This is a genomic window from Maribacter aestuarii, from assembly GCF_027474845.2.
GTDB classification, from domain to species: Bacteria; Bacteroidota; Bacteroidia; order Flavobacteriales; family Flavobacteriaceae; genus Maribacter; species Maribacter aestuarii.
This window is the reverse complement of record NZ_CP107031.2, coordinates 996,513-1,052,384: the sequence shown is the minus strand read 5'-3', so window position 1 is coordinate 1,052,384 and position 55,872 is coordinate 996,513. Positions and strand designations below refer to the sequence as shown.

At 39.1% G+C, this 55,872-nt stretch carries 64 protein-coding genes and 1 pseudogene (2 of these 65 running past the window's edge); 36 read left to right on the top strand and 29 right to left on the bottom strand.

All coding sequences use genetic code 11. The features are described from left to right. Nucleotides 1-1,335 carry the 5' portion of a sensor histidine kinase gene (locus tag N8A89_RS04795; protein ID WP_289645005.1) on the bottom strand. It extends 180 nt beyond the left edge of the window, so only the first 1,335 of its 1,515 coding nucleotides appear in the window; the start codon lies at nt 1,333-1,335; the stop codon falls past the left edge of the window. Between the two features lie 93 nt (nt 1,336-1,428). On the opposite strand from N8A89_RS04795, the gene N8A89_RS04790 reads away from it, so the two are divergent. Continuing rightward, nucleotides 1,429-1,830, top strand: a complete 402-nt coding sequence (locus N8A89_RS04790; RefSeq protein WP_281541230.1) for a hypothetical protein — start codon at nt 1,429-1,431, stop codon at nt 1,828-1,830. Nucleotides 1,831-1,871: 41 nt separating this feature from the next. Here N8A89_RS04790 and N8A89_RS04785 read toward each other — a convergent pair whose 3' ends face one another. Then, nucleotides 1,872-2,702 carry a universal stress protein gene (locus N8A89_RS04785; protein ID WP_289645004.1) on the bottom strand — a complete coding sequence of 277 codons (831 nt, stop codon included), beginning with the start codon at nt 2,700-2,702 and terminating at the stop codon, nt 1,872-1,874. Nucleotide 2,703: 1 nt separating this feature from the next. Continuing rightward, the gene (locus N8A89_RS04780; RefSeq protein ID WP_281541229.1) at nt 2,704-3,015 is read right to left on the bottom strand and encodes an HPF/RaiA family ribosome-associated protein; all 312 of its coding nucleotides are present in this window, start codon (nt 3,013-3,015) and stop codon (nt 2,704-2,706) included. A gap of 122 nt (nt 3,016-3,137) precedes the next feature. Here N8A89_RS04780 and N8A89_RS04775 point away from each other — a divergent pair, with 122 nt between their 5' ends. From N8A89_RS04775 to N8A89_RS04725, 11 genes are all read left to right on the top strand, one after another. Then, on the top strand, nt 3,138-3,590 hold the full coding sequence (locus tag N8A89_RS04775; RefSeq protein ID WP_281541228.1) for a DUF2267 domain-containing protein: 453 nt from the start codon (nt 3,138-3,140) through the stop codon (nt 3,588-3,590). Between the two features lie 229 nt (nt 3,591-3,819). After that, a complete protein-coding gene (locus N8A89_RS04770; protein WP_281541227.1) occupies nt 3,820-4,488 on the top strand; it encodes a WG repeat-containing protein in 669 nt (222 codons plus the stop codon). 2 nt (nt 4,489-4,490) lie between these two features. Continuing rightward, a complete protein-coding gene (locus N8A89_RS04765; RefSeq protein ID WP_347343952.1) occupies nt 4,491-5,255 on the top strand; it encodes an SDR family NAD(P)-dependent oxidoreductase in 765 nt (254 codons plus the stop codon). Between the two features lie 11 nt (nt 5,256-5,266). Beyond that, nucleotides 5,267-5,824, top strand: coding sequence for a GyrI-like domain-containing protein (locus tag N8A89_RS04760; RefSeq protein ID WP_281541224.1), 558 nt, complete (start codon nt 5,267-5,269; stop codon nt 5,822-5,824). 22 nt (nt 5,825-5,846) lie between these two features. Then, complete coding sequence (locus N8A89_RS04755; RefSeq protein WP_281541223.1) at nt 5,847-6,521, top strand: FMN-binding protein; 675 nt, start codon at nt 5,847-5,849, stop codon at nt 6,519-6,521. A gap of 18 nt (nt 6,522-6,539) precedes the next feature. Beyond that, nucleotides 6,540-7,322 carry a GNAT family N-acetyltransferase gene (locus N8A89_RS04750; protein WP_281541222.1) on the top strand — a complete coding sequence of 261 codons (783 nt, stop codon included), beginning with the start codon at nt 6,540-6,542 and terminating at the stop codon, nt 7,320-7,322. A gap of 51 nt (nt 7,323-7,373) precedes the next feature. Continuing rightward, nucleotides 7,374-7,898: a hydrolase gene (locus tag N8A89_RS04745; protein ID WP_281541221.1), complete on the top strand. Its 525-nt coding sequence runs from the start codon at nt 7,374-7,376 to the stop codon at nt 7,896-7,898. A gap of 29 nt (nt 7,899-7,927) precedes the next feature. Continuing rightward, nucleotides 7,928-8,875 (top strand): hypothetical protein, encoded by a 948-nt coding sequence (locus N8A89_RS04740; protein WP_281541220.1) that lies wholly within the window; start codon nt 7,928-7,930, stop codon nt 8,873-8,875. Between the two features lie 64 nt (nt 8,876-8,939). After that, nucleotides 8,940-9,119 carry a hypothetical protein gene (locus tag N8A89_RS04735; protein WP_281541219.1) on the top strand — a complete coding sequence of 60 codons (180 nt, stop codon included), beginning with the start codon at nt 8,940-8,942 and terminating at the stop codon, nt 9,117-9,119. 157 nt (nt 9,120-9,276) lie between these two features. Then, nucleotides 9,277-9,528 carry a hypothetical protein gene (locus tag N8A89_RS04730; RefSeq protein WP_289645003.1) on the top strand — a complete coding sequence of 84 codons (252 nt, stop codon included), beginning with the start codon at nt 9,277-9,279 and terminating at the stop codon, nt 9,526-9,528. Continuing rightward, nucleotides 9,480-10,268, top strand: a complete 789-nt coding sequence (locus N8A89_RS04725) for an NAD(P)-dependent alcohol dehydrogenase (protein ID WP_281541217.1) — start codon at nt 9,480-9,482, stop codon at nt 10,266-10,268. The genes N8A89_RS04730 and N8A89_RS04725 overlap by 49 nt, the downstream gene beginning before the upstream one ends. Nucleotides 10,269-10,502: 234 nt before the next feature. Here the strand turns inward: N8A89_RS04725 and N8A89_RS04720 are convergent, their stop codons facing one another. The 7 genes from N8A89_RS04720 to N8A89_RS04690 form a co-directional block, all read right to left on the bottom strand. Continuing rightward, nucleotides 10,503-11,144, bottom strand: a complete 642-nt coding sequence (locus N8A89_RS04720) for a DUF4386 domain-containing protein (protein ID WP_281541216.1) — start codon at nt 11,142-11,144, stop codon at nt 10,503-10,505. Nucleotides 11,145-11,167: 23 nt separating this feature from the next. Beyond that, a complete protein-coding gene (locus N8A89_RS04715; protein WP_281541215.1) occupies nt 11,168-11,683 on the bottom strand; it encodes a flavodoxin domain-containing protein in 516 nt (171 codons plus the stop codon). Nucleotides 11,684-11,717: 34 nt separating this feature from the next. After that, nucleotides 11,718-12,581 carry an MBL fold metallo-hydrolase gene (locus N8A89_RS04710; protein ID WP_281541214.1) on the bottom strand — a complete coding sequence of 288 codons (864 nt, stop codon included), beginning with the start codon at nt 12,579-12,581 and terminating at the stop codon, nt 11,718-11,720. Beyond that, complete coding sequence (locus tag N8A89_RS04705) at nt 12,578-13,594, bottom strand: alcohol dehydrogenase catalytic domain-containing protein (protein WP_289645002.1); 1,017 nt, start codon at nt 13,592-13,594, stop codon at nt 12,578-12,580. Before N8A89_RS04705 ends, N8A89_RS04710 begins: the two co-directional genes overlap by 4 nt. Before the next feature lie 108 nt (nt 13,595-13,702). Continuing rightward, nucleotides 13,703-14,383, bottom strand: a complete 681-nt coding sequence (locus tag N8A89_RS04700; protein WP_281541212.1) for a DUF4386 domain-containing protein — start codon at nt 14,381-14,383, stop codon at nt 13,703-13,705. Between the two features lie 147 nt (nt 14,384-14,530). Then, nucleotides 14,531-16,366 (bottom strand): phytoene desaturase family protein, encoded by a 1,836-nt coding sequence (locus N8A89_RS04695; RefSeq protein WP_289645001.1) that lies wholly within the window; start codon nt 16,364-16,366, stop codon nt 14,531-14,533. After that, nucleotides 16,363-16,767, bottom strand: coding sequence for a DUF6326 family protein (locus tag N8A89_RS04690; RefSeq protein WP_289645000.1), 405 nt, complete (start codon nt 16,765-16,767; stop codon nt 16,363-16,365). Before N8A89_RS04690 ends, N8A89_RS04695 begins: the two co-directional genes overlap by 4 nt. Nucleotides 16,768-17,287: 520 nt before the next feature. On the opposite strand from N8A89_RS04690, the gene N8A89_RS04685 reads away from it, so the two are divergent. Next, a complete protein-coding gene (locus tag N8A89_RS04685; protein ID WP_281541209.1) occupies nt 17,288-17,995 on the top strand; it encodes a hypothetical protein in 708 nt (235 codons plus the stop codon). 61 nt (nt 17,996-18,056) lie between these two features. On the opposite strand, the gene N8A89_RS04680 is transcribed toward N8A89_RS04685, so the two are convergent. Next, nucleotides 18,057-18,767 (bottom strand): hypothetical protein, encoded by a 711-nt coding sequence (locus N8A89_RS04680; RefSeq protein WP_281541208.1) that lies wholly within the window; start codon nt 18,765-18,767, stop codon nt 18,057-18,059. 361 nt (nt 18,768-19,128) lie between these two features. Between N8A89_RS04680 and N8A89_RS04675 the strand changes: the two genes are divergently transcribed. The 3 genes from N8A89_RS04675 to N8A89_RS04665 all read left to right on the top strand — a co-directional run bounded on the left by N8A89_RS04675 (nt 19,129) and on the right by N8A89_RS04665 (nt 21,835). Beyond that, on the top strand, nt 19,129-19,584 hold the full coding sequence (locus tag N8A89_RS04675; protein ID WP_281541207.1) for a DinB family protein: 456 nt from the start codon (nt 19,129-19,131) through the stop codon (nt 19,582-19,584). A gap of 156 nt (nt 19,585-19,740) precedes the next feature. Beyond that, the gene (locus N8A89_RS04670; protein WP_281541206.1) at nt 19,741-20,466 is read left to right on the top strand and encodes a VIT1/CCC1 transporter family protein; all 726 of its coding nucleotides are present in this window, start codon (nt 19,741-19,743) and stop codon (nt 20,464-20,466) included. Between the two features lie 16 nt (nt 20,467-20,482). Next, entirely contained in the window at nt 20,483-21,835 is a 1,353-nt protein-coding gene (locus N8A89_RS04665) for a dicarboxylate/amino acid:cation symporter (RefSeq protein WP_289644999.1), read from the top strand. A gap of 439 nt (nt 21,836-22,274) precedes the next feature. Here N8A89_RS04665 and N8A89_RS04660 read toward each other — a convergent pair whose 3' ends face one another. From N8A89_RS04660 to N8A89_RS04640, 5 genes are all read right to left on the bottom strand, one after another. Next, nucleotides 22,275-23,048, bottom strand: coding sequence for a hypothetical protein (locus tag N8A89_RS04660; protein WP_281541203.1), 774 nt, complete (start codon nt 23,046-23,048; stop codon nt 22,275-22,277). A 112-nt stretch (nt 23,049-23,160) separates the two neighbouring features. Continuing rightward, nucleotides 23,161-23,541 (bottom strand): hypothetical protein, encoded by a 381-nt coding sequence (locus N8A89_RS04655; protein ID WP_281541202.1) that lies wholly within the window; start codon nt 23,539-23,541, stop codon nt 23,161-23,163. Between the two features lie 110 nt (nt 23,542-23,651). Then, the gene (locus N8A89_RS04650) at nt 23,652-24,062 is read right to left on the bottom strand and encodes a hypothetical protein (protein WP_281541201.1); all 411 of its coding nucleotides are present in this window, start codon (nt 24,060-24,062) and stop codon (nt 23,652-23,654) included. A gap of 78 nt (nt 24,063-24,140) precedes the next feature. After that, nucleotides 24,141-25,358: a metallophosphoesterase gene (locus tag N8A89_RS04645; protein ID WP_281541200.1), complete on the bottom strand. Its 1,218-nt coding sequence runs from the start codon at nt 25,356-25,358 to the stop codon at nt 24,141-24,143. 8 nt (nt 25,359-25,366) lie between these two features. Then, on the bottom strand, nt 25,367-25,969 hold the full coding sequence (locus tag N8A89_RS04640; protein WP_289644998.1) for a CDP-alcohol phosphatidyltransferase family protein: 603 nt from the start codon (nt 25,967-25,969) through the stop codon (nt 25,367-25,369). Between the two features lie 309 nt (nt 25,970-26,278). Here N8A89_RS04640 and N8A89_RS04635 point away from each other — a divergent pair. Further along, nucleotides 26,279-26,715 (top strand): annotated as a pseudogene (locus N8A89_RS04635) (hypothetical protein). 437 nt (nt 26,716-27,152) lie between these two features. Here N8A89_RS04635 and N8A89_RS04630 read toward each other — a convergent pair. The 6 genes from N8A89_RS04630 to N8A89_RS04605 all read right to left on the bottom strand — a co-directional run bounded on the left by N8A89_RS04630 (nt 27,153) and on the right by N8A89_RS04605 (nt 32,627). Further along, a complete protein-coding gene (locus N8A89_RS04630) occupies nt 27,153-27,341 on the bottom strand; it encodes a zinc ribbon domain-containing protein (protein ID WP_281541198.1) in 189 nt (62 codons plus the stop codon). A gap of 91 nt (nt 27,342-27,432) precedes the next feature. Continuing rightward, nucleotides 27,433-27,981, bottom strand: coding sequence for a hypothetical protein (locus N8A89_RS04625; protein ID WP_289644997.1), 549 nt, complete (start codon nt 27,979-27,981; stop codon nt 27,433-27,435). Nucleotides 27,982-28,051: 70 nt separating this feature from the next. Continuing rightward, nucleotides 28,052-28,447, bottom strand: a complete 396-nt coding sequence (locus N8A89_RS04620; RefSeq protein ID WP_281541196.1) for a DUF302 domain-containing protein — start codon at nt 28,445-28,447, stop codon at nt 28,052-28,054. 127 nt (nt 28,448-28,574) lie between these two features. Beyond that, nucleotides 28,575-29,774 (bottom strand): succinylglutamate desuccinylase/aspartoacylase family protein, encoded by a 1,200-nt coding sequence (locus tag N8A89_RS04615; protein ID WP_289644996.1) that lies wholly within the window; start codon nt 29,772-29,774, stop codon nt 28,575-28,577. A gap of 1 nt (nt 29,775) precedes the next feature. After that, the gene (locus N8A89_RS04610; protein ID WP_281541193.1) at nt 29,776-31,632 is read right to left on the bottom strand and encodes a glutamate-cysteine ligase family protein; all 1,857 of its coding nucleotides are present in this window, start codon (nt 31,630-31,632) and stop codon (nt 29,776-29,778) included. A 29-nt stretch (nt 31,633-31,661) separates the two neighbouring features. After that, the gene (locus N8A89_RS04605) at nt 31,662-32,627 is read right to left on the bottom strand and encodes a 1-phosphofructokinase family hexose kinase (protein WP_281541192.1); all 966 of its coding nucleotides are present in this window, start codon (nt 32,625-32,627) and stop codon (nt 31,662-31,664) included. Nucleotides 32,628-32,740: 113 nt separating this feature from the next. Between N8A89_RS04605 and N8A89_RS04600 the strand changes: the two genes are divergently transcribed. The 11 genes from N8A89_RS04600 to N8A89_RS04550 all read left to right on the top strand — a co-directional run bounded on the left by N8A89_RS04600 (nt 32,741) and on the right by N8A89_RS04550 (nt 42,884). Next, on the top strand, nt 32,741-33,826 hold the full coding sequence (locus N8A89_RS04600) for a site-2 protease family protein (protein WP_281541191.1): 1,086 nt from the start codon (nt 32,741-32,743) through the stop codon (nt 33,824-33,826). 3 nt (nt 33,827-33,829) lie between these two features. Beyond that, entirely contained in the window at nt 33,830-34,462 is a 633-nt protein-coding gene (locus N8A89_RS04595) for a Crp/Fnr family transcriptional regulator (protein ID WP_289644995.1), read from the top strand. Nucleotides 34,463-34,528: 66 nt separating this feature from the next. After that, nucleotides 34,529-35,329 (top strand): sulfite exporter TauE/SafE family protein, encoded by an 801-nt coding sequence (locus tag N8A89_RS04590; RefSeq protein WP_289644994.1) that lies wholly within the window; start codon nt 34,529-34,531, stop codon nt 35,327-35,329. Nucleotides 35,330-35,402: 73 nt separating this feature from the next. After that, nucleotides 35,403-36,395 (top strand): Tll0287-like domain-containing protein, encoded by a 993-nt coding sequence (locus tag N8A89_RS04585; RefSeq protein WP_281541190.1) that lies wholly within the window; start codon nt 35,403-35,405, stop codon nt 36,393-36,395. A gap of 153 nt (nt 36,396-36,548) precedes the next feature. Further along, entirely contained in the window at nt 36,549-37,970 is a 1,422-nt protein-coding gene (locus N8A89_RS04580; protein ID WP_281541189.1) for an MBL fold metallo-hydrolase, read from the top strand. 15 nt (nt 37,971-37,985) lie between these two features. Next, a complete protein-coding gene (locus N8A89_RS04575; RefSeq protein ID WP_281541188.1) occupies nt 37,986-39,233 on the top strand; it encodes an NAD(P)/FAD-dependent oxidoreductase in 1,248 nt (415 codons plus the stop codon). Between the two features lie 133 nt (nt 39,234-39,366). Further along, entirely contained in the window at nt 39,367-40,698 is a 1,332-nt protein-coding gene (locus N8A89_RS04570) for an MBL fold metallo-hydrolase (protein WP_281541187.1), read from the top strand. A gap of 130 nt (nt 40,699-40,828) precedes the next feature. Then, entirely contained in the window at nt 40,829-41,023 is a 195-nt protein-coding gene (locus tag N8A89_RS04565; RefSeq protein WP_347343968.1) for a DUF6132 family protein, read from the top strand. A 150-nt stretch (nt 41,024-41,173) separates the two neighbouring features. Further along, nucleotides 41,174-41,731 (top strand): YeeE/YedE family protein, encoded by a 558-nt coding sequence (locus N8A89_RS04560; RefSeq protein WP_281541186.1) that lies wholly within the window; start codon nt 41,174-41,176, stop codon nt 41,729-41,731. 4 nt (nt 41,732-41,735) lie between these two features. Then, complete coding sequence (locus tag N8A89_RS04555) at nt 41,736-42,149, top strand: DUF6691 family protein (RefSeq protein ID WP_281541185.1); 414 nt, start codon at nt 41,736-41,738, stop codon at nt 42,147-42,149. 315 nt (nt 42,150-42,464) lie between these two features. Continuing rightward, entirely contained in the window at nt 42,465-42,884 is a 420-nt protein-coding gene (locus N8A89_RS04550; protein WP_289644993.1) for a c-type cytochrome, read from the top strand. A 121-nt stretch (nt 42,885-43,005) separates the two neighbouring features. On the opposite strand, the gene N8A89_RS04545 is transcribed toward N8A89_RS04550, so the two are convergent. Then, the gene (locus N8A89_RS04545) at nt 43,006-45,510 is read right to left on the bottom strand and encodes a cation-translocating P-type ATPase (protein ID WP_289644992.1); all 2,505 of its coding nucleotides are present in this window, start codon (nt 45,508-45,510) and stop codon (nt 43,006-43,008) included. 166 nt (nt 45,511-45,676) lie between these two features. Here N8A89_RS04545 and N8A89_RS04540 point away from each other — a divergent pair, with 166 nt between their 5' ends. Beyond that, nucleotides 45,677-46,144, top strand: coding sequence for an Hsp20/alpha crystallin family protein (locus N8A89_RS04540; protein ID WP_281541183.1), 468 nt, complete (start codon nt 45,677-45,679; stop codon nt 46,142-46,144). A gap of 212 nt (nt 46,145-46,356) precedes the next feature. Here N8A89_RS04540 and N8A89_RS04535 read toward each other — a convergent pair whose 3' ends face one another. After that, nucleotides 46,357-47,127, bottom strand: coding sequence for a patatin-like phospholipase family protein (locus N8A89_RS04535; protein ID WP_281541182.1), 771 nt, complete (start codon nt 47,125-47,127; stop codon nt 46,357-46,359). A 244-nt stretch (nt 47,128-47,371) separates the two neighbouring features. Between N8A89_RS04535 and N8A89_RS04530 the strand changes: the two genes are divergently transcribed. The 4 genes from N8A89_RS04530 to N8A89_RS04515 are packed head-to-tail and all read left to right on the top strand — an operon-like array spanning nt 47,372 to nt 51,193. Next, a complete protein-coding gene (locus N8A89_RS04530; protein WP_289644991.1) occupies nt 47,372-48,385 on the top strand; it encodes a PAS domain-containing protein in 1,014 nt (337 codons plus the stop codon). 1 nt (nt 48,386) lies between these two features. Next, on the top strand, nt 48,387-50,153 hold the full coding sequence (locus N8A89_RS04525; RefSeq protein ID WP_289644990.1) for a receiver/sensor box histidine kinase: 1,767 nt from the start codon (nt 48,387-48,389) through the stop codon (nt 50,151-50,153). Continuing rightward, a complete protein-coding gene (locus N8A89_RS04520) occupies nt 50,122-50,562 on the top strand; it encodes a response regulator transcription factor (RefSeq protein WP_289644989.1) in 441 nt (146 codons plus the stop codon). The genes N8A89_RS04525 and N8A89_RS04520 overlap by 32 nt, the downstream gene beginning before the upstream one ends. Next, nucleotides 50,507-51,193: a Crp/Fnr family transcriptional regulator gene (locus N8A89_RS04515; protein WP_289644988.1), complete on the top strand. Its 687-nt coding sequence runs from the start codon at nt 50,507-50,509 to the stop codon at nt 51,191-51,193. Before N8A89_RS04520 ends, N8A89_RS04515 begins: the two co-directional genes overlap by 56 nt. 3 nt (nt 51,194-51,196) lie before the next feature. On the opposite strand, the gene N8A89_RS17765 is transcribed toward N8A89_RS04515, so the two are convergent. The 3 genes from N8A89_RS17765 to N8A89_RS04505 are packed head-to-tail and all read right to left on the bottom strand — an operon-like array spanning nt 51,197 to nt 52,133. After that, a complete protein-coding gene (locus N8A89_RS17765; protein WP_430682078.1) occupies nt 51,197-51,451 on the bottom strand; it encodes a DUF6327 family protein in 255 nt (84 codons plus the stop codon). Continuing rightward, complete coding sequence (locus N8A89_RS04510; protein ID WP_281541178.1) at nt 51,448-51,798, bottom strand: hypothetical protein; 351 nt, start codon at nt 51,796-51,798, stop codon at nt 51,448-51,450. Before N8A89_RS04510 ends, N8A89_RS17765 begins: the two co-directional genes overlap by 4 nt. A gap of 5 nt (nt 51,799-51,803) precedes the next feature. Continuing rightward, nucleotides 51,804-52,133, bottom strand: coding sequence for a YtxH domain-containing protein (locus N8A89_RS04505; protein ID WP_281541177.1), 330 nt, complete (start codon nt 52,131-52,133; stop codon nt 51,804-51,806). 163 nt (nt 52,134-52,296) lie between these two features. Here N8A89_RS04505 and N8A89_RS04500 point away from each other — a divergent pair, with 163 nt between their 5' ends. After that, nucleotides 52,297-52,806 (top strand): hypothetical protein, encoded by a 510-nt coding sequence (locus N8A89_RS04500; protein ID WP_281541176.1) that lies wholly within the window; start codon nt 52,297-52,299, stop codon nt 52,804-52,806. Nucleotides 52,807-53,318: 512 nt separating this feature from the next. Here the strand turns inward: N8A89_RS04500 and N8A89_RS04495 are convergent. After that, nucleotides 53,319-53,987, bottom strand: coding sequence for a BON domain-containing protein (locus tag N8A89_RS04495; protein WP_281541175.1), 669 nt, complete (start codon nt 53,985-53,987; stop codon nt 53,319-53,321). A 190-nt stretch (nt 53,988-54,177) separates the two neighbouring features. On the opposite strand from N8A89_RS04495, the gene N8A89_RS04490 reads away from it, so the two are divergent. Continuing rightward, the gene (locus N8A89_RS04490; protein WP_289644987.1) at nt 54,178-54,954 is read left to right on the top strand and encodes a sigma-70 family RNA polymerase sigma factor; all 777 of its coding nucleotides are present in this window, start codon (nt 54,178-54,180) and stop codon (nt 54,952-54,954) included. A 13-nt stretch (nt 54,955-54,967) separates the two neighbouring features. After that, nucleotides 54,968-55,366, top strand: coding sequence for a hypothetical protein (locus N8A89_RS04485; protein WP_281541173.1), 399 nt, complete (start codon nt 54,968-54,970; stop codon nt 55,364-55,366). Between the two features lie 68 nt (nt 55,367-55,434). Here N8A89_RS04485 and N8A89_RS04480 read toward each other — a convergent pair whose 3' ends face one another. Further along, nucleotides 55,435-55,872: the 3' portion of an exodeoxyribonuclease III gene (locus N8A89_RS04480; RefSeq protein ID WP_281541172.1), read on the bottom strand. It continues 327 nt past the right edge of the window; only the last 438 of its 765 coding nucleotides appear in the window; its start codon lies beyond the right edge, outside the window; its stop codon occupies nt 55,435-55,437.

Sequence of the window (55,872 nt, the reverse complement as noted above, 5' to 3'; positions counted from 1 at the left end):
TTTCTGTTCCTGTTTGGGGATGCCCATTCCCGTATCTATTATTTTCAAAAGTAATCCGTCATCTCCTGTTTCTACCTGTAAATCGATTATCGAATCTTCAGGGGAATATTTAATAGCGTTGTGTACCAGGTTGGACAGCGCCAATTCCAAGGTTTTTTCATCAAACTCTAAAATTATATCATCTATATTCTCAGGATACTGGATTTTCTGTCCTTCTTTAAGCAGCATATTGGCATCGTAAACTACTTCGTTAATGACTTTACTAAGTGGAAAATGTTCTATCTTATACTGTACCTTACCGGACTCCAAACGTTCTACCGAAAGAAAATCGTTAAGAATTGCATCTAGATATTTGACTTTATTTTTAATTGTAGTTACATGTTTGTCCCGCTTTTCTTGTTGTTCCGTCTGCGTATATTTTCCAAGTAAGGTTATAGATGTTAGAATACTACTTAAAGGTGTTTTGAACTCGTGCGATACTAAGGAAAGGAAACGAGTCTTCAATTCGTTCAATTCTTTTTCCTTTGCTAATGCATCTGTCAATTGTTTGGTACGCTCGAGTACCGTTTTTTCAAGTTTTTCGGTGTAATTTTTTCGTTCTGTTATATCTAATATTATAGCAACAAAAACCTCCTTTTCTCCCATGGCCGATAGTTGTAAATGTACTTCTACGGGATAAGAAGATCCATCTTTTCTACCGTGTGTTGTCTCAAATTTTACTTTGCCGGTCTTTTCTTCTAATATGGGCATTAGTAATTCCTGAAATTTAGGTTCGTTAAATTCCGGTTTGATATCTACTGGGGTCATCATCACCAATTCGTCAATAGTAAACCCTATGTTTCTTTGCGCTTCTTTGTTTACATGGGTGAATTTGAAAGTTTTTGCATCAAACACATAGATTTCATTCAATGAGTCGTCAAAAATTCGAGCCCAGTGACTGAGTTCTTTTTCCTTTATTTTACGCTCCGTAATGTCTATTATTAAAGCCATTACATAAGTTGCCCCGTAAAGTTCAAAAGGATTCAGACCTGCTTCAACCGGAAATTCGTGACCGTTTTTGCGAACGCCATACAAATCGCGACCATGCCCCATTTGTCTTTTCCCACTTTTTGCAATAAAATGTTCCACATGGGTGTCGTGCTTTTTGTGATATCTTTTCGGGATGAGCGTATCCAAGGGTTTTCCCATGAGCTCATCTTTTTTATACCCGAACATTTCTTCTGCTGAAGTATTGGTGGCCACGATTACCTGTTCTGTGTTCACTACTATAATACCTTCGGAAACACCCTCAGAAAGAAGATTAAATATGTTACTGTTTTTCTGAAAAACCCGCATAAATCAAATATAAAGATTCCATACTGATTTTTATCATATAAAGGCAGCTATGGGTATTCTATTTTTAAAGCAGTAGTAATTAAATCAGAGAGGATGAAAAATACAGCTAGAACTATGAACATGCTCTACGAAAGCTTAGGTAAACTGTTTTATGCCGTGGCCATAAGTGATGGTAGTGTACATGATAAAGAATGGACCAAAGTGAAGGAAATCGTCAAGGAAGATTGGCTATATGTGGATGATTTTACAGATCGTTACGGTACGGATGCCGCAAACCAGATTGAAATCGTTTTCGATGGACTTATGGAATACGGCCGGAGCAGCGAAGACTGTTATGAGGAATTCAAGGATTTTTATAACGAACATCCACACGCGTTTTCAGAAGAAATAAAATCCTTGACCAAAAAGACAGCTGGTGCCATTGCCAATTCCTTTGCAGGAAAGAACAAATCTGAACTGGTAATTTTAGCTAAGATTGAATTGTTGTTGAAGTAGGCCTATTTTTCTTCGATGGTTCGATCAACTTGCTTTTATGCTTAGATTTTAAACGTAAGTACAGGAAGGTTTGCATGGTTAACGACGTCTTCACCAATACTTCGGCTACCAAGAAGGAAATGTAAAAAGGGTTTTTTACCACGCGTAGGCATTGCCAGTACATCAAAATTCCCCTTTTTGGAATAGTTCATTAGTCCCTGCTCTACATTGTAATCATTATGGATCACGACCTCTTGTTGAGCATCACCGGCTTTATAAAAGAATTTTGAGATACGTTCCTCTATTTCAGTAGTACTTAGAAAGCGATCATATGGAGTATTGATATAAACCAGTTTCAACTTAGCTGAAAAAGCGGCTGCAAAGGCGATAACATTTTTAAAGGCTAAAATCGTATCATCGGTAAAATCACAGGCGAACAGGATTTTTTTGATTTGGAAGTCTTGGTTTTGTTCTTTTACTACAAGGACTGGCACATCTGAGGTCCGTACCACTTTTTCGGTATTGGAGCCTACAAAAATCTCGCTTATCCCACTTGTTCCGTGGGAGCCCATGACAATCAAATCAATATGTTGTTCTTGTGCTACTTTGTTCAACTCTTTGAATATTTTATAATTCTGGACGATTTGTTTTATTTTAATATCCTTTAAGTACGGTTTGTTCAAAAAACTTTTGAACCGCTTTCTGGCCAGCTCCATATAATATTTTGCCTCTTCATATTCTTGGGTCTCGTCTTTGGTTAGTACCGCTTCCGAGAGTCCTAACATATGTAGTACAACAATTTCGGCCTTCTGTAATTCGGCTATTTTTGCTGCGACCTCCAAAGCATAAGCTGAGGGTTCGGAAAAATCAACGGGTACGAGTATTTTCTTCATTTTAAATGGCTTTTTTACGTCTAGCGAATTTTTCTTTTCGCTTTCTTAACTGTCGGTCTAAATCGCTAATCGTTTCCGCGGCTGCCTTTTCAAAATTATCTTCGGTGGATTTGGCAAATAGCTGTGGACCGGGAGCGCTTAGTTTTATTTCACAGATTTTATCTTTTCCGTCCTTGCCTTGCCCTAGTTTAAAAAAAACATCGGCACGGATAACGAATTGATACTTATGTGCCATTTTTTGTAGGTTACGGGTTACAATCTTGCTCAGCGATTCGCTTTCTGGCATCTGTACATATTGGATGTGTATGGTCATGATATGTTCTTTAATGTTTCCATCCAAAAGTATCTATGCTATTCTTTTCATAAAATGATTTATATCATTTCAAAAGTTGCCGTTAATTCTAAATTTCACATCTCACTTTAAAAATGGAAATCATGGCTCTCAACTTTAATCAATATGCAACAGAAGGAAATACCTTTATAAAGGACTATGCAAAGGAAATGAATATGGCTAATGACCGCGACAAGGCGGGGCGCATTTTTACCGCCATCATGCACGCTCTAAGGGATATTATTCCACCGGAAGAATCGCTCCAATTCATTGCCCAACTACCCATGTTCTTAAAAGCGATCTACGTAAACGGATGGAATATCAAAAAGAAAAAACCCAAAGTAAGAAAAATGGCGGAGTTTTTGGATTTGGTCCGTGCCCATGATTGGCCGGCTGAAGTCAATGACTTTGAATATAGCGATGAGGTGGCAGAGCGCTATGTGGATACGACTTTTATTTATCTAAGAAAGTATGTTTCACTTGGTGAGATGGAGGACATTCGGGACAGTCTTCCCAAAGATTTGAAAAGCATGATCTATTCGAATTTGATGTTCTAATTAAACAAAAGGAGCAACTTATCTTTTTTGTTGACAGTGTTAAAACCGACCTGGCTTTACGGCAGAAAGGAAATCTTGCGCAATGGTCATCATATACTTCGAGCAATAGGTAATTCAGCTTTAGGTATTGACAATTAAGCAACCTCTTTTAGATGCGGTAAGACTGACAAATATCATTTTAAGAAAAGAACTGCGATACTACCTTCGAACAAACAAAAAACATAACAAGATGAAAGATATAGTACTAGTACTCGCTTTGCTTATTACAGCACCTTTTTTCGGTATTTCACAAACAGTTGAGAGTATGAACAAGCCCACATTAGATGGTCTCGACTGGGTAGCGCCCTTTAGCGAAGGCCTGGCCGCCGTTAGAAAGGGAAATCAATGGGGTTTTATTGATAAAACTGGAAAATTGGTCATAGACTTTAGGAGTGATATCGTCTGGAACGCCAACGTCAATACTACCAAGCCTGGTGTTGAAGGTGTCGAATATCCAAAATTTAAAGAGGGACTATGTATCATCCAAGAAATGAAGGAAGAAGATATACCCTATTATGGCTTCATGGATACCAGCGGAAAAGTTGTCATAGAGCCCGACTATTTGAATGTTACCGAGTTCGATGATGGTAAGGCAATTGGTATATATGGCAGAAAAGACTTTAGGGGAAAAAATAAGTTTCAATTGAATATCTACGATTACACCTTTACTGAAGTTTTGTTGAATGCCAAAGGGGAAATGCTTTGGCCCATTGCCGAAAGGCAGAATATCCTGATGTCCAAAAAACGCTACCAAACCCCGGATATAAGGGCAAAATTACTTTCTGAGAATTTACTTAGGGTAAAAAATGAAGAAGGTAAATGGGAGGTACGCAAAATAGATTTGAATCAACAAAATTAAGGATGATGGAACGATTAAGAGGTAAAGTTGCCATCATTACAGGTGGGGCAGGTGGAATAGGAAAAGCAACAGCAAAGCTTTTCTTGCATGAGGGCGCTAAAGTGGTCATTGTAGATCTAAATAAAGATGTATTGGAAAAGGCCAGTTTAGAATTAGACCATGAGAACCTATCGTATTGTGTTGCCGATGTTTCTAAAGCTACCGATACAAAAAAGTTTGTGGAACACACGCTGGAAGTATACGATAAAATCGACATCTTTTTTGCCAATGCCGGTATAGAAGGTACGTCAAAGCCTATAGCCGAATATCCCGATGAAATGTTCGATAAGGTCATAGCTATTAACCTTAAGGGGGTGTGGTTGGGTTGTAAGCATGTTATTCCCAAAATGGGAGAAGGCGGCAGTGTTATGATTACTTCTTCCGTAGCAGGTCTTAAGGGTTTTGCAGGTCTCGGTGCTTATGTGGCCAGCAAACATGGTGTTATCGGCCTCATGCGTGTAGCGGCCCTAGAGAACGCAGAACGAAAAATACGCGTAAACAGTATTCATCCAGGTCCCGTCAACAACGATATGATGCGGCGTATTGAAAAGGAAATGGATCCTGAAAACCCAGATCAAGTTATGAAAGGATTTGAGGCTACCGTGCCATTTGGAAGGTATATAGAGTCTAGCGAAATTGCCGATATGGCCTTGTTTTTGGCTTCTGATGAAAGTAAGTTCATTACGGGTTGTACCCATGTGGTTGATGGGGGAATGTTGACTTCATAAAAACCTAAAAAATGAAAGGTAAAACCATATTTCTTGGCATCCTTGGCTTAATCCTAGTAGCAATGATAGGTGCCTTTGCCTATTACGGTGGTTTTACAAAAATATCTCCTGAAATTATCCAATGTGGAGGCGAGACTTTGGTCTATGAAAAAATGACCGGAGATTACGCTCAGAGCGCTATCGTTTCGGATCGGGTGTACCAAAATTTAATCGATGACCACGGTATTGAAACCACAAAAGGTTTTGGCATTTATTACGATAACCCGAAGACTAAAGAAAAAAGCACATTACGATCTGATGTAGGATGCATTCTAGAAACTGATTTTGATAAGTTGGATGCCATAAGGGCTGATTTTGAAGTTTCCGAATATCCTCTCGGAGAATACCTTGTAGCCGAGTTTCCCAATAGGGGAATGTCTTCCGTGATACTTGGTATAATCAAAGTTTATCCCGCGTTGGAAAGATATGTAGAAGAAAATGGATATGAATCTGATACACCCGTCATGGAGATTTGGGACGTTCCAAATAAAAAAATAACGTACAGAAAACAATTGATAAAAAGAGGCTGAATCATCTAAAAAAATTGATACGATGAAAGCAAAACTACTAGTGTTACTTATTGTTCCACTAATTTGGAACTGTAAAGAAAATAAGGAAACGGCACAACCGCAAATCGACGAAGTAACGCAGCAACCCGTAGCAGTGACAAAGGTGCCTGCTGTCATAAGGGAACTAGCAAAATTTGCCGAACCAACTTTCTCCGATTCCACCAATATTGATTCATTGATGATTTTCAAAGAACTTGATGCAACCGGAACGGTTAACCCAATAGACATGACAAGGGCAATAGGCCTTTACAAGGCTATGATGAGACCAGGACAAGTAACTGTGATGCCGATATTTGAAATTAAAAACACGGATACTTCAATTCTACCCGTTCAAGGTAAGGGATTTGGAGGGGCCATCTGGGCCAATGTGCTGGTTGACCGAAAGTCTTTAGAAATCAAAAAAGTAGCTTTTGAACACAAAGCAGAATCAGAAGGGTATGGTGCCGCAATGACCCAATCGTCGTTTGAAAATCAATTCATTGACACAAAAATAAATTTTGAGCAGAAAATCTTTAATCTTCAAAAAGCAATTGAAAAGAGAGCTGATGATGGTATTATCGTGGAAGGTATTTCAGGAGCGACGATGACCAGTAAAGGGGCTGTTGAAATGATGAATGAAGGCTTGCGAAAATATCGCAACTATTTAGAAGGAGTATGAGTTTTAAGTTTTGAAAAAATGATTCCGAAAAAAATTATAACGGTCACCCCTGAAAATGTAAAGCAAGAAACCCTTTTTTGTGTCAAAGATATTACCAATCCGGGTTTTGAGAACAAACGGAAATGGTTTGAAAAAAGATATAAGGAGGGATTACAGCTGAAAATTCTTAAAAATGCCGATGACAAAATGATCGGCTTTATAGAATACGTTCCTGCCAAATATGCGTGGAGACCTGTTGATGCCGATAATTATATGTTCATTCATTGCATGTATGTTTACTCCAAAAAAGACCGGAACAAAGGCTACGGCACCCTGCTCATAAATGAAGCTGAAAGGGAGGCCAAGTCTAACAATATGGATGGGGTTTGTGTGATGACCAGTACAGGTGTTTGGATTGCCAACAAAAGTATTTTTGAAAACAACGGGTTCATTGAAGTTGACCGCAGAGGAAGGTTTGAATTGTTGTCAAAAAAATGGAATACCACAGCGTCAAATCCTACCCTTATAGACTGGACCGCAGAACAAGAAAAATATCAAGGCTGGCATTTGCTATATGCTGATCAATGTCCTTGGCAAGAAAAATCGGTTGAAGCTATTTTGAATGTAGCCATGGACCATGATATTGATCTCAAAGTAGAGAAAATAAAAACGGCGAAAGAAGCCAAGCATGCGCCTTCGGGCTATGGGGTTTTTAACCTTTTACATAATGGAAAGTTGTTGGAAGACCATTATATAAGCGCTACCCGATTCAGAAATATTCTCAAAAAAGAACTTTCAACAAAAGAGAAAATTAGAATGTAAGCGATTGGTACTTTATGCAGTATAGGGGGTCATGAAATTAATTATAGGGTCATGAAAAAACGAAACGAAGATAGTACGGTTATCGTGAAAAGAAATGAAGAATGTTGTGCGACCTTTCATCCTGAAAAATGGGATAAAAAAACCTATCATTGGGACCGTAAGAAATTTATCAAAGCATCGGTGCCTACACTTTTTCATATTCCCTTGCCTCCCATGATTGGTAATAAGGTAACAAAAATGATGAGGCTAGCGGAAGATTCTAATAGTCTTGCTGCCAATAAAGAGGATGTTCTCTTATTGTTCTCGGATCCAAGTGCCTTTAAAACGGACTTATTTTTGTCTGTGGAAAATTTTATAATGGAGGCAGAAAATATCAATCTTTCGGGCACTTTCGTTAGCAAGGTTTTTGATGGGGCCTTTAAAGCGGTTCCAAAATTCATCAAACAGATGAATGCTTATTTGGATAAGCAGAAACAAAAGGCTAAAAATTATTATGTGCACTACGCCTATTGCCCAAAATGTGCCAAAAAAGAAGGGCATAATTATATGGTATTGTTTGCAGAATTGGAGGGGTAAATATAGTATTGAAAACATCATAAAAGCATATGAATTCTAAAAATAGAATACAGTGGCTTTTATCAGGAGATATTTCCATTCGATATCAAGTATACCGTGATCTGCTGTTAACAGAGCGCGATGATTTAAGAAAACGAATTGCCTCTGAAGGCTGGGCGGCCCAATTCCTCTCAAAACGTAAACCAGATGGAAATTGGGGCCAAAAGTTCTATCAACCCAAATGGACATCCACCCATTATACCCTGATCGACTTACGCAGCCTTTGTATGGCGCCGGATAATTCACTCATTAGAGAATCCATTGCTATAATCCTGAAAAATGAGAAAGCAAATGATGGGGGTATTTTACCAACAGGCGCAAAGCAATTGAGTGATCAATGCATTAACGGAATGTTCTTAAACTATGCTTCTTATTTCAAAACCAATGAAAAAGAATTAAAATCTGTTGTTGATTGCATGTTGACCCAAATAATGCCCGATGGAGGCTTTAATTGCCGATTAAACCGTTCCGGTGCAAGGCATAGTTCGCTACATACAACGTTATCTGTATTGGAAGGTCTTACGGAATATGTAAATAACGGATATAAGTATCGGTTGGATGAGGTGCAAAAAGCGATTCGATTATCCCAAGAATTTATTTTACTACATCAGCTTTATAAATCGGACAGAACCGGAAAAATCATCAATAAAGACTTTTTACAGCTATCTTATCCTAGACGTTGGAGGTACGACATTTTAAGTGCTTTGGATTATTTTCAATCTGCAAAACTTCCGTGGGACAAACGCATGCAACCCGCCATTGAGGTGCTCTTACAAAAGAGAAACAAAGATGGCACATGGAACGTACAGGCCAAACATCCCGGGCGAACACATTTTGATATGGAAAAAGCTGGGAAACGCAGCCGGTGGAATACTCTGAGGGCACTAAGGGTATTGAAACATTTTGGCATTGAGGAACCACAATTTTCTTTTGTCTGATTTTTGTCATAGGATGCTTTTCTATTCGTTCCGATATTGCCATATGAACTGAAATTACAATACTATGACAAACAAAAAAGAGGACAAAAGTAGCTGGGCCATTGGTGGAATGACCCTAATTGGCATTGGTGTCGGAATGATATTTCTTCAGACATCACCATTGCTATTGGTGGCTTCGGTGCTGGTTGGTTTAGGTTTGGGGCTTCTAATCGCATCCTTGATGTCGAGAAGAACGGAACTTTAAAATCTTATAAGCTTCTCCAAACCAATTTTTTAATTGAATCATTTGACCATTTATCCGGGTTTGGTAATACAATGTACTCAAGAAATTCTTATGCCTATCTTTTCAATTTTGCAAACCAGTCGGAATGCACTACTAAGAGTATTCCAAAATAAAGCTCATGAAGGCAATTTTATACGAAAATTATGGTCCTCCAGAGGTTTTGCAACTTAAGGATATTGCAAAACCTAATCCCAAGAACGATGAAGTGCTCATTCAAATAAAAGCCACTACGGTTACTTCTGGTGATGTGCGCATGCGAAAGCCGGATCCAGCCATATTGGTGAGATTATTCGCTGGAATCTTTAGGCCTAAAAAAAGATTTTGGGAGTTGATATTGCTGGTGTGGTTGAAGAGGTTGGTAAGGATGTGATGAAGTTTAGAAAAGGGGACGCTGTTTTTGGGTCGGTCTACGGTGGTAATTCAGGTACCTATGCCGAGTACGCCTGTGTACCTGAAGATCGCGTGCTGGCTATAAAGCCGGCTAATGTAAGTTTCCAAGAGGCCGCTGCTATTTATTTTGGAGGAAATACCGCATTGTATTTCCTAAGAAAGGCAAATATTCAGAGTGGACAAAAGGTCTTGATTTATGGAGCTTCGGGTAGTCTCGGCACGTATGCGGTGCAGCTTGCTAAGTACTATGGCGCGGAAGTTACGGGAGTATGCAGCACTGCAAATCTTGAAATGGTAAAATCTTTAGGTGCCGACAAGGTAGTTGATTACACTAGAGAAGATTTTACCAAAAACGGAGAGATATACGATGTCATATTTGATACCGTGGGTAAGAGCCCGTTTTTAGGATGTGTAAGGGCACTCAAAAAAAGAGGGGTCTATCTGAGATCGGTTCATATGTCACTAAAACCTATCCTTTTAGGATTATGGACGAATATAACGAGCGACAAGAAGGTGATAGGTGGGGTCGCAAGCGAAAACACGGAAGACCTGATTTTTCTTGGTGAGCTTGTTGCGCAAAATATGCTGAAACCGGTCATAGACCGGATTTACTCTTTGGAGCAGGCGGCAGAAGCACATCGCTATGTTGAAAAGGGACACAAAAAAGGTAATGTGGTCATTTCCATAACTCATCCTACTTTTTCTTCAAAACTATCCTGACTAAAATGATGAATAACACACTATTGAAATACATGCTTTCCCTACAATTAGATTTTAATGTTTGTGGCAAATCGAAAGTGAGTACGTGCAGCCAGAGTTCGAGAGTACTATAATTACCAATCTAGAGTCTATCGTCTAATAGTGTTTGGGCCGTTCGAAATATGAAGTCAGTTACGGGTATACTTGATGGAATTCTTTATAAGACCAAAGAATATGACAACAAAATAATGACCATCAAGGAGTAGAATCTGTTTGGGCAGGGAGTCTTTTTCTTTGAACGAGCAACCAGATACTCAGTGAAAGTTCCGCAACGGCCATTGTTAACATTGTAATAACATTAAGAGCTTCAGGCAGCTGAAAATCCACAAAGAATATGATATAGGTAAAAGATGCAACCACCAACAAAACACCGAGGATTTTAGGGATATAAGCTGACTTGAAGACCGAATATCCAAGTATAAAGATGTGCAAGGCAAAAAATACGTATCCAAGGAGTTTTATAGATGCATAGCCGTAAGCATCGATACTTTTGAATGCTAAAGCGAGCACTCCCATTATCAAAGTTAAAGCGTATAACAACCTAAGAACCGTGGTTAACGATGCAAGATGCTTATTCGCAGGTTTTAAAACTACATAAAGGGCGATAGCAATAATCGCATCAAGGACCAGTACAAGTAGATAACCCACAACAGCATAACCGAAAAGTCTCTCGTTAGCCTGAATATCGTTCGACAAAACTTTTGTATCGCCCGGTACTACAAAATTGGCCAAAAGAAAATCATCAACTATGGTTACGATGAGAACCGAGGTGATAAATGCAATCCCGACAATCATTGCCGCTTTGCTGGTCGATAAATTAGTGATGAGGTTATTCATATCGTCACTGTTGCGGGTATGAGTTAAGCAGTCTCCTGTGTTGCCTGGAACCTTTGAATCATTTGAACTATAGATTCAATACTGGCTTTATCGACATGGTCGAAACCATAGCGCTCTTCTTTACTAGCCGCTGGATCAGGATTGATTAGGGAGCCGATATACAGACTCAGTCGGATCGTCCAACTGACTTTGGTGTGGTCTAACCTACCGCCAAGGGCTACATGTTCCATTTGCTTTAATAATAGACTAGGAAAGGAAGCGGCAACCCATCTTTCGAGTTTGTCGCTAGGCCCAGCACCGGAGACCGAGAATAAAATTCTTGAACGTCCCTTGAGCTTAGATAAATTTGCCTTGGCCCATTTTCGGATAGTAAGCTTAAAATAGATAATTGAACTACCCAATATTATAAAATCAAATTTGGAGGGATCTGCATCGGCATCTTTGATATCGAATACTGGTAAGCCAGTGGCTTCGCCAATCCAGTTGGCGTATTGTTCCGTACTTCCGTACTTACCTGAGAAGAAAATGGCACCTTTCATACTACTTTGTTTTTGTCGTTAATTTTTCAATATTTCACCCGCTTATTGTTGTCTCTGTTCGCAAATCTTCCTTATTATGCGAATAGTGCACATGGATATTCGGATATAATTTTAAGAACTGTTGTATCGCTTTAGATGATTTATAGACGTCTTTCAACCCTTGTTTTCCGTAATCGGTATTGACTTTTATTCCATTTTCAACCGCCCAACGGTTCAATTCGGCATCTCCAACGATGAAATTGGGCGTTGGCTGATTATTGATCAGGTATGCAATATGGTCTTTTGTATGCCCGGGTGTTGAGATGGCAAAAAAACTTGCATCTTCAAAAACATCCAAGACTTTTTCAAAAGGTTCAAGAGCGCATCCTTTCTTATCAAAATCCAAAAGCTTGATTTTCTTTCCTTTCAAATGCCTACCTGCAATCAAACTATAGTAAAAGGTATTTTCTTTTTTTCCAAAATAAACGGTACAGTTTGAGTTTAAAGAAGTCAACCCTGATGTATGGTCGGGATGCACATGAGTAAGGAATACATGAGTGGGTTCGATACCCAATCTTTTCATATGATTTTCAAAATCCTCACCAGACAGCTGAGAGTATCTTATACTGTTCAGTTTTTGAAAAATCTTCATTATAACCGGTAAATTCCCATAGGGTGGATTATCGGTAAAAGATCTGCTAAAACCACAATCTATTAGAATATCTCCTTTTTCAGGATGTTCGAAACTAAAAGCCATCATATCACAATCCAAAGCCGTATTCATATCAAAATTTTCGGGAAAGGATGTTGTGTCAGCATATGTTTTGATTTTTCCAGTAATTCGACCAGTATTGAATGCGTTGAATTCCATCGGCTTTGCAGATGCAAAAACTTCTCTCCAATTCGTGTATTTTTTCATGACATTCTCAATAAAATTTTCCCCCCGGTCATTTGATTTTTATAATCTCGGATGGCTTCCTTCACATCTTGTAGCGGATAGATTTTTCTGATGTCACTTTTGAGATGTGTTGCTATTTGTTTCTGTGCGCGTTTCCACAATTGCATTGTTTTAAATATACCTTGTTCGCTGATCCACGGACCGAGCCAGAAACTATCAATGCTCTTATTTTCGAATATTAAAACACCCGGACTTGCTTGAATAGCTTGACGGGAAAGTGCGCTGAACACGGTGACCTTGCTGTTTTGAGGCATCGCTTGTAATAGCTGATTCGTTAACGGACCAGCCACCGCATCAAATGCTAGATGCGCATTGGTTTGATTACAGACATCATATAGTTGTTGTTGAAATCCTTCATTAGAACTATTTAAAACAATGTCGGCACCTTGAGCTTTGAGAAGTTCTACTTGTGCATCCCTTCGAACAACATTTACGATTTGTATTCCTTCGTTTCGCCCCAGACGGTTCACCTTTTGGCCCAATGAACTCGCTGCAGCTGTCAATACTATTGCCTTATGTCCACCTTTTTTTGAAATGTCTATGAAGGCACTGGCCGTAAGAGGGTTAATAAAGGACATTGCTCCTTGCTCTAAGCTCAATGATTTGTTCAAAGACAAAACACCTCCCTTTACGCTTTTAACCACATACTCCGACCAAACACCTCCGCCTGTTCCCCAACCTGTACAGGCAACCCTTTTCCCAAGGAAATAGCGCGCCATTACTCCCGGTCCGGCAGCAATAACCTCTCCGGAACCTTCTCCACCCGGAACTATGGGAGTAGGATCGTTAAAACCATAATTACCTTCTAGCGTGGCCAGATCGGATGGATTTATCGGTGCGAAGGCAACTTTAACCAACACTTCGTTCCTACCTGGTGTTGGTACCGGTCTTTGTTCGATACTTATGGCATCGACACCGGAGTAGTCATTAAGAACGGCCACGGTCATCGTTTCTGGAATCCTTATTTTTTGCATATGATTTTCTGTTATCTAAATCCTTAGATTTTTTATTTATAAAGTTAAATATCACCAACCCTGAGTATATGAATCGATACGACCAAGCGGGGCGTAATTAATCATCAATCAACTCGTATTATTCTTTTCTGGAATATGGAATCCTTTTACAAATAACCACAGAGGAAAAACAAGAATCTCCCATAATCCCCCTGGAACATATAAAATTGCTCCTAATCCATCAGCTGTATCTATCAATCCAGCAATATCAAGCACAGCACTCACTAGTAGTAATAGGTATCCGATTCCACCCCAAATCGATAAAAATCTTGGGACAAGTCTTGATGTATAAAGTGCGTAACACAGAAATAAACTGCCAATCCCCAATAAGATCATAGCTATTTGAAAACCATAATTTTTGACTTTCAAAGCTAATATGGTAGCAGTCACAAAATTGGAAGAACCTGATTCAATTATTGCTTCTCCTTCTAAAGCAATTAAATAAAGATAGCAAATAGGCCCAATTATAAGGAGTACACATTCTATGACTCTAAAAACTAAATAAGTAATGGCGATAGATTCATTTTGTTTCTTAATAACTGGATAGAATGCTATTGCAATGAAAACTATTCCGATAGCCATTATTAATATTGAAAATACCCCTGTTAAAAGTTTACGTTCCACATGTAAAATATTGATAATTGGGCTTTTTAATTCTGGTTCAACGAAATAAGCATCTATCATTCCAACTAGCATAGTGGCGATAAACAATACTCCAATACTGATTGCATTTTTCTTATATGTTTTCATAATTGCAATTTTGATTATCTACATATTAAAATTGTCTAAATACATCTCGATTCCATGGCACACATCAATTGGTGTACGTAATGTTGTTAATGAAAGGAGATAGAACATATATACATTATAGTGCTTACTTGCTTGTTTTATTCTGAACTAAACCATAGGTCCAAATATTATGGCCTCATCCCCCTTAGCCATAAACTCACAGCTTTTGGAAAAGCTGCTGCCATCAAGTTCAATATGAAACCGTATGCTATCTTCCTCTGGAGAGGAAACAACAGGAAGCCAGCGATAGGGTATATCCAACTCGGTTACTTTGGGCTGTAACAAATTAAGAATGGCGTGCTGCCCTTTTTGGTTTTGGAATTTGGTCGGTTTTTCAAAGCGTAATTCCATAGTTTTATCATTGATTGGTTTACGTTCCAAGAGAGAAACCATTCTCTCATCAACATAGGTTGAATCATCGCATGCTGACCATATTTTGTCCTTGTTCATTTGCAAAGCAGCTAAGAATCCTCCCGTGATGCTTCCTTCGAATCCTCCACCTGGAAAGGCCCATGCCGATGCGAAATACAAATTGGGTATCAGGAAATTGTTTCTGAATCGCTTGTCCCCTGTTTGTTTTTTGGTTTGGGCAAAACCATACACCGACCCACCGGGATTCAAAGTATATCGTTGAATTGTTTTTGATGTAGAAACCTCGTAGTATTCTATACTTGCCCGAATTCCAGGAAACTGTTTCTCCAATCGTTGTAATAGTATCTGGGCCACTTCTTCCTTCTTCACCTTGTAGTCTTCCTCGTTCAAACCTTCCCAGTCTTGCAAGTAATCGACCGTACAGATTACTCCTTCCGTTTTGTCAGGTGGTGCCAGTTGGGCATCTACCTTACCATAGTCTACAAAAATGAATCTGCGCTTCGACCAATCGCCCTGATGGTTGGGCTTGACGTCCTTTAAGGATTTGACATCCTCACCCTCAATGACATTCGAGTAATGTTTCACTCCGAATTCCTCCAGATCCTTGCTGAAACCGAGGTACATGCACAATAGCGAGCAAGAATTGATTTTGTCACCGATACGTTGCTTCAAAGAACTGGCAAAGGGCTCATCCAGCAGAGCTGGTACCAAGGGAATGGCGCAATTGGCGATTGCATTATCACAGGAAATAGTAACGGGTTCCAAATGGTCGTTAAATCGATCACGGAAGGTGACTCCCGTCACTCGGCCGTTCTCAGTAACGATTTTCTCTGCCTTTTTACCAAGTAGCACAGTGCCACCCTGCTTTTCAATGAATGTGGCGAGATGATTGGACAGCTGTTGGGACCCCCCTTTTATAAAGTGACCACCATTTTGGATAAAGCCAGAGAAAGGCAACCCATAGTAGAACATCGATAGGGAATAGGGATCATCGCCCCAATACGCAAGGTGTGCCACCAGATCGATCTTTGCATTTTCATTGGTGATGTACTTATCCAACCAGGATCCTACCGTATGTCTATCGGCTTCCACAAGATTCGGGTAGAGCAGGGGCATCAACGGATAGATGAGCTTTTTTACCCATCGCGAACGCGGTTGACTAGTCCCTTCTTTTCTGATTCCTGCGAGCACTTTTAAGAAGCGCTTGATGCCTCTTGCATCCTCTGGGTATCTGTCGATCAAGGCCTTGGTCACTGCATCATAGCCGTGCGGGAAAACGAATTTCCCCCGATCTGAATAGGCAGCATAGAATTCGGGTACTTTCAGTAGGTCGACCTCTTGATCGACATCAAGCATTTCGAAAATTTGTGGAATTGTACCATTCTCTACGATGCCGCTCATTTCGTGCAGGCCGACTTCAATAATGAAATCGCCTCGTTTAAAGGTGGTGGCACACCCACCGGGCTTGTGGTGTTGCTCTAATAACAGCACTTTCTTTCCAAATTTTGAAAGGGTAGCTCCAGCAGTAAGCCCTGCCAACCCACCTCCGATAATAATAGTATTGTATTTCATTTTGACATCATTAAAATTCTATGTTGTGGCCACCTCCATGCCAATCTGATAATCTGCAACAGTAAAATCAATTCCAATAGCTCATAAAACCGCCAATAAAGCCAAGTATCTCCCTCGCCTATAAATTGGGTACCGATAAGCACAAGAATGTGGAATATACCTGCAATGATATTCGCCCAGCGGTTTGACCGTACCTTTAAGGTTGCCGAAAGCAGAACCATAAGCCCTGGAAGTGCCATAAGCACAGCCGCGCCAAATAAAATTGGCTGTGTAAAGTACATCCCTTGCGAGTGGCCTTCTGTAAGTTCTGCGACATGACCAGGCTGATACAGTGACAAAATATCATTGTAGATATATAAGAACATCAAGGCTATCCAGAACAGAGCGAGCTTGACTTTCACATTTACTCGATAATCGAGATTTGAATGTTCCAAGGCTTTCCTCGCAAAACTCGGGTCTTTTCCTTTTGGAACGCCTCGCGGGCTTGCCCCGGGGTCGTTTACTTTTTCGTCAGGCATATTTTGAAATTTTGTCATTCTGCCTTGACGAACCTCCACTTATAATAATAGTGTTGTATTTCATGGTCGTTTATTTATTACAAATCCACCGTCGTAGGCCAAGCGTACGATACTTGCAGATATCCACTGGGAGAACAAGAAAGAATGGGATAAACTTTCTACAGATATGCAAATGATAGGTTGAAAATACTACCGGAAAGTCAATTCTAATATGATGAAAATCAGTCCAGTTAATTTTTGGTGCTTAGAAATTATTTGGATGTCAATTAGTAATCCTCCTAGAATTATTTGTGTTGACTGACTACAGTCATTTACTAGCGTAGATGCATTAAATACCTTCTGAATTAGGGATGAAGACTATTTGGCTTAAAATAATTTGATGTTAACCTTGCGCAACTAAATCATGGGTGGTCTTAAAAAATTGATTATCAATCATCTGAAACAATTTGGAACCCTTGGAATACTAATGGTTCTAGTTTTATCTGGTTTGGGTTTGTTATTGTATTCGAAGGGTTCCCACTTTCAGCGTTTTATTGGCGAAATTCATCCGCTCATAGCTATGGGGTCAAGTGTTATTCTGGGTTTTATATCGCTATCCTTTCTGCTGTCCAAGAAATGGTTCACCATTCATAAAAAGTATCCGATTAAAAAAGTATTTCCCTATGCTGGGCTTACCGTGTTCTTTGCATTGGTGGCTATACTTATAGATATTAATATTGTGTACCCAGCGGATATGAATATCCCATTTCCTGAATCGTTACTGTTTTATCCAATCATCGCTTTTTTGGTGGAGATTATTTTCCATGTGGTGCCTATGACATTGCCCTTGGTCACATCAACTTTCATTTTTAAAAGGTCCGTCTATGATAGGATTGTTTTACCCTACATTTTGATTGTGGCGCTCGTTGAGCCAACATATCAGGTTGTTTTTATGGAGAGCTACACCACCTGGGCAACAGGTTCTGTTTGGGTCAACCTTTTTTTCTTTAACATAACCCAACTTTTAACATTCAAGAGATATGGTTTCATCAGCATGTATGCCCTTAGGCTGCTTTATTATTTGATTTGGCATGTCGTATGGGGCGTATTGCGCCTGGAACTCTTGTTTTAATTTACAAGATTTCACGACTTATTTTAGATAATTTAACTGGAATCAGGAGATGCTGGGAAAGCTATTTTGCATGGGAGTCGTGGTATAAAAGTTCCGCCCGCTTTTTTATTCCAAAACACATTTTCCGGTCCATGGCAAAAACTACCGGCTCCGTTAACGGTCCAAACATTAACTTGTTTTTGATGTTTGGGGCATAATCTACCCTGTTTCTGGAAATTAATCGGGAGTGGTTCTCGTCTATCGCTTCAACAAACCAAAGCCAGGTAAGGTGCAAATAGTTTTTTGGGGCAGGTCCCTTAGGGTCATACTTTTGGTTACTATCCATGTCAAGTGAATTCTCTATTGCCATGGCGTGCCCAGGTTCGCAAATGACGATAGGTGTGCAATCTCCGGGGGCGAAGGCAACGCTATCGTCGATGGTGGGATTTTGAAATTTGGGCAGCACTACGTCCGAATTATAAATTTGTAAACCGATTAAATTCTCCAAAGCTTCGTACGAATAAAACCCGCCTTTTCCTTGACCGATTTGCGCTATCCAAGGCCATACATATTCTGTAGGGGCATTAATATTGATTGCATGGGTGAATTTCGATTTTGGCGATTTAATGATTCCATCACCTGGAAGCGGTCGTTTAGCTTCTTCTTTGCTGAGTCCCCATCGTGCTCGCAGGGGTTTCAGAAAAAATGTAAGGTAACAGGCGATGATAATGGCAACGCCTTCTAGGCCTTCAAGTATTTGAGCAAAAGTAAATCGGGGATTATCTTTTTTCATAGTGAAATACTAGAGCTAAAAGTCCATATAATTTACAGTATCAATATTCTTCCCAATACGCTATTCAAGGCCGAAACTACGATATACAAACTTTCCTTTCAGAAAACAATGACGACGGATTTTTGTATCGATGGTTTCACCCAAATTGTAGCCGAAATCGGCAAGTTGGTAATTGGGTCCACTACATTGTTTTTAATATTATTTCCTGCCACTAGATTTCGCTTAAGATTTTAGTGGAAATCCGAAAAATATGAAGGCTAAATATAGAATTCTTTGCGATTATTCTATATGACCTAAATCATAACTTGACAAATACATTATTGATTACTTGCAGGTTTATTAAACGATGACATGTGGGCCAATGAAAACCAAAACAGAACTATTTTTAGAATTGTGGCAGGAAGCCCGAACACGGTTTTCAAATCAACTTGTAAAACTTTCCCAAGATGACCTGAAAAGGAAACTCCCGCCATCAGTGAATAGTGTCGGATTTCTAATTCGACATATTGGGGACGTCGAATTGCTCTTTGCAAAAAACGTCTTTGGTGCCAAGGAAGTTAGGGTTACTGCGAAAACTGTGATTGCCCAGAAAGATACAGGCGAATGGACAAACTTGGACGAGTTAAGGGAATATGTAAACCGTGCAGCCCAAACCCTAAAATCCATTGTAAAGGAACAAACAGACACGGATTGGGAAACAACTATCACAACAAAGGAATTCGGTACTAAAACCAAGGCCCAGGCATTTGGAAGAATCGTATCGCACACCAACCATCATGCAGGGCAAATGGCGATTATTATTAAATATGGAGTTTAATCGGTAATGCCCCTTGGGGCAAGCCCGGGAGGCATTAAAATGAAAATTCAACTTAGATTTGGACGCAAGTGTCGGGATATTTAAATTTCGATTAATGAGTAAAATGGCTTTTGGTTCAGTAATAAGATAGTTCTGATCAGTTCATAAATTAAAAAAATGGGAAAGGAAGTGGAAAATACAAAGACCATCGACAATTATTTAGACAGTCACTACATCCATCGTAGTAATTGGCTAAGAGCAGCAGTTTTAGGCGCAAATGATGGTATCTTATCAACTGCAAGTATAGCAATCGGGGTCGCCGCAGCAAGTGATAGTAGGGAGACTATTTTATTGGCAACCTTAGCGGGGCTGGTTGCCGGTGCATTATCGATGGCCGCTGGGGAATATGTTTCGGTCAGTTCTCAAACAGATGTTGAAAAGGCAGATATTGAACGCGAAAAACAGGAATTGGAAGAAACGCCGGAAGTTGAGTTGCAAATACTAGCGCAGATTTATGAAAAAAGAGGCCTAAAAAAGAAAACTGCCCAAAACGTTGCAAAAGAACTAACAGAGCACGATGCCCTTGGGGCACATATTCGAGACGAATTGGGTATCAACGAAATAAGTCAGGCTAACCCCATACAGGCTGCTTTTGCTTCAGGTGCGGCATTTACCGTTGGTGGACTATTACCATTACTAGTTGTACTTTTTTTGTCATTAGAAAGCATAGAGTATACGCTTTATGGTTTTGCCCTTTTCTTTTTGATTTTATTAGGGGCACTTGCCGCTAAAACTGGAGGTTCCAGTGTAGGTAAAGCAGTCGCTCGGATTACGTTTTGGGGAACTGTGGCTATGGGGTTAACGGCATTGGTTGGCTATCTGTTTAATGTGAATGTCGTATAAATAACCAAATAATACCATGATTGATTTCAGACCGCTCAATAATTTGTCGGTTCATTTAGATCATCTTATAAAAGGCCGCTTATGGCTCAAGGTAATTATTGGCCTAGTTGTAGGAGCGGGAATCGGAGTGCTACTCAATCCATCTGTAGGGTTGCTTTCAGAGACTGTTAGTTTGCGCCTTGCCGATTGGCTCGACCTGCCAGGTCAAATTTTTATGCGTTTGGTTCAAATGATCATGATTCCATTGATATTTACATCAATTATTACAGGAATTGTGAGTAACAGTTCAGATAATCTTAAAACCTTTGGTCTTCGACTATCGCTATATTTCATTTTAACTACTGCTATTGCCATCATGATAGGCCTGGTCGTAACATTTATTTTTAAACCTGGCCAGTATATTTTTAAGCTAGGTGGATTTCCAAATAGTGGCGAAAGTCAAATAACACCCGCTGATAAAACCAACCTTATTGAGGATATCCCAAATGCGATATCAAACCTTATCCCAAGTAATCCCCTAGAGTCCATCTTGACTGGTGAAATGTTGGGCGTTGTAATTTTTACGATTATTATTGGTGTAGCCATTACCCAACTCCGTCAGGAAACAGCAAGCCCTATCATTCGTTTCTCGGAGGCCATTCAGAAAATCTGTATGATTATAGTATCGTGGGCCATGCTGCTGGTGCCCTATGCTGTATTTGGCTTGATGGCAGCCTTACTATCCAGGACAAGTGTTCAAATATTCCTTGGTTTGGGATATTATATTATCGTAGTTGTGCTGGGTCTGATGATATTATTGGTATTCTATTTGTTGGTTGCCTTGGTCGTTACCAGGAAAAACCCCCTCAAGTTCTTGAAGGCGATAAGGGAACCACTACTATTGGCATTCTCCACTGCCAGTTCAGCAGCCGTTATGCCTCTTTCCATGAAAACAGCAGATGAAAAATTGGGGGTTTCCTCTAATATCAGTGATTTCGTCATCCCGGTCGGCGCCACCATTAACATGGATGGAACGGCATTGTTCCAATGCGTAACAACTTTATTTCTGGCTCAGGCCTATGGCATTGAATTGACAATAATGAGCCTTCTGTTAATTACTTTTACCGTTGTGGCCGCCTCTATAGGAACACCGGCAATTCCTGGAGGTGGAGTTATTATACTTGCTTCAGTATTGCAAAGTGCAGGAATTCCGGTTGATGGTCTACTCATTATTATTGGAATAGACCGGATTCTGGGTATGTTTAGAACCGCAGTGAATGTAACGGGAGATTTGACGGCATGCTTAGTATTTGAAAAACTTATTGAAGCCAAATCGAATGCTGATATATTAGCGGACAATAACCAAACTGCATTGAAAAATAGTTCGTAAAGGTCACCGAAATCTTGTTTTTTAAAAAAGTCCGATAAAGCTAACTTTTTACGGGCCCACTTTAAATTGTATCTCTAAAAATATTGTTTGTTGTTTAATGGGGATTATCCTGTTTAAAACGGGACTTATTTATAGATGATTTTCCATTGCATTTAGGGTTAAAAAATCATGCTTAATGAAATATCATTTACATTACTTCCAAACTAAGGTATAGAATTGATTGCAGCAACTATTAATGGATGAGGAAAGGAAATCTCTCTTGAACGGATAGTAAAAGAGGATAACAGTATTGGTTTTGATACAAAGGAATACATAATCAGAAACAGAAGTTTTTATACAAACAACCCGCCCTATCATCTTAATAATTTGGGAATTGGCCAAAGTCAACAATTAATAGGTATTCTCAAAGAATAGAAACCGAATACTAGCCTTATACCTATTACAAGACAATTCCATTATCCAGCCAAAGTTGAATGAGAGTATCGTTATTGGAAATATCCACAAGGTGGAATTTGGAAAAGCTTTTAAAAACCCTTGATTCCTTGAGAGGTTCTATGCAAACTGATCCTGGGGAAAGGTAATTGGAATGTATCAGAAACAATTCGCCTTCGCTTTTTAGAAGATAGCCCACATGTCCCACGTCAAAGCCAATAAAGTGGATTCCTTCCTGGGTTATGCGATCAATTTCCGCAAACGCTTTTTCAGGACTATCCTGTGCAACACTATAAATTTCTGAGCCGCAACTTATAACTTTAGCCTCGTCTATTGGGGATTTTTGCGCTAATTTAAAACGGTTAAGTTGTATGCCCATATCCCGTAGCGTGGTGGAGATGAAATAACCACATGCAATCTCGCCTTGGTTTGGCACAGCAGTATGTCCCCCAAAACTCCAAGGAGTGCCATACCAATGGGGAATGATCCTATCTACTAATTGAGTCGTGAACTCTGATTTAATGCTGTCAAGAGAAATTTTCCCTAAGCGCCGCGCTTCTCCCAAGCGTTTTCGCAATTGGTCAATTCCTGCTTTGGTATCCTTGTAGGATAGGGTATCCAGATTCGTTTCTACATTCGATTTCAATGTGTCGTTGAATACTATTGTGTCAAAATTTGGTACAGGTCTTGTATCATCGATGCTATGCTCAATAGCTGATTCTATTATAGGTGGCATGTTGACATCGAAACCTAACAGTAGTAAAAAGGAAAAAAATAACATGTTTATTTTTTATAAATAGTTAAGATGAACCTCCATAAATCTAACGGTTTATTCTTAAACGAATTTCAAAAGGAACGTTAATTTTTCATGTATTTCCTAGCTAGTACCTACATTAGATACTAAGATTAACGGCCCACCAGACTTCATAGTCGCTAGGTACTAATGGACGATAACTCTGAAATCCTTGGTCGGCAATTTTTATGCCGACAATGACATTATCCTTGTCATATACATAATCCATGAAAATGAACGAATGTCCATAAGGATCAAGTTTTTTAACATCTACGCCTTGCACTACCAATTCATAGTCTTCTTTTAACCGCCAAACTTGCATGAGTGCTCCAGGTCTTAATTGACCACTCCAAATTCCTGATGAATCAACTAACGTACCCATTCCTGCATAAGCAATAGCACCAGCATTGCCCTTACCCCTATATTTTTCTGGAAGGCTTCGCCATCCTTGTTGTGGCGCCGAAGCAGATGCGTAAAGCATATTGAACACCTGTTTGGGAGTGAAGGATTTTGTGGCTATGCTATCCGGTAAATCTTGATACAGCGAATGGCCATGAACTTGTTTATAAGCTTTTTCAAAACGTGTTTTGCTTACGGTAAGACAATGGCCACCAGGTGTTTTTTTTGACTATTGCGATAATTTTCTACAATTTTATCCGAGACAGCGCTTTTTATCGCTGAAAAATCAAGTATTCCAAGTTCTTTGCGAGAATTATCTTTTGATGCAATTTTGTTTTCTCCGTTCGTTCTAACCTTTTGTAGCAATGAATCGCCCGAAACTGATTTTTGGGACATATTGACATCGGACTCTCTCAAAATCTGGTAATGAGCATGCAAACCGTATTCTTCTGTGGTGCCCTCACTAGTGCTGGACATTTCTGATTTTTGAGTAGTATTGAGATTTCTTGTTTGCTCCTCGATATTTTTTGTTGAAGTACAGCCCAAAGTAATTACACACAATAAAAACAAGTTTCCGACTGGATTAAAAAGAGTCTTTCTCATAAACATACCTTCTTTATTTTGTTATTTATTCCATGATTTCTTCCGTAAGTGTTTTGTCGAACAAAAATATTGTCAAATCTATTTTTTTGAAAGCTCTATAAAGGTAATCTCTGGTCGCATGCCCAATCTACCTGGAAAGCCCATCCAACCCAACCCCCGGGTTACATACAGATATTGGTTGGCTTCCTTATATAGACCTGCCCAATGTTCGTATTTATACTTTATAGGGCTCCACTTTTTGGTTTTAAAGTTAATACCCGCCTGCATGCCATGGGTATGGCCGGAAAGGGTCAATGCTATGTTGGTATGGTGTACTACTTCTTCGCGCCAATGTGAAGGGTCGTGCGAAAGCAAAATTTTGAAGGAAATATCATGGACGTTTTCTAAAGCCTTCTGTAAATCCCCATATTGCTTAAAAGGTGGATTCCCCCAGTTTTCTACGCCTATGATAGCCATGTGTTCGTTTGTATATTGAAACCGCTCTGCTTCGTTCATCAATAGTTTAAAATCAATTTTTTGATAAAAATCCTGAATATTTTCGAAGTTGATTCTTTTTTCATCTTTAGTGGGCCATTGGCTGTAGTCTCCATAATCATGGTTTCCCAAAACGGCATATTTTCCCTGCTTGGCGGATAACTGGCTTAAAACGGAATCCCAACCTCTTAGCTCCCACGCAAAATTGTTTACCAAATCTCCCGTAAAAAATATAAAATCCGGCTTTAAATGATTTATTTTTTTGATGGCACGCTCTAGAATATGATACTTGAAATTAAAACTGCCCAAATGAAGGTCGGATATATGTACAATGCGCAGGCCTTTGAAATTTTCTGGTAAAACATCACATTTCAATTTGATATGGTACACCTTAAACCGGTATACTGCACTAAATACCGCATAGAGAATAACAAAAAAGGGGAGAAAACCTGAGAAAACTCCGATGAGGGGTATTACGATTACGGACTCCTTCTCTGAAAACGCAAAATTGGTAAAGTAGAGGATACTGATGACCACAACAAAAATCAGTTTGGGAATAAAGGATGATACGGTAAGGCCGTAAAGTCTTGATATTAGAAGCTGTTGACGTTCTGGGGCCACCAGCTCCATTCTAACTTTTAGAATTAAAATGGATGTAATCAAGCCAATGGTGAAAATCCAGAAAGCAGCATAAATACTGGTTTTAAGTAAGGTAGATGTTAGGGGCTGGGTTATGGATAACAACCAATAAAAGGCCAAGATGTCTATTAACAATAATGCCAGACATAACAGAAAAATTGCGAAAAAGGAATAGGATCGCATGGGTTTGTTTATTGCTTTACGGTATCGGTGCCATTTCTTCTTCTTTTATCCTTTAGTGCGAAAAAAAACCCTTTTACGTCGGACACCCAAGTATCATACATAAAGATGAGTGTAATCTCCTCTAAAGTTTCCAAAAGCCCTATGACGATCATAAAATAGAATAGCCAATATACCGGACCGAAAAACAAGAGCCATAAAATGAACACTCCCTGAATAACAGCAGACGCTTTGGCCAGATAGGTGTGGAAAGAGGTCGCCTTGCCATATTTGATGAATGCGATTATCATTTGAACGAGATATGGCACAAATGCAATAAGAATGAGTACTATATTCGCTTTGATGAAGGCGGTCTCGAAGACGACGAGGCCAACAAGGCCCATGACAAAAGTCAACTGATCACCAATAGAATCTAGCTGAGAACCCCTGGCACTTGTTACTTTGAGCCTCCTTGCCAAGTATCCATCTATGGCATCGGTGCTGTAACTTATAAGTAAAAACCAAGTAAACATTTCCCGTTTACCTAACCACAATAGTAGCACTAGTAAGGGTACGGCAGCCACACGATAGAATGAAAACCAGTCGGCAATGTTGAAATTTCTAAATGTCCACATAGGTCCTATTAAGATTCAAGAGGTCATATTGTTCTTTATAAGTCGTGTTTGACGAATTAAATCTTTGACCAAAACTAAGGTATATGGTGGTTTTTCGAGATGATTAATATCATACTTGACCACATTAAAAAAGCCATTGCGAAAATAATTTAAATCAAGTAATAATAATAATGAGCATAAAATTTTCCATTTATGACTGATTAAAATCATTGCCACCGAAAACCAACACTCATAATTTTGATACTTCTAACCTAAATTTGAAATAGTTTGAAAAACTTAATCTTATCGGGCTTAATAGCCATTGCAACCTTGTTTAGTGCATTGGCACAAAATGAACCGGATGAATTACAGCCAAGATTTGAAGTAAAAGTAATTACTAGCGTAGAGTCAATTGTGCCACTTGGTTTAGGGCGTTCAAGACTTATTTCAAACAATGCAGAACGTGATTATTCAGAATTCTCTTCAGAGCAAACGGAGGAAGATAATACGCGTAACAAATCAAAACGACAGGATATCCGCGTTATGGATTTTGAAGAAACAAAACTTTTGAACTTCTATAATGTGGGTGAAATTCGTTTTCAAAATATTGCAGCTAATGACGCCGTTATTTCCTCAAAGTTAACCACTATGCTGGCTGATGGTTGGGCCTTAATATTCGTTACCAGTGCTGTAGAAAGCGCGATGCCGGAGAAACAGATGGGCAAGGGATATTCATAACCCGTTATATTTTTAAAAGAAGACTATAACAAAATCCTTAAATAAGGGAATTCATATTCTTGAGTCTTCGCCTTAATCAAAAGAAATTTACATATAATATTATCAAGCAAAGCTGCAATAGTTGTAGGCATTGCTTTTATTAGATTGATTAACATTGTAATCATGGTATAGGGTTTTCTCTTGGCCAATTTTGTAATGCCAGGAGATACAGCATTAAGCAATACCTGACTTTTACAAATCATTCTTAAACCTTATGCATTGAAAAAAATACAGAAAATGGTATCAAAAGAACACAAAATATCTTTTTGATTTTAAAAGGGCTATAACATCTAGAACAGTCGGTACCAGTATCGGCAAAGAAATAAGGCAAAGCAATAATTAGAGTTGCATTTTGTTGAACGATTGTCATGGGGTTAACAGCCCATTTAGGGTGTCTTTTTGGAGTCAATGTATGACAGTATAACAACTATGATCCAAGTTGTCGCTCAGCCCTTTCTTCCAGTGTTATTCCATGGTCCACAAATTCTCCTCTTACATAACAATCATGACAATATTCCGTATTAACGGTACCATCTAAATTGGAACCGAAATCGGCAAGTTTATGAATAGGCATTCCACAACGTTCACAAAAATTTGCATAAGTTGAAGTTTTCATAAGCTATTGTTCCATTATTTTTAGTCAATCTCGTTTGAACTAAGAAGGTAACCGATGTTAATAAAAGAAAAAATGATTTAAGTCACCTTGCCTATTTCATCCTAAGAATTATTCCTACAAAAAATCCTAATCCGTCAAAGGCCGGATTGAATGGATGGTTATATCCTTGTCCGTTGGAAAGATGAAAACGATTTATCCCACCTAGGAGTTGAGTCCTTGAATTGATGTTAATTGCCAGTCCACCACCTGGACGGGTCGTAAAATTTAGCTTAGTCCCTTTTGGCGGAAAGCTTTGAAAACTGTAGAGCAAACCTGCGCCTACATCTAAAAATAGGGAGATGTTTTTAAACTGAACAAAGTACCATCTGAATAGAAACGAAGTTCCAAAACCGAAGCTTTCCGCATTAAGAATCTCCGTAGTATCCTCATTTTCAATTTTTAGCAGACCACTAGTTCCGGAAATGTTCAGGGTGCCAAAAAAAACTACATTTTTAAAAAGCAAAGAACCATACCCCAATCGAAAGGAATAAAGGTCGATATCTTTATCTGCAGAGAAGCTATCAACATATTCTAGGCCTAGCGTAAAAAGTTTATCGCCTTTTTGATAGGTTTGCGCCGCATTTGGATTTTGAGCGTGCATTGGGTTGATATTGATAACGAAGCAACATAAAAAATAGAAGAAAACATAGCCGCTAAATCTTTTCATGGGGTCATGAGCCAAGATTTGTGATGACCTTTTTAAGCTTATCCCTTACATTTTCCGCGATAGCTATGAGTCCATCATTTTTCACTGCTTGCATGGATGCTGCTGGGTCCACTGCGGCGATTTCCACAGTTCCAAGTACTTTTTCTTGCACAATGACATTGCAAGGAAGCATAGTTCCTATCTTCTCCTCGCTCTGAAGGGCTCTATAGGCTAGGGGCGGATTGCACGCTCCCAAGATCTTATAGTTATGAAAGTCTACGTCCAATTTCTTCTTAAGCGTAGCTTTCATGTCAATTTCCGTTAAGACTCCAAAACCTTCTTTTTTAAGTTCTTCTGTAGTTTTGGATACTGCTTGGTCAAAAGTTATGTCCTTGAGTTGCGTTGAAAAATAGTAGCTCATAGCCGTTATTGTTTTTAATATTTGTGATGCAAACAAGATACGAACGGCGTTTTAGGATTGCACTGATATTTATCATGACATCAGCGTATTAAAAGGAGAAATTTTAAGCTCAGCTTAGTGTTTAACGTTAATACCAAGGAGCTTTTTTGTATGCGTCTTTTAACGAGTTTGCTTCCCTATTTCGTACTATCATTGTGGTGTCCCCAAGTCTTCTGTTGCGGTAACCCAGCAGGTGAAAAAAATTCTTGGCAAAGAATCGGGCAATTTTCAAGTCTACCAATAAAGCATCTCGTTTTTTGGAGACCCAAGATATTCCTGGTAAAAAGGGTAAAAGATAATCTATGTGTAATTTTCTTAGTATGGTGGATAATCTTAAAAAAATAGTAGGTACAGGTTTTATAATAAAAAAACCATCATTTCCCTTTTTTTGGTAGAGGGGCATAAAAATGTTTCCCGCTTGCGGGGCTTCAACAGATCGTTCATCACTCAAGGCAATAGGTACACCTCTAGGAACAGGTTCAAAATTCTTGAATCCCGGAAGCATTTTAAACTGTTCGTTCTGTTCTATTTTGTAATGGTAAATTATTTCATAGCAAATAGCTAAATGATTGGTGTGCTCATTTAATAAATTGTAATGCTTCTCAAACTCTATTTCACTTCTTGGTATGCTTCCGGTAAAAACTAGTGTGAGATTAACAAAGGCCATATGATTATCTATGGATTCCAAAGCGTCATGTTGTCCGGATTCAAAACCAAAGGCAACAAAGCCCATATCATTGATGTAATTTAAAAAAGTACCTTCTAGGTATTCTTCAATACCCAACAATAACGGAACTGGATATTGCTGTGTAAATTTTCGGTTCAACAAATTATCATTAACCGTTATGAAGGGTTCTGTAGGACTAGAAGTTGTATGCAGGTCTATAAAGTAAAACGGCCCTGCTTCGTCCCTTAGAATGGAATTTATACAATCCAAAAGCTCTAATGCCTGTTTTGTTTCATAATTTACCACTGAATTTTTATTGGAATGGAACGCTTCAATTCGCTCCGTGCTCCAAATACGGTTCAGGTCTTCTTTTTCATAACGAATTCCTTTTTCTAAAGCGGGCAAATTGCCTGCTAGGGCATATATTGTGCCGCTAAGTTTAGTCTTTTTTTCATTCAGGTTTTTCAACACTTTGTGAAGCGCAAACACCCCAGATGGTTCATTTCCATGTACACCTCCAATAAATATGACTGTTGGACCCGGTAGACCACCATTTATTTTAGCAATAATGCGACCAGTCTCAATGGAATGTTTAAGGGCTTTGCTAAATATTCTGGCCATTTTAGATGTTACTCATGTCATTACGGGTAATGATACCTACTAAGTTACCCTCTTTAATTACAGGAAGACATCCGATGCGATGTTTTTCTAGTATTTGATAAACAGTTTCAATTTCTGTATCGGGTGTAATGGTAATCACTTCTTTAACCATCAGTTCTCGTACTTTTAATTCCGAAGAATCCTTATTTTCCCTCAAGTGTTCTGTGATATGACTCCAGGTTAATAGACCACATAGTTGTTGTTCGTCGTTTAATACCGGAACATGATGTATGTTCTTCCATTTCATAACACTGGTCGCCATAGCTGCCAAGTCATTTTCGTTCACGGTAAAAAGATGGGTGGACATGAGCTGTTCCGCTAATAAGGCGTTTGTGCGGATATTGCGTTTTTCTTTAATCATGGACCATTCAGAAACTGGTAATAAGGTTTGCTGATTTTCGTAAATAGTCTTTGTCAATGAAATTAGGGCATCGTCTTTCTTCATATGCTTTTTGAGGTTGCGATAGTTCTTTATCGTCCAAGTTGCCCCGTTCATTCCGTTTGCTCTTTGCTCTATTATTTTTAGGTACTTTTCAATATCTTTCTTTTCAATAGCACTCTTTTGTAATCCTTTATAGGCTATTGGAAGTAGTTCATTGACTATCAACTCGCGTGTAGAAAACGTTTTGTCTTTCCAATGCATCACGCTGTTGATTCCATTTCTAGCTGCTTTTATAAAGTTGTCCTTGGCATTCCTAAAATCCATGATTTTGGATATGTTGTCAAATTCAGACGGTCTTCCCATCATTAACCCTACCCAAAAGGCAAAATTTGCCATTTGGTCCAAAACGGAAGGCCCAGAGGGTAGATATCTATTTTCTATTCGGATGTGCGCAGTTTTTCCATCAGTACCATAGCATGGTCGGTTCCAACGATAAATAGTGCCATTATGAATACCAAGAGCTTCCAATTTTGGAATCCTTCCTTTGTCTAATGCATCAAGCGAACTCTCGACAATATCTGTAGCCAACAAGACTTCATATTCGGCAATGTCATCTTTATAAATATCAACAATGGATTCCGATATCCAATTATTCCCAAAGGTTACCCGTGGTTGTTTGTCCTTTAGATGGTAAGATGAGCTCCTGGTGTCCACGCTCTGTTGGAATAACGCTATGCGCGTCTCATTCCATAGCTCCCTCCCCATCAACAAAGGGGAATTGGCACAGATTCCTAACATTGGCCCAGATATGGCTTGTGCCCAATTATAACTGGCTACAAAATCCTCTGGAGGGATTTGGAGATGTAACTGAAAGCTTGTGTTGCACGCTTCGAACAATACGGAATCGTGATGCACGGATAGCTCATCCACACCACGGATATGGAGCTCAAGATTTTGCTTTCTTATGTTTTTTACGGCATCATTAATTAATTCGTAACGTCTGCTGGGTGTCATGAATTCCAGTGAGAGTTCGTTTAGACTAATTGTGGGTAGGATACCCGTCAATAAAAGCTTTGTATCGTACTTGTTAGCAGCTAAGGACGCCTTTTTAAGGAATTGTCTCAATTTTGTTTCCAATAGTGAAAAGCAATTTGCTTGCAATACCTCAGGATCTAAATTTATTTCCAAATTAAACTTTGCTATTTCATGGGTGAAATGCTTATCCGAAACAGCGGATAATACTTGTGCAGCGTTTTTGGATGGGCGCCAATTGGCATTGACCAAACAAAATTCTTGTTCGGCACCAATACGGATGATATCGTTTTCGATCATTCCTTTTCGCAAAAGTATTTCCAAGGCCCTAATATCGTCCAGTAAATGTTTAACGAACCTCGACCTAGAAATTTCATCTATTTTACTTACTTGGTTTCTTCCCATTTCAGTGCTTGTTTGAAGTAATAATTTACTCAGGTATTAATTTTTAATTTTTCGGAGGACTCTGAATTTTCTTTGATCCATTTGTACAAATCTTCTACGTCCTTCTTTTTACAGAGTTGTGTGCCTGGGGTCATCGTTGCCGCTGTTCCGCACGCCACCCCGTACTGTACCATTTCTGAAAATGATTTTCCTTGAGCCAGCGCAAATACCATTCCGGCAACCATACTGTCCCCTGCACCTATAGTGCTCTTTTGATATACGATGGGCGCCGCTATATGTGTTACCATATCCTTGGTAATCATTTTAGCACCTTGTGCACCCAAGGAAACTACGAGTATTTCACATGGATTTTTCTCTAAAAATGTTTTGGAAAGTGACTCTAATTCTGAGAAATTAATAGCCGCCACTCCGCATAAGGCGGCAAGTTCTCCCAGATTGGGTTTCAGCATATAAACACCGGCCTGTACCCCTTTCAGCAGGGCTTCCCCAGAAGAATCCAGAATGAACTTTGCCTTTGCCCGCTGAGCTATTGTTGATACTTTGGCAAAAAAATCAACAGGTATGCCGGGACTTAAACTCCCACTTGCTACCAATATGTCACCTTCGGATAATACGGACTCCAACTCCTCCAAAGTGTTTTTCCATTCGCTTTCGTTTACCACAGGCCCCGGCATTCCAAATCGGTATTGTTGACCATTTGTAGTATCGGTAACCGAGAGGTTCTCACGTACCCTTTCCGCAATGGAAATTACACGTTGTTTTATATCCAAGTCATCCAATAGATTTTGTAGATGGTTACCCGTTGCACCTCCCGCCATATACATACAAAGCGAGGAGCCTCCAAGTTCATACAATACGCGTGAAACATTTATACCGCCGCCGCCTGCCTCATAAATGGGTTTGGTACATCGTAATTTACTGTTTGGTTTTATACCTGCAACCGTGGTGCTTTTATCAATGGCAGGGTTTACGGTCAGCGTAATTATCTTATTCATTTTTATGGCTTAATTCTAATCCAAATTTAACGGTAACGCTAGAGGGCACATATGACCAATGTCATTGTTGATAGGGTGCTAGCCAAATATCTTCGCCCTTAAATGGCAGCATTATGAAAGGAGTCCTTAAACTAGGAAGCGTTGCGGGAATAAAAATCGAGGTACATTGGACATTTACGCTCTTATTGCTTTGGGTAGCCTTAATAGAAGTCCAGCAAGGTGCCAATCTAGGCAGGATTATACTCAATGAAGCATTGATTTTAATCTTGTTCGTTTGCGTAATATTACACGAATTAGGGCATGCGCTTACAGCAAAAAGGTTTAAGATAAACACCCAAAAAATAATGTTATTACCCATTGGAGGGGTGGCCACTTTAGAAAAAATCCCAGAAAAGCCGCATCAAGAATTACTGGTTGCTTTTGCCGGGCCGGCCGTGAATGTTGTAATAGCTATTCTACTAGCCATTGCGATTCCTTTAAGAAGCTACTTTAATTTTGACGCCGTGGTGCTTGAGGAAATCTTGTATGAACCTACCTTTCAAAACTTTTTATTCTATCTATTTATAGCCAACGTCATGCTGGTTCTTTTCAACCTGATTCCTGCTTTCCCTATGGATGGTGGTCGTGTGCTTAGGGCTTTGTTATCCTTTAAATTAGGTCGCGTTGATGCCACAAAAATAGCTTCCGGAATCGGTCAAGGGTTAGCAATTCTGTTTTTTGTGCTTGGACTTTTCTTTAACCCTTTCCTCATTTTGATAGCCCTGTTCATTTTTATGGGTGCCTACGGTGAGAACCAAATGGTACAACAGCAGTCTATTTTGGCGGGTCATACTGTGAAAGATGCAATGATGTATTACATAACAAGACTTCATCCTGAGGATACAATACAGAAAGCCATCGATACTTTGTTGGCCGGTTCAGAAAAGGACTTTGTGGTTACGGACGATAACGCAATTGTTGGAATACTCTACCAAAAGGACATTTTAAAAAATGCCGCGAAGCCTACCCAATTGATAGGTGATGTGATGCATACCGATTTCAAAACTATTGAGACGACTACAGCAGTGGTCAACGTACTAGAGCTTATTGGAACTGAAAAGACCAGCTTTTTTCCGGTTACTAAGAATGGTGAACTTGTTGGAGCCATAGATATGAATAACATTAGCGAATTCATACTTTTGAAGACAGCAAAGAAATAAAATATGGTTAAAGGACTTACGGTGAATTATGGACATGTTTTTGAAGAAGAATTACTAAAGGAAATAAACGAAGTTGGTACACTACGGAATTTTCAGGAAGGTGAAAAGTTAATGGAAATAGGGCAATACATAAAATATATGCCCTTATTGGTTTCAGGAGTCATCAAGGTCTTACGAGAGGATAACGATGGCAATGAGTTGTTACTCTATTTTTTACAGGATGGGGATACATGTGCTATGACAATGACTTGTTGCCTAGGTCGGAAAAAAAGTGAGGTCAGGGTAGTTGCGGAGAGCGTCACCGAAGTCCTCATGATACCTATTGGAAAAATGGAGGATTGGTTGGCGTCTTACAAAAGTTGGAGAAATTTTGTGCTGAATACCTATCACACTAGATTAAATGAATTATTGGATACCGTGGATAGTATCGCCTTTTTAAAAATGGATGAGCGACTGCTTAAATACTTAAAGGACAAGGTAAGAGTCCTAAAAGATAAAACAATCAATAGCACCCATCAAGAAATTGCCTACGACCTAAACACTTCCAGGGTAGTGGTTTCCCGATTGCTGAAAAAATTGGAAATCATGGGGAAAGTAAAACTTCATAGAAATCATATAGAGATCATTTCACTATAATTTTAGTGTAACCTTTGTTACTGCCAGGGTATAGTTCTCTGGGTACTTTCGCCAAAAAGAGTACATATGGAGTTTACCCATTTTCTAGGTTACTTAGGAGCGGTCATCATTGGAATAGTATTAGGGCTTATTGGAGGAGGTGGCTCTATCCTTACGGTTCCCGTTTTTGTTTATTTATTCTACTTAAATCCTGTAACGGCTACGGCCTATTCGCTGTTTGTTGTTGGTGTTACCGCAGTGGTAGGAGCCATTCAGAACCTGCGTAAAAAGCTTGTTGATGTAAGAACAGCGCTTGTTTTTGCAGCGCCTGCCCTTGTTGCAGTGTATGCCACTAGAAGGTATCTTATTCCTTATATCCCAGAAAACCTGTTTTTTATTAATGATTTTCTGGTAACAAAGGATATTGGTATCATGGTTTTCTTTGCGCTGATTATGTTGTTAGCATCCATTTCCATGATACGACGCAAAGTAATTGGCTACTATGACGAGAACGCCAAGGTTGTTTATAATTATCCTTTAATCGTACTGGAAGGTTCCGTAGTGGGATTCTTAACAGGTCTCGTTGGCGCCGGAGGGGGTTTTTTAATTATTCCGGCTTTGGTGCTTTTGGCCAAACTCCCCATGAAAAAGGCTGTGGCCACATCGCTCTTGATTATCGCTATAAAGTCGGTAATCGGATTTATTGGCGACGTAGAAAATCTTAATATCGACTGGCCTTTTCTTGTAACCTTTACCATTCTTTCCATAGTAGGAATATTCATTGGTATCTGGTTGAACAGATTCATTGCCGGTGAAAAACTCAAAAAATATTTCGGTTGGTTCGTACTCTTAATGGGAATTTACATCCTTTTTAAAGAGTTGCTGTAAACGAAGTAAACTGACAAAAATCATTCTCTAGGTACACAAAGATTCGGAGCTTGCTGTTTCAAAACCAAATGAAATGAAGAAATATGTAATGCTTCTGGTCTGTAGTCTTTTACTATTAAGCTGTAAAGAGGAGAACAAAGATAAAACTGAATACGTAAAAATTCCATCAGCCAACAAAACTACAGATATAGCAAAGCAGCATCCTGGTAAACGCATAATGGAACAGGAATGTTATATCTGTCACAATCCCGAAGCTCCACAAGAAAGCATGATTGCGCCTCCAATGATAGCTATCAAAGATTATTACATTGGCGATAACACCACTAAGGAGCAGTTTACCGAAGACCTGATCAAATGGGTCAACGACCCCGAACAGGAAAGCAAAATGCCCGATGCGCTGTTCGAATTCGGAAGTATGCCCTACATCCCCTATCACGCTGATGTAATCGCCCAGATTGCCGAGTACATTTACGATTATGATATTGAACGTCCCAATTGGTACGATGAGGCCTTGAAAGAAGGAGAAGGAAAAAGCAAAATGTTTAAAAGGAGTATTATTTCCAAAGAAATACTGGACGCAAATACCAACATGGGCATGGCACATGCAATGGCGGCGAAAACAGTCTTGGGAAAAAATCTTGTCCAAGCCATTGGTGAAAAGGGAACTATAGGTGCCATAGAATTCTGTAGTACGAGGGCATTGGAAATAACTGATAGTGTTTCCGTTATGAACAATGCTATAATCAGAAGGGTAACGGACAAACCTCGTAACCCAAAGAACACCGCCAACGAGGAAGAACTAGGTTACATAACTTATTTTAAAAAACTGGTCGCTGCAGGAAAAGATCCTAAACCCATTGTTAAGAGTGAGGACGGCGAGGTCGATTTTTATTACCCGATTACTACCAATACCATGTGCCTACAATGTCATGGTAATCCACAAGAACAGATAACACCGGAAACATTACTTACCATAAAGTCCCTATATCCTCAGGATAAGGCCATAGGCTATCAGGATAATGAAGTCCGTGGTATATGGAGTATCAATTTTGAAACGCAAGAATAGCGGTCAACTTCTGTGCCGTCCCTATATTTCTTCTGCTAATGACGTAGGTCATTTCTGAAGAGAATGCTCTTCTTCACCTTTGTAACCTAGGATACTGTGCACGTCTTCATGGCACGATACCTTTATGGTAAGTAAATTTAAAAATTGTACATCATGAAAGTAGAACAAATTTATACAGGTTGTTTGGCACAAGGCGCATACTACATTGAAAGTAATGGCGAGGCTGCAATAATAGATCCCTTACGCGAAGTTGAGCCCTATATTCAAATGGCCAAGGAGCGAAATGCTAAAATCAAATATGTCTTCGAAACCCATTTTCATGCGGATTTTGTTTCTGGCCATATCGATTTGGCAAAAAAGACAGGAGCCGATATCGTTTATGGGCCCACTTCTATGAAAACCACCTACAATATCATAGTAGGTAAGGATGGACAGGAATTTCCATTAGGCACATCAAAAATTAGGTTGATTCATACTCCTGGACATACCATGGAGAGTAGTTGCTATTTGTTAATTGATGAAAATGGGAAAGAGACTTCCCTTTTTACGGGAGATACATTGTTCATTGGAGATGTCGGTAGACCCGATTTGGCACAAAAAGTAATCGCAGAACTTACACAAGAGATATTAGCCGGAAATCTGTACGATTCGTTAAGAAATAAAATAATGCCCTTATCAGATGACATAATCGTATACCCTGGTCACGGTGCGGGTAGTGCATGTGGCAAGATGATGAGTGACGAAACTACGGACACCCTAGGCCATCAAAAGAAAACGAATTACGCATTAAGACCGGATATGGGCAAAGAGGAGTTTATCGATGCCATACTTACCGGTTTAACCCCTCCTCCTGGCTATTTTCCACATAACGTAATGCTGAACATACAAGGCTATGAGAGTATTGATGAGGTAGTAAAAAAAGGAACGACTCCGCTTAACGCAGATAAATTCGAAACTCTGTTGGAAGAAAATTGCGCTATTATAATAGATACACGGGAAGCCGAAACCTTTGCTCAAGGTTTTATTCCAGATTCCTACAATATTGGCATCGATGGTAGTTTTGCGAATTGGGTGGGTACCACCATTGTAGATGTAAAAACACCAATTCTTATAGTTGCTGAGAAGGGTAGGGAAGAAGAGGTCGCTACCAGATTAGCGCGAATTGGTTTTGACAATACCTTGGGTTACTTAAAAGGAGGTTTCGATGCTTGGAAAAAAGCGGGAAAAGAAATCGATACTGTTCCTACCATTAATGTAAAGGAACTGGCCCATAAAATGATAGATGAGGATATACATATTCTAGACGTGCGCCGGGCCAGCGAATACAACAGCGAGCACATAGAGAATGCTATCAATGCTCCGTTGGATTATTTAAAGGATAGTATGACCAAGGTGGATAAGAACAAAAACTACTATGTGCATTGCCGTAGCGGATATCGTTCCATGGTGTTTGTATCCATTTTAAAATCTATGGGTTACGAAAACCTGGTGGATATCAATGGAGGGATGAATGCCATGAAGGATTTGGGCAAATTCAAATTTTCCGAATATCGGGAAGCTACGACGATGCTTTAATTTAAGGGAAGGAAAATGAAATCGAGATATCAAATACTTGTAATAGGCGGAGGGACTGGCGGAATTATGACCGCCAGTAGCCTACTCCGTAAAAACCCTAAACTTCATTTGGGGATTATAGAGCCTTCGAATGATCATTGGTACCAACCTGCTTGGACATTGGTAGGTGCGGGCACCTATGATTATAAAAAGACAAAACGTAAGATGGAATCAGTGATTCCTAAAAATGCCGATTGGATCAAGAACAGTGTTCACTCCATTGATGCAGAAAACAATACTGTTTCGCTTGAAAATAATCGAAAACTCCATTACGAATATCTGATTATTGCCCCGGGACTAAAATTGGACCCTAGCTTGGTAGAAGGTTTGACCGAAGCCATTGATAAAGGGGTGGTCTGTAGCAACTATTCCAATCCTAATCACACGTGGCAGGTAATTAAAAACTTTAAAGGCGGCACTGCATTGTTTACACAGCCTCCTAAGCCTTATAAGTGTGGCGGGGCACCGCAAAAGATTATGTATTTGGCGGATGACTATTTTAAGAAATCTGGAGTTAAGAAAAAAACAAAGGTTGTATATGCTACCTCCGGCAATGCCATTTTTTCAGTCCCTGAAATAGCGGAAACTTTGATGAGTGTGGTCAATAGAAAAGGAATTAACTTAAAGTTCAATTGGGAGCTTAAGAAAATCGATAGTGAGAAACAGGTCGCTTGGTTTCAGGTGAGCCCGGAGGCCAAAGAACATAATCCTATAACTTTAGAGGTTTTAAAAGAAAAAGGACTTAGGGGCATTAAATATGATATGCTCCACTTGGTGCCACCGAACACCGCGCCCGACTTCATCAAAAATTCTACACTAGCTGATTCCTCCGGTTGGTTGGATGTGGACCCTTACAGCTTACAGCATACTAAATATCAAAATATTTTTGGTGTTGGCGATGTTACAAACCTGCCTACTTCAAAGACAGGTGCAGCAATACGTAAACAAGCTCCTGTTGTGGTCGAAAATATTTTGGATATGATTCGTTTGAGTCAATTGAGTGGCAAGAAATATGACGGCTATTCTTCCTGTCCGTTTGTAACTGGGTACGGCAAGATGGTATTGGCAGAATTCGATTATACCAAAAAATTCACTCCAGATCCCAAATTAAAACGAATGCTTATAAAGGATTCCTCTAAAGAACATTGGCGGTTGTGGATACTCAAAAAGTATATTCTTCCCTATCTATACTGGAATAAAATGCTAAAGGGCAAAGAAGTTTAGTGGGCATTTAAATTTAGAGATTAGAAAATGAAATCATATTGATTTCATTTTTCTTTTAAATTCTATGAATTGTAACCAATGTTACTTTGTACTTAACCTGTGAGCTATATTTTTGTATTACTTAAATGACGATATGAAAATTAAACAATTTGAATACAAACCTTTAGCACATTATTCCTACGCTTTAATAAGTGATGGAGAGATGGCCATTATAGATCCTGAACGGGACCCAATGCAATACTATAGGCTTGCGAAGGAGCATAACGCACGCATCATTGCGGTTATAGAAACCCATCCGCATGCCGATTTTGTAAGTTCCCATGTACAGATACAAAAGGAAACAGGGGCAACAATCTACAATAGTGAAAAACTAGGTGCGGACTATCCATATGAATCTTTTGATGAGGGCGATACTTTGAAAGTGGGTAATGCCACGTTAAAAGCTCTAAATACACCCGGGCACTCCCCGGATAGTATTAGCATAGCTGCGGAAGGTGATGGGAAAACTGTTCTATTTACGGGTGATACATTGTTCATAGGTGACGTAGGTCGTCCCGATTTGCGAGAAAAGGCTGGGAATATGCAAGTGAAACGCCAGGAGTTGGCCGAGATGATGTATGATACCATCCAAAATAAATTTACGGACTTACCGGACGATGCTTTGGTCTATCCCGCACATGGTGCCGGATCGCTGTGCGGAAAAAATTTAAGTAGTGAGAATAGTAGCACTCTAGGGAATGAACGTATGGGGAATTGGGCCTTTAAGAAGCAAACCAAAGAGGAATTCGTATCAACTTTGCTAGATAGTCAACCGTTTATCCCTTCCTATTTTGGGTTTAATGTGGATATCAATAAGAGTGGGGCAGAAATCCTAAGGAACTCCCTTGCTGAGGTACCCTTTAGAATGAATACGTCCCAAAAGGGTATTGTAGTAGATACGCGTAGTGAGCAAAATTTTAAAAAAGAACACCTTAAGGGAAGCATCAACATTCAGGCTACCTCTGAGGACGATAAGTTCGAGACTTGGTTGGGGTCCATCATAGAACCCAATGAAAAGTTTCATTTGGTAATCGAAAATCCCGGAGATTTGGAAAGAATATTGAATCGGGTTGGAAAAATAGGCTATGAAAAACAATTACAGTCGGTTTTTACTTTAGGAGAGGAAAATTTGGTGGCAAGTGAGCAACTGGATCTTCAAGAATTTAAAGACCATCCCGATAATTTCACCATCATAGATATAAGAAACAAAAGCGAAGTAGAAGAAGGAAAGTTTTTCGAAAGTGCGCTTTCGCACCCATTGAACAATTTACGCCATACGGCAGACAACATTCCAACGAATAAACCAATCGTTGTACACTGTGCAGGCGGTTATCGCAGTGCTGCAGGTAGTAGTATTCTCTCAAATCAACTTAGCGGAGTTGAGGTATACGATTTGAGCGATGAGGTAACTCAATTTAGAGATTAGTTTAAGGTTTTGCGATACCAAATTGACCATGTGCGCATTAGTCTTTCCTATTTTTGGGTTTCATTTAGCAATGCATTATTAACTTAAGGCCGTCAATCAAATTTGATGTGAAATTTAAAATCTTTTTGAAATAACAAAGAAAGCATTTCTTTTAACGGCAATAGGTGTTTTAGTAGGCGCCTTGGGCGGTTATATATATTACGCTCAAATTGGTTGTATTAGTGGTACCTGTATGATAACATCAAAACCCGTGAATAGTACATTGTATGGGGCGGTTATGGGTGGATTATTTTTCAATATGTTTATAAAATCCTCAAAGAAATAGGTGTATTCATGACCGGAGGAAAGGGAGATGAACTTTTTTTTACTTGTTGATGGGGTGAATTATGTTACAAAGATTCTTTAATTTCTTCTGTAACATAGGTTACTGACCCCCTTACATAGCTTATGTTTCTTTGCGTCTTAAAATTATGCTATGAATTGGATTTATGAACCTTGGCCTTGGTATATTTCAGGCCCAATGATTGCCCTGGTCATGTTCTTGTTATTGATGGTCGGTAAGAATTTTGGAATGTCCGCGAATCTACGTACAATGTGTACCATTTGTGGTGCAGGGAAAAAAGCGGATTTCTTTAAATTTGATTGGAAAGCCCAACGCTGGAACCTTGTTGTAGTAGTCGGGGCTGTAATCGGCGGATTCATTGGGTCACATTTTCTTTCTGCTGATACTTTAGTAGCCATTGAACCGGAAACTGTAAGTGATTTACAATCCTTAGGATTTGAAAGTGCGGGTAAAAAGTACCTTCCATCGGAGCTCTTTGATTTTAATGCGTTAAGTAACGTAAAAAGTGTACTTGTGTTAGCCCTAGGTGGCCTGCTGGTAGGTTTTGGTGCCCGTTATGCTGGAGGTTGTACTTCCGGTCATGCTATCTCTGGTCTAAGCTATTTTCAATTACCCTCTTTAATCGCAGTTGTCGGTTTTTTTATAGGAGGACTGTTTATGATACATATTTTGTTCCCTTTAATATTTTAATCACATGAGATTTCTTTCTTATTTAGTTATTGGCGTTATTTTCGGAATAACCATGTTCAAATCTGAAGCTGCTTCATGGTTCAGGATATATGAGATGTTCAAGTTCGATTCTTTTCATATGTACGGTATCATTGGTTCGGCCTTATTTATGGGGGTGATTATGGTACAACTTATAAAGCGGTTACCGCTTAAATCTTTCTATGGCGAAAGAATAATGTTCCACCCCAAAACTAAAAGCTTTAGCCGCTATATGTACGGCGGAATTATATTTGGTTTGGGCTGGGCTTTGGCCGGTGCTTGCCCTGGACCAATGTTTACCTTGGTCGGAGCGGGATATGTGCCCATTTTAGTGGTCATATTATTTTCAATTCTTGGAACCTTCCTATACGGCCTCTTGAAAAATAGGCTACCACATTAGGTTTTGCGTAAAATGACCATCTTGTAGCTTAATTTTTATGGCCTTTAATTTTACTGCAAAATGGATTTTAAAAAGTTACATTTTGTAATGCTATTTATAACTTTCGAAAGTTAAACTAAACTGCTGCTCTTTTGGAGAAGTGCGCTCCATATTATAGTTTTCTAACCATGCTGACGTAAGTCATTTTCTTTCTTTCCCTTAGTCATTATATTGTTTTTATCAATTATTAGGGTAATACATCAAATCCTTAATTTAAAATAAAAAATTATGTGTAGTACAAGTATAAATCGATGCAATCCATCAAATTTTATCTTGATGTTCATCTTATTCTTTGGAGGCGTATTTTTAAGTAGTTGTAACGAGGAAGCACGTGGATTTGCATTACCAGCGGGCGACATTGAAGAAGGCAAAAAAATCTATAAAACGTTGGATTGTAATACCTGTCATAGTATCGCCGGGATAGAGTGGAAGGGCGGAACGGATAGTCTCAAAGTACATCTTGGGGGAGTCGTAACTAGAAAAAAAACTTACAGGGAATTGGTCACTTCGATTATCAATCCTTCGCACAAAATTGCGCAAGGTTATAAAAGGCAAGGCACTACCCATGAGGGTCTTTCGAAGATGGTAAATTACAATGAGATCATGACCGTTCAAGAACTCATTGATTTGGTTTCATTTCTTCAGTCGGAATATGAAATAGTATCACCGGCAACGGATTACTATCCCTATTATTGATTGGTTCAAGAGTGTGATAAGGTCTTGGGCTGAATGATTCGACCACACTATCCTGCAATTTTAACAAAAAAACAATTGTATTACTGAGGCCTTATTAATTATAGGTATCAAAGAAGCCCGTTTAATTAGACCTAATACGCTTTCCCCATTTCACGAATTCAAACCATACTACAGAAATTAATCCTGCTAAAAAAGAAATCGCAAGTTGTCCTGCAGTCAGCGTCTTAAACTCAAAAAATGCGGTAAATGGAGGCGCCATTAGTAGCAAGGCCGAGAGTGTCAAAGTAATACCGATTATTAAAGGTATTAGCCTGTTCCTATATTTTAATGTGGTCCATAAAGAAAAGTAAAAGGACCTATTTACCAAGGTTAGAAAAATATTGGCAAAAATCAATACCATGAAAACCATGGTGCGTGTAATTGCTTCATCAAAGCCTTGTGCTACTGCGTAATGGTAGACGGATAATGCTCCTAGGGTAATCACGAGCCCTTGAACGATACTTGTGACCAATTCCCTGAAATTGAAAAAGGTAGTGGTAAAGGGTCTAGGTTTTTGAACCATGGTATTTCTTTCCATAGGCTCATTTTCATAGATTATTGAGCATGTAGGCCCCATAATCAATTCCAGTAAGATCACGTGCGAGGGAGAAAATATAGTGGGGTACAACCAACCCAGTGCCAAAGGAATGAAGACTGTTAGAATAATGGGAATATGGATTGAAATAATATATTGAACCGCCTTTTTAAGATTGGTGTAGATTTTTCTACCCATGGCAATGGCATCAATCATTTTAGATAAGTCGTCATCCACCAAAATCAGGGAAGCCGCTTCCTTGGCGATTTCCGTTCCCTTTTTTCCCATAGCTATCCCAAAATGGGAGGCTTTTAGCGCAGGGCCATCATTAACGCCATCGCCGATCATGGCCACTACCTCATTATTGGCTTTTAGGGCGTTGATGATTCGTAATTTGGCATCGGGGAACATACGGGTAAAGACTTGGGTGGACTTTACTTTTTCCTGTAATTCAAAATTGTTTAATTGCATCAGTTCTTTTCCCGAGATACATTTTTCATAACCAATAAAATCAACTTGTCTTGCAATGGCGGTTGCCGTTGCCGAATTGTCCCCAGTAACCAATTTTACATTGATTCCCGCTTTATCAAAGGCTTGTAATACTTCTGGGATATTTTCTTTTGGAGGATCGTAAAAAGCCACAATACCTAAAAAGTCGAATTGAAAATCCTGTTGTCTTAGGTGAAATTGGCTTCCATTAAAATTGGTTTTACCAACGCCTAAAAGTCTATAGCCGTCTTTTCCCAATAGTTCTATCGTCTCCTTAATCTTTGTTTTTTCAGTATTAGACAAGTTGGAAATTTCCAGAAATGCCTCAGGTGCCCCCTTTGCGCTTATGATACGATGGCCGTTATCGTTTTCAAAAAGATGTGTCATCATTGGTGGTTTACCACCAAGAGGATACTCGTGTATTATTTCGTAATCGGGACGCTCATCCAATGGCGATAATTTTATATAGGCCTCGTGCAGTGCAATCTCCATGGGGTCAAATGGAATGGGTTCGCTGGCCCACATGGCATTAGTTATGAGTTCTTTTTCATTCTCGGTCAGTACTTCATCCATAGAGAGAATCTTTCCAGATTTTAGGCTGAAAAGTTTAACCAGCGCCATCCTGTTTTCTGTAATGGTTCCAGTTTTGTCAACACAGATAACCGTAGCACTACCAAGGGATTCTACCGTTTTCATTTGCTTTACAATTATTCCCATTTTCATCAAACGCCATGCTCCTAAAGCCATGAATGTGGTAAATGCCACAGGAATTTCTTCGGGTAATATGCTCATAGCAAGCGTTAGTGCTTTCAAAAGGCTATCCAGTACGTCATATGATTTAAAAAAATTGATGCTCCAGACCAACAAAAAAGCAATCCCACCCCAGATGGACATGTTCTTCACGAAGTTGGCAATCTGCCTTTCCAAGGGTGTTTTTTCTTCTTGAATGGATTCTAGGCTTTTTCCAATTTTCCCTAACTCCGTATGGTTGCCTATTTGGGTAACCGTAGCAATTGCTAAGCCGCTAGCTACCGTGGTACCGGTAAATACCTTGTTGTCCAAATTTGTAATATCCTTAAAAACAGAAAGGGATTCTCCCGTTAACAATGATTCATTGACCGAGAAATCATTAGAATGTATGATCGTACCGTCTGCAGGAATAATATTGCCTTCTTCAACAATTAAACTATCACCAACTACAATTTCATCGCTTTTAACGTCTAAAATCTGGCCATTACGAATGACCTTGCTATTGGGTTGTGTAATGGTTTTTAATTTCTCCAAAGCCATTCGGCTTTTGGAATCTTGATACAATGAAATAGAGCCGACCAAAACGATTGCCGCGGCCAAAAAAATACCATCCCCAATATTTCCGCTTATAAAGTAGATAGCGGATGCAACCGCCAATAGAATAACCATTGGTTCCTGGACGATGCTTTTTAAAGCATCCAAAAAATTATTCTTCTTTTTGTAATCCAAGGTATTTCTGCCGTGGGTCTTACGGGAATGTAATACCTCCGCATCGGTTAGGCCATGAATTCCAAAATTGGTCGGGTTTATCATCTAGTTCTGGTCGGATTATATGGAAAGATGCTTCCTGTAAAGTTATCCAAAAATAAAACGAAAGAAATTGTACGGGACTGACTTAAATCATTTTAAATAATGGCAACTGAGCGTACTTTCGGGCTATACGAATAAAAACAATTGTTAACCCTAAAACAGATACATTATGTCACTAGTAAAATTTAGAAGAAGAAGACCTTTTAGTAGCCTAATTCCACAAGATTTCTTTGATATGGACGATTTTTTCGACAATCGCGGATGGGTAAGAGATATGGTCCCCAGCCGTTTTTGGAACGGTAAGACCGTAGAACCTGCACTTAATATCAAGGAAACGGATGACAACTTTGAAATAGAGCTGGCAGCGCCAGGCTTTGCAAAAAAAGATTTTGAGGTTACTATCGAAGACGGTTGCCTTAATATCTCTGCGGAAAGAGAACACACAGAAGAAGAGGAAGAGGATAACTATACCCGTAAAGAGTTTAGCTACAACTCCTTTGAACGCTCTTTGCAATTGCCGGACAGTGTAAAACAGGAAGCCATAAAAGCTAAGTATAATGATGGAATTTTAAGTTTTAACCTCGCTAAAAAAGAAGAGGCAAAAAAACTACCACCTAAGAAAATAGCGATATCCTAAAAAAGAGAAATTTAGTTGGTTTCAAAGAATGCCTTCGTACCAAGCCTAATTGCGTCCATGTAAAACAGGTTGGTTCGGGGGCATTTATTTGAACCATATTGATGACGGTTTTTGAACCGGACTCCCTATTAAGTTTATAAAGAAAGGAATATTGTTGGATTTAATAAGCCTATTATCCAATGAGGAGCAGTTTATCTACTTGAATTTAGCCTCTAAGTCGTTTGTATGGACTTCGTTATTTTTTTAAGGGTTGCTTTTGCGCTCTTATAACCCAAATTAAAGAGCGTATCCATATTTTTTAAGGAGAACATGCTAAATTCGGCCATGCGTTCCGGACGAATAAGTATATCGCAATCTCCGAATTTTAGTACCGTTTCGTTGGCAACCATAATATGATAGGCACGTTCCAATACATTGTGCGCATGTTTTAAATCCGTCATTTTCATTTTTTCAAAAGGATTTACATAAATACCCACGATTTGATCGCAATGCATTTTTATAAGATCTACGGGGAAATTATTCAAGGTGCCACCATCCACATAATAGCCACCCTTAAAGGGAACAGGAGCAAATAGGCCGGGTACGGCCGCCGATGCCAGTACAGGTTTAATGAGTTCTCCTTTGTCAAAGACCTTCAGGGTACCGTCAAGCAGGTTAGTCGCCGTAATATAAAGTGGTGTTCGTAAGGCATCAAAACTATCTTTAGGAAGGTAGGATTTTAAGGTGTCATAGAACTTTTCGGTATCCACAAAGCCCGGTTTGTTTCGCGCATAATTACTCACGCTAAAGATTTGTGTGGTTTTGAAAAAATCCAATAGTTCTTTCCAGGTACAACCACCCGCATAAAGTGCACCTACTATGGCACCTGCACTAGTACCGGCTATATGGGAAGGATGGATACCATATTCCTCAAGCGCCTTAATAGCCCCAATATGCGCAACACCTCTTACTCCTCCTCCGGAAAGTACCAAGCCTGTATTCATATGTATTTCATTTTTAAACTTCGAAAATAGGTTACGGCCTACTCGGATAATATGATTATCATCATATTTTTCTTTATCTAAACATATTGATGACTAATATCATTTTTATCGTTGGTTTGCAATGATACATTTGATGGACTGTTACCAAAGGAAATCATTAATAAAAGTTAAATTAATTCTACGGGTTAGTCTTCTGATTTTGGTGGCAGAGAATTAAAAAAAGAGTGAACCTCAAAGATGCTAAATGAACAAACCTACTACATATTTAGAAGGTGCTCAGCAAATGAATGCCATTGAAGAAATGGCTCATGTGGGTAGTTGGTTTTGGAATTTGGAAAACGATTTTAGGAGTTGGTCCGCTGAATTCTATAGAATATGTGGACTTCCTCCAGGTGACGCGCAATTAAATAAAGATACTGTCCTCAGCTTTATCCATCCAGAGGATAGGGATACAGCTGTGAATGCCGTTAAATTTGCTCTAAAAAATAAACAGCCTTACAATCACGAAAAAAGATTGATTAGGAAAGATGGTTCCGTGCGGTATGTCATTTCTAATGGCAAAGCTACGTATAATGCTCAAGGAGAACCGCTTACCATGTTCGGAACTATACATGATATTACTCATCTTAAAGAAACGGAAGCCCTGTTAAAAAGGGAGAAAGAATCATTAAGTCAATATCTGGACGCCGCAGCTTCTATTTTTTTAATCATCAATACCGACCATACTATAAAGCTCGTCAACCGGAAAGGTTGTGAAATACTTGGTTATACCTGTGATGAAATTATTGGAAAGAATTGGTTTCAGTGCTGTATTCCAAAAAAGAGTAAGAAGGATTTAGCTCGACTATTTGACCAAATTATCTCAGGAAAGGTTGAACCACCTGATGTTTATGAAAATTGGATCGTGACCAAAGGAAACAAAAGAAAGTTAATTCGTTGGCGAAACGCACTTTCAAAAAATGAAAATGATGAAGTTACAGGTTTGATCAGTTCAGGAATAGACGTAACCGAGCAGGTCATCGCAGAAAAAAAATTACAGGACAGCGAAGAAAAGAACAGAGCTATACTTGAGGCAATACCCGATATCATGACTATACATGACAAGGAGGGAATTGTAATGGAAGCCCATATTCCGGAGGTATCATACCTCACTGTTTCTAAAGAAGAGTTGGAGGGAAAACATTTAAGGAATTTACTTCCAGATGAAGTTGGTAAAAAACTAAAAAAAGGGGATAAAAAAGGTTCTTCGCACCAATAAAATGGAAACCCTGGAAATGTCTGCGGATGTGGCCCAAAAAACTATAGACTACGAATGCCGGTTGGTGCCATTAAGGGAAAATCGGGTTTTGGTTATCTCCCGAAACATTTCTGAATCTAAAGTAATCCAGAACACCTTAAATCTAAGAGACAAGGCCTTAGCTGCTGCAGGCAACGGTATTATCATTGTAGATGCGCAACAGCCAGATATGCCAATCATATATACCAACAATGCTTTTACCCAAATAACGGGATATAGACAGAGCGAAATTCTAGGTAAAAACTGTCGTTTCTTACAGAATGGCGACCGTGACCAAAAAGAAATAGCTACGGTCGCAAAGGCAATTAAAGAAGGAATGCCCTGTCGCGTAATTTTACGGAACTATCGTAAAGATGGGACCCTATTTTGGAACGAACTAAGCATTACACCACTATATGATGATGAACAACAATTAACCCACTTTATAGGCGTACAAAATGATGTTACGGAAATTCAGCAGACTAAAAGACAGTTGGAGGAATATGCGGAAAAACTAGAAGAAAAAGTACTTGAACGAACCAAGGAAATTGAAGCAACGGTCCAAAAATTGGTAGAGACCGACCTTAGCCTGGAAGATCAAATTCAGATAACCAAATTGGCAGAGATAAAAGCACAACAAAGTCAGGCACAGTTTGCCGCTATTGCACAAAACTTTCCTAAAGGTCTAATAGTGGTGTTCAATGCTAATTATGAACTGGTCTATCTGGAAGGAGAGGAACTTAAACGGGTCAATTTAAAAAAATCCGATTTTGAGGGTAAACGGGTAGATGACATTCCTATTTTTTCAAAGAGCCAAATCGAAATGATTAAAGAGGATGTTCGTAAAACTATTGCCGGTAAAAGTCTGTCCTTTGAAATGGAATTTCAAGATAATTTTTACTCCGTAAACGCTACACCTCTAAAGTCCAATGGCGAAAGCGCCGTGTGGGCATTATTTGTGTATCACAACATTACGGACCAGAAAAATGTTCAGGCGGAACTGGCTAAAGCACTAAAGGCGGAACAGGAGTTGAATGCCTTAAAGTCTCGATTTATTTCCATGGCATCCCATGAATTCCGAACGCCTTTGAGCGCTATTCTTTCCTCAGCCATTCTTATTGGAAAACAAAATGAACCAGGGAAAGAGGAGCGAAGGGAAAAACATGTAGCGCGTATACGTACCCATGTAAAACATCTTGTGGTGATTCTAAACGATTTTCTCTCGCTTGGTAAACTGGAGGAAGGAAAAGTACAGGCAAAACCCCAGTACTTCGAGCTCATTCAATTTTGTAAAATAATGGTCGATGAAATGGAAGCTACTAAAAAGGAGGGACAAACCATTCAGCTAAAACATAACGAAGTTAAATTGTATGTTTTTTTAGATCCAAAATTGTTAAGCCATATTTTAGTCAACCTGTTAAGCAACGCCCTAAAATATTCCGATGAAAACCAGGAAATTGTTATGGAAATTCAAGAAGAGGACAGTGGCATATCTTTTAGCATTACGGATTACGGGATTGGAATTCCCGAAGAAGAGCAAGAGCGTCTATTTGAACGATTTTTCCGTGCCAAGAACGCAACCAATATACAAGGTACAGGCCTAGGGCTTCATATCGTGAAACAATACACCGAATTAATGGGAGGCTCAATCCATTTCAAAAGCAAGCCAGGTAAAGGAAGCACCTTTACCGTTAAACTTCCCCATAAACCTATTGAAGATGAACAAAATACTACTCATAGAGGACAATGATGACGTACGAGAAAATATAGCTGAGATTATATCCTTGGCTAACTACAACGTACTTACAGCTGAAAATGGTAAAATAGGAATTGAAAAGGCAAGGACCTTCGTGCCAGATTTAGTCGTTTGCGATATTATGATGCCGGAGATGGACGGTTATGAAGTGCTGCGCACGTTTGCCGCCGACCCTAAAATGGCCACAACCCCCTTTATATTCCTCACGGCAAAAATTGATAAGGCAGATATGCGGATGGGCATGAATCTGGGTGCCGATGATTATTTGACCAAGCCTTTTGAAGAAAACGATTTATTGGAAGCCATTGCCTGCCGTTTAAATAAGCACGATAGTTTAAAAAAAGCAGATGGTGAAAAATTTAGAAAGCCTCAACTCTTTTTTAGACGAAGCTTCAGCATATGATAATTTGGAAGGTCTGACCAAAGCGCATAGCCTAAAACGTTTTGAAAAAAAGGAAATAATATTTTGGGAAGGCGATAATGCACACTCGCTCTATTTTATAGAGAGCGGAACCCTAAAAACGTACAAGGGCACAGAGTCTGGAAAAGAATTGGTCACCGGTATTTATGGTCCAGGGGATTTTGTAGGCCAATTATCATTGCTGAATGCCGACGGTAAATATATAGAGAATGCAGTTGTTTTGGAAGATGCAGAACTCTGCGCTATACCAAAAGCCGATTTTCTAAAACTGCTTTACGGTAACCATATGGTAGCCCAAAAATTCATTAACATGGTCTCCAACGATTTGATAGACGTACAGACGCACTTGGTGGATATGGCGTTTGCCTCTGTAAGGCAGCGCGCTGCGAAAGCCCTATTGGAACTTCATAAGAAAGGAATGATAAAGGACAAACCAAACGGGGGCATGTCCATTCCAAGAGAAGATTTTGCAGGTATGATAGGTACGGCCACGGAAACGGCCATTCGCACACTTTCAGATTTTAAAGATGAAGGTTTGATCACTACGGACAAGGGTAGAAGAATTGTTCTTTTGGATAAGGAAGAACTTGAATTAGTTGCAAATTTAAAATAAGTACTATTGTACTTCTTTTCCGCGTCCTTTACGAAGTAAGTTCAATGCTTTTTTAGCTAAAAAGCATATCAAAAGGTTTTTCCAGGTTGTGCCGTGGGTAAAGCTCGTGCTTATATTTTTGACCAATTTTCGAGGTACTATATTTATTTTGGCCTGGTTTAAATTTATTTTCAGGCTCTCCCTATTAATTTCTCGTTGCAGTTTTAAAATCTTGAGCCGAGTATCTATTTCCTCAAAAGAGTTATATCTGGTATTCATAGTCCGTCAAAATAAAGTGGAGAAAATTTTCGAAGCAACGGTCCGTTCAATCGCTGTCTGAACACATAAAAAAGGGCGCTGATCAGTACATAAAATCCTGCCACTATAATGAAACCTAAATAATAACTGTCTAAGATTTCGCATAGCGCCAAAGAGGCCCCTAAAGAAAGGAAAAGCAGAACGAAAACGATTCCCAAACCCACCAGAACTTTCTGCAAGGTCGTGGTAAGAAATCGCATCAACACCTTAAAAACTTGAAGTTTAAGATATTCTTCGCTATTCTCTAGGTAAGACCTCATATCGGCTTCCGCACCCATGAGGTCTTCTTTAAATTCTTCAAAAGCCATAACTGTTATTTTTGAAGTTGGGCATTCTTGTTTTTGAGGTCTTCTAATTTGCGCTCCAACTTTTCGATAATGTCATCCGCTTTGTAGCTCATGGTAGAAATGGCCTCGTCCAATTTTCTGTCAAAAGCATCTTTTTTCTCGTTGGCCGATTTGGTAAGCTCTTCTTTGGCATGTGAAATACGATCTGCCAAATCATGGGTGGTATCGTCAACTTTTTGTTTGATTTTATGCCGGGTTTCGCTACCCTTGTCCGGAGCGTACAAAATTCCTATTCCCGCTCCAATGGCGGCTCCTGTTAATAGCGCCAGTAAAACATTTCCACTATCGTTTGTCATGATATTCTTGTTTTAGTTAAAGATTCATTTAAAATTTCAATCAAAAATAAAGTGACGGATGCAATCATGAAATGACATTGGTCATTCTTGAGAAGTAGAATGCTTCATAAATTAGTGTGTGAGGGATAAACTGACCTGCTTTTATCTCAAACATTCCTAATTGATGAAAAAAGAGATTGAAAATAAGAAACAAAAGCATTTGTTAATAAGGAGTTTTAGCCAGCTTTGGCCTCTTGAAGAAGCCATTCAGGAAATTAGAAATAGCGCCTCAGCGGAACTACAATTGTCCGTATTAGGAAAATTTTCCCAAGTTTGTATTTCAACTGATAGTGAAGTTCTAAAAGCTAAAAAGGAATTGAAACAGTATTGGAGAGATTCATTGGGACCTACATCGGATTTTGGACTTTTTTGCAATCCTGAAATAGGCACCTTATTTATTGTGGGTTCTTTGGTCTCTCAATTTCTGCATGACGTGGACGGAAAACTTTTGGGGGAAATGTCATCGGGGCCTTATGGTATTCTTAGAGGTTTGGGAGCTACCGAAAAGGATACCTCTAACTACATTAGGAATTTGAACGAAGCCTATTATCTCCTAATAATACGGGGTTATGATTTTGAACTGGAGCCTATTGAAATAGTGCTCAAAAATTTTGATTCATTGAACAGTATTTAACTCCCTTAAGTGTTTGTAGAAAACCTTAAAAGAGAAACAGGAGACCAAGGTCTCCTGTTTCCTACGAAACGTTTGATTTTGTTTCAGCGTTCAATCTAACTCTTACACCACTTTATTTCTAAAATGATCTAGAAGGTGATTTTGGCTTCAACGGCATCGCTCGCCTCGCAATGATTTCTTTTTCCTCTCGGAATCCGAAATCAATATTTTTATTTAAAAAGAAACCGAGGCACCGAAATACCTCGGTTTCCTAGAAGAAGTTCTTCGTTCCAATTTCCACTTACACTGATCCTACCAGAATATATTGCTACATCTGTTAGAGATTCAAAAGGTATAAAAGGCTTTCTGTAACCCCTTCTTTTCTTACAACCCAGCAATCTCCGCGATTACTAAGCTTGTATTTTACTTAATGAACGTTTCTCTTTTATTATACCGCTAAAATAGGCCGGTGGTTCCAAACTCAAAATGACCTAGGTCAGTTTACGCAGTTTTTTTGATTTTTATTTATCTAATCAAACAAACTCAGGATGCAACTGCACCACTATTTCATTGTCCACTTTACGAACGCCAGGAGCTTTGTAAGCTGCCTTCTCCGCTTCCTCCTTTTCTTTTATGGAATGTACCCTTCCTTTTAACTGAACCGTGCTCCCGTCCACCTGTATGCGAATACCTTTGTCTTCAAGATTTGCAGAACGCCTAAGGGCTTTGATAATTTGCTCCTCTGTATTTTCTGCCTTAGTGTTAGGAACTAGTTCTATATTATTAATTACACCTTTTACCCCCAAAAGATTTTGAATGGTGCGTTTGGCTGCTTTCCGTTGATAGTCCCAAGCAACTTTGCCCGTCAGGTAAATATACCCGTCTTCAACGAATACCATTACTTTCTCTTTTGGGACAGATGCGTTCCATTCCAAAGCATTTACCGCTGCTTTTGCAATTTCCTTATCCGTTTTCTTAAAATCGTCTCCGTATTTGACTTCAATATCCTCGGCAACCGCCTTTACACCGGCTACGCTTTTGGCTGCTTTATTGGCCAATGCCTTTTTGCGATATTCGTTGACCACACCACTTAGGGTAACAATACCATCTTCTACAATGACTCCAATTTCGGTCTCGTCGATAGCAGGCTGCCACTTTAGCTCGGCTAAAATATCGTTTCTTATTTCTACATCTGTTTTCATACCATAGCTAATCTAGTTACACATTATTTTAAGTTAAAAGTAAATACTGAGGCATTGTTTTAAAATGATGTGCATCAGCTTAAACGGTTTTTTGTTCAAAGGATTAAAAGGACCTTTCCTGATTTAAATCATTTTACCACAGCGAACAAAGCCCCATTTTTGGTTAATACGTAACCCCAATTCTAGTAGCATGGAAAAGACGATCAAAAAAAATATACGGAAAAGAAAGTTTCATCAATCTGCCGAAAGCCTATTTACAAATTTGGTTGTCGAAAAGAATAACGGCCATATAGCCGCATTCAATAAATTGCTTTTGAAACTAATGCCCGAAGTAGAAAAATATGTGCGGAGGCGATTGAAAAGGGCAACGTCCGGTAGAAAAATATCTGGAGGTAGTTATGTGGCACAAGATTTTATTGATGAATTATTTGTAGAAGCATACGATAATTTTGACGAGGTAGGGAACGCTAAGGAACTATATCCTTGGCTGTTCAAAAAAGTTGACGAATTGTTCGAAGATGCCATCGAGGAGGAAGAATTTGATATGTCGACCTTTGAGAATATTGATGATTACTCCCAACAGGAATGGGACGCAATGGAAGAAAAGTATAGTGTTGATGGCGATGGTGATCTAGTTATGTTAGAGGAACTCGACGATCCACGATTGAACAAAAATGATTACAGTCTTAACCAGGTCTTTATTGAAGATACGGAACAGGAGTTGGCTGTAAAACTTGACCAATCATTGGACCGGGAGAGGATACAAAATCATATTAATATGGTCTTGAGCACTTTGCCTTCGCTAACGTACACGGTTTTTGACCTGTTCAACCAACAGCGTTTTGAAATGGACGAAATAGCTAAAATCAAAAATATAACTACTGCCGAGGTGGAACATTTATTGGCGGAAGCCAGAAAAAGACTGCGATTGAGTTTTTCAAAGAGATATTTAATAGATAGTAATTAAAAAAATAAACGTTATGAACACTACAACCTCAAACCCTAAAACAGAATTATTATTGGGAGCCAGTTTGGAAGTCTTGCATCAAGAAAGTCAAGAATGGCAAGAGACCATAGCTTTTTGGAAAGATGAGACAAAATTTTTTGCCAACCTTTTATCAAACAAAGAAATTTCAGCCTCGGAGTTTGGTCAAATGCTGAAAAATTTGGATAAGATTCATGAGAATCTTTTTGACTACCTGTCGGACGATATTATAAGTCATGAAAAACTGCTGTCCCGTTTAATGAAAGGCGAAAAAGGGCTTTCCGATAGTAAGTATAGGGAGCAGCATAGGAAACTTAATGATAGAATGGAATTGTTCGCTAAAAATTTTAAGGAGTTTAAAAAGATGGTTTTTGGCTATGCCAGAAAACTTTGAGTTTTATAGCTAGAACTGGGATTAGAAGCAGATTTTTTTTCATAATATCAAGGAATAAAATCTTAGGACTATACATCAATATGTATACCTATGGGGCAATGATCGGAACCCATAATATCCGAATAAATTGTGACCGATTTTATTTTATCTACTAGGAGTGAGCTGACCAAGAAATAATCGATACGCCAACCCGTATTGCGTTCCCGGGCCTTAAAGCGATAGCTCCAATAGGTGTAGGCAACTTTGTCAGGATGCAAATGGCGAAAAGAATCTACAAAACCAGAATCGATATAATTATCCATACCGTCAATTTCTGTTTGGGTATAACCGGCAGTCTTGTTGTAATTGGATTTGTCGTTTTTTAAATCGATAGGCCTGTGAGCTACGTTAAAATCTCCACACGCTATGACCGGTTTGGTCTTTTCAAGATTTTTCAGATAGTTTAAAAAATCGGAGTCCCACTTTTTTCGGTATTCTAGGCGATCTAATTTTTGCCCCGAGTTGGG

What these genes read in the sequence shown, in the direction of transcription:
- N8A89_RS04790 (WP_281541230.1), top strand. Translation starts at nt 1,429, where the DNA reads ATGAAAAATACAGCTAGAACTATGAACATGCTCTACGAAAGCTTAGGT.
- N8A89_RS04785 (WP_289645004.1), bottom strand. Translation starts at nt 2,702, where the DNA reads ATGAAGAAAATACTCGTACCCGTTGATTTTTCCGAACCCTCAGCTTAT.
- N8A89_RS04780 (WP_281541229.1), bottom strand. Translation starts at nt 3,015, where the DNA reads ATGACCATACACATCCAATATGTACAGATGCCAGAAAGCGAATCGCTG.
- N8A89_RS04775 (WP_281541228.1), top strand. Translation starts at nt 3,138, where the DNA reads ATGGCTCTCAACTTTAATCAATATGCAACAGAAGGAAATACCTTTATA.
- N8A89_RS04770 (WP_281541227.1), top strand. Translation starts at nt 3,820, where the DNA reads ATGAAAGATATAGTACTAGTACTCGCTTTGCTTATTACAGCACCTTTT.
- N8A89_RS04765 (WP_347343952.1), top strand. Translation starts at nt 4,491, where the DNA reads ATGATGGAACGATTAAGAGGTAAAGTTGCCATCATTACAGGTGGGGCA.
- N8A89_RS04760 (WP_281541224.1), top strand. Translation starts at nt 5,267, where the DNA reads ATGAAAGGTAAAACCATATTTCTTGGCATCCTTGGCTTAATCCTAGTA.
- N8A89_RS04755 (WP_281541223.1), top strand. Translation starts at nt 5,847, where the DNA reads ATGAAAGCAAAACTACTAGTGTTACTTATTGTTCCACTAATTTGGAAC.
- N8A89_RS04750 (WP_281541222.1), top strand. Translation starts at nt 6,540, where the DNA reads ATGATTCCGAAAAAAATTATAACGGTCACCCCTGAAAATGTAAAGCAA.
- N8A89_RS04745 (WP_281541221.1), top strand. Translation starts at nt 7,374, where the DNA reads ATGAAAAAACGAAACGAAGATAGTACGGTTATCGTGAAAAGAAATGAA.
- N8A89_RS04740 (WP_281541220.1), top strand. Translation starts at nt 7,928, where the DNA reads ATGAATTCTAAAAATAGAATACAGTGGCTTTTATCAGGAGATATTTCC.
- N8A89_RS04735 (WP_281541219.1), top strand. Translation starts at nt 8,940, where the DNA reads ATGACAAACAAAAAAGAGGACAAAAGTAGCTGGGCCATTGGTGGAATG.
- N8A89_RS04730 (WP_289645003.1), top strand. Translation starts at nt 9,277, where the DNA reads ATGAAGGCAATTTTATACGAAAATTATGGTCCTCCAGAGGTTTTGCAA.
- N8A89_RS04720 (WP_281541216.1), bottom strand. Translation starts at nt 11,144, where the DNA reads ATGAATAACCTCATCACTAATTTATCGACCAGCAAAGCGGCAATGATT.
- N8A89_RS04715 (WP_281541215.1), bottom strand. Translation starts at nt 11,683, where the DNA reads ATGAAAGGTGCCATTTTCTTCTCAGGTAAGTACGGAAGTACGGAACAA.
- N8A89_RS04710 (WP_281541214.1), bottom strand. Translation starts at nt 12,581, where the DNA reads ATGAAAAAATACACGAATTGGAGAGAAGTTTTTGCATCTGCAAAGCCG.
- N8A89_RS04705 (WP_289645002.1), bottom strand. Translation starts at nt 13,594, where the DNA reads ATGCAAAAAATAAGGATTCCAGAAACGATGACCGTGGCCGTTCTTAAT.
- N8A89_RS04700 (WP_281541212.1), bottom strand. Translation starts at nt 14,383, where the DNA reads ATGAAAACATATAAGAAAAATGCAATCAGTATTGGAGTATTGTTTATC.
- N8A89_RS04695 (WP_289645001.1), bottom strand. Translation starts at nt 16,366, where the DNA reads ATGAAATACAATACTATTATTATCGGAGGTGGGTTGGCAGGGCTTACT.
- N8A89_RS04685 (WP_281541209.1), top strand. Translation starts at nt 17,288, where the DNA reads ATGGGTGGTCTTAAAAAATTGATTATCAATCATCTGAAACAATTTGGA.
- N8A89_RS04680 (WP_281541208.1), bottom strand. Translation starts at nt 18,767, where the DNA reads ATGAAAAAAGATAATCCCCGATTTACTTTTGCTCAAATACTTGAAGGC.
- N8A89_RS04675 (WP_281541207.1), top strand. Translation starts at nt 19,129, where the DNA reads ATGAAAACCAAAACAGAACTATTTTTAGAATTGTGGCAGGAAGCCCGA.
- N8A89_RS04670 (WP_281541206.1), top strand. Translation starts at nt 19,741, where the DNA reads ATGGGAAAGGAAGTGGAAAATACAAAGACCATCGACAATTATTTAGAC.
- N8A89_RS04665 (WP_289644999.1), top strand. Translation starts at nt 20,483, where the DNA reads ATGATTGATTTCAGACCGCTCAATAATTTGTCGGTTCATTTAGATCAT.
- N8A89_RS04660 (WP_281541203.1), bottom strand. Translation starts at nt 23,048, where the DNA reads ATGTTATTTTTTTCCTTTTTACTACTGTTAGGTTTCGATGTCAACATG.
- N8A89_RS04655 (WP_281541202.1), bottom strand. Translation starts at nt 23,541, where the DNA reads ATGCTTTACGCATCTGCTTCGGCGCCACAACAAGGATGGCGAAGCCTT.
- N8A89_RS04650 (WP_281541201.1), bottom strand. Translation starts at nt 24,062, where the DNA reads ATGAGAAAGACTCTTTTTAATCCAGTCGGAAACTTGTTTTTATTGTGT.
- N8A89_RS04645 (WP_281541200.1), bottom strand. Translation starts at nt 25,358, where the DNA reads ATGCGATCCTATTCCTTTTTCGCAATTTTTCTGTTATGTCTGGCATTA.
- N8A89_RS04640 (WP_289644998.1), bottom strand. Translation starts at nt 25,969, where the DNA reads ATGTGGACATTTAGAAATTTCAACATTGCCGACTGGTTTTCATTCTAT.
- N8A89_RS04630 (WP_281541198.1), bottom strand. Translation starts at nt 27,341, where the DNA reads ATGAAAACTTCAACTTATGCAAATTTTTGTGAACGTTGTGGAATGCCT.
- N8A89_RS04625 (WP_289644997.1), bottom strand. Translation starts at nt 27,981, where the DNA reads ATGCACGCTCAAAATCCAAATGCGGCGCAAACCTATCAAAAAGGCGAT.
- N8A89_RS04620 (WP_281541196.1), bottom strand. Translation starts at nt 28,447, where the DNA reads ATGAGCTACTATTTTTCAACGCAACTCAAGGACATAACTTTTGACCAA.
- N8A89_RS04615 (WP_289644996.1), bottom strand. Translation starts at nt 29,774, where the DNA reads ATGGCCAGAATATTTAGCAAAGCCCTTAAACATTCCATTGAGACTGGT.
- N8A89_RS04610 (WP_281541193.1), bottom strand. Translation starts at nt 31,632, where the DNA reads ATGGGAAGAAACCAAGTAAGTAAAATAGATGAAATTTCTAGGTCGAGG.
- N8A89_RS04605 (WP_281541192.1), bottom strand. Translation starts at nt 32,627, where the DNA reads ATGAATAAGATAATTACGCTGACCGTAAACCCTGCCATTGATAAAAGC.
- N8A89_RS04600 (WP_281541191.1), top strand. Translation starts at nt 32,741, where the DNA reads ATGAAAGGAGTCCTTAAACTAGGAAGCGTTGCGGGAATAAAAATCGAG.
- N8A89_RS04595 (WP_289644995.1), top strand. Translation starts at nt 33,830, where the DNA reads ATGGTTAAAGGACTTACGGTGAATTATGGACATGTTTTTGAAGAAGAA.
- N8A89_RS04590 (WP_289644994.1), top strand. Translation starts at nt 34,529, where the DNA reads ATGGAGTTTACCCATTTTCTAGGTTACTTAGGAGCGGTCATCATTGGA.
- N8A89_RS04585 (WP_281541190.1), top strand. Translation starts at nt 35,403, where the DNA reads ATGAAGAAATATGTAATGCTTCTGGTCTGTAGTCTTTTACTATTAAGC.
- N8A89_RS04580 (WP_281541189.1), top strand. Translation starts at nt 36,549, where the DNA reads ATGAAAGTAGAACAAATTTATACAGGTTGTTTGGCACAAGGCGCATAC.
- N8A89_RS04575 (WP_281541188.1), top strand. Translation starts at nt 37,986, where the DNA reads ATGAAATCGAGATATCAAATACTTGTAATAGGCGGAGGGACTGGCGGA.
- N8A89_RS04570 (WP_281541187.1), top strand. Translation starts at nt 39,367, where the DNA reads ATGAAAATTAAACAATTTGAATACAAACCTTTAGCACATTATTCCTAC.
- N8A89_RS04560 (WP_281541186.1), top strand. Translation starts at nt 41,174, where the DNA reads ATGAATTGGATTTATGAACCTTGGCCTTGGTATATTTCAGGCCCAATG.
- N8A89_RS04555 (WP_281541185.1), top strand. Translation starts at nt 41,736, where the DNA reads ATGAGATTTCTTTCTTATTTAGTTATTGGCGTTATTTTCGGAATAACC.
- N8A89_RS04550 (WP_289644993.1), top strand. Translation starts at nt 42,465, where the DNA reads ATGTTCATCTTATTCTTTGGAGGCGTATTTTTAAGTAGTTGTAACGAG.
- N8A89_RS04545 (WP_289644992.1), bottom strand. Translation starts at nt 45,510, where the DNA reads ATGATAAACCCGACCAATTTTGGAATTCATGGCCTAACCGATGCGGAG.
- N8A89_RS04540 (WP_281541183.1), top strand. Translation starts at nt 45,677, where the DNA reads ATGTCACTAGTAAAATTTAGAAGAAGAAGACCTTTTAGTAGCCTAATT.
- N8A89_RS04535 (WP_281541182.1), bottom strand. Translation starts at nt 47,127, where the DNA reads ATGAATACAGGCTTGGTACTTTCCGGAGGAGGAGTAAGAGGTGTTGCG.
- N8A89_RS04530 (WP_289644991.1), top strand. Translation starts at nt 47,372, where the DNA reads ATGAACAAACCTACTACATATTTAGAAGGTGCTCAGCAAATGAATGCC.
- N8A89_RS04525 (WP_289644990.1), top strand. Translation starts at nt 48,387, where the DNA reads ATGGAAACCCTGGAAATGTCTGCGGATGTGGCCCAAAAAACTATAGAC.
- N8A89_RS04520 (WP_289644989.1), top strand. Translation starts at nt 50,122, where the DNA reads ATGAACAAAATACTACTCATAGAGGACAATGATGACGTACGAGAAAAT.
- N8A89_RS04515 (WP_289644988.1), top strand. Translation starts at nt 50,507, where the DNA reads ATGGTGAAAAATTTAGAAAGCCTCAACTCTTTTTTAGACGAAGCTTCA.
- N8A89_RS17765 (WP_430682078.1), bottom strand. Translation starts at nt 51,451, where the DNA reads ATGAATACCAGATATAACTCTTTTGAGGAAATAGATACTCGGCTCAAG.
- N8A89_RS04510 (WP_281541178.1), bottom strand. Translation starts at nt 51,798, where the DNA reads ATGGCTTTTGAAGAATTTAAAGAAGACCTCATGGGTGCGGAAGCCGAT.
- N8A89_RS04505 (WP_281541177.1), bottom strand. Translation starts at nt 52,133, where the DNA reads ATGACAAACGATAGTGGAAATGTTTTACTGGCGCTATTAACAGGAGCC.
- N8A89_RS04500 (WP_281541176.1), top strand. Translation starts at nt 52,297, where the DNA reads ATGAAAAAAGAGATTGAAAATAAGAAACAAAAGCATTTGTTAATAAGG.
- N8A89_RS04495 (WP_281541175.1), bottom strand. Translation starts at nt 53,987, where the DNA reads ATGAAAACAGATGTAGAAATAAGAAACGATATTTTAGCCGAGCTAAAG.
- N8A89_RS04490 (WP_289644987.1), top strand. Translation starts at nt 54,178, where the DNA reads ATGGAAAAGACGATCAAAAAAAATATACGGAAAAGAAAGTTTCATCAA.
- N8A89_RS04485 (WP_281541173.1), top strand. Translation starts at nt 54,968, where the DNA reads ATGAACACTACAACCTCAAACCCTAAAACAGAATTATTATTGGGAGCC.